Source organism: Sulfuricurvum sp., from assembly GCF_030691015.1.
GTDB lineage: Bacteria > Campylobacterota > Campylobacteria > Campylobacterales > Sulfurimonadaceae > Sulfuricurvum.
In genome coordinates, this window is record NZ_JAUYFF010000005.1 from 1 (window position 1) to 57,671 (window position 57,671).

Consider the following 57,671-nt stretch of genomic DNA (forward strand, 5'->3'; position numbering starts at 1 on the left):
AATGACGGTAAGTGAAGTAAAAGGATACGGACGACAAAAAGGGCACAGCGAGTTATATCGCGGTGCAGAATATGTCGTAGACTTTCTTCCTAAGATTAAAATGGAGATGGTGGTTGATGACGCGATGGTAGATCAAGTGGTTAATACTGTTGTGGAAGCGGCACGAACCGGGAAAATCGGTGACGGTAAAATTTTCGTCAGTGACATCAGCAGAATCGTCCGTATCCGTACGGGTGAAACAGACATAGAGGCAATTTAATCCGATTGATTAAAAATTAATCAATCGTTCTTCTTCAATCCATTTATATGAATATATAATGCACACCTTTATTCTTGAACTAAAGGTGCTGCATGGATACTGCATACGTAATTGACACCCTCTTTGCCCTCTTCTCGATCACACTTATTATCTTAATGGTTCCCGGTTTTGCGATGCTTGAAGCAGGTTTGGTGAGAACCAAGAATGTCTCCAGCGTGTTGACCGTCAACGTTATGATTTATGCGGTGGCCTCTATGGCATTTATTTTGGTCGGATTTCATTTGGCATTCGGAGACTTTCACTCGAGTACGATGAGCCAATGGGCATTTTTTATGTTCCAGATGGCTTTTGTCGGAAAAGCGATCAACATTATGAGCGGCGGGGTGGGTGAACGTGCCCGCCTTTTACCGTTAACCCTTTTTACCGTGATTATGGGTGCGTTGATCTATCCGACGGCAGTCAATATCAGCTGGGGAAGCGATTGGATCAAGGATACTATTTTTGATTTGAACTTTGTCGATTTGGCGGGTTCAACCGTTATCCATTCAACGGGCGGATGGGCATTGCTTGCCGCTATTTTAGTGATTGGATCGCGTAAAGGACGTTATGTCGGCAATCAAATCCGCGTTATCCCCGCATCGAATATCCCTTTGGTCGTTTTAGGAGCGATGTTACTGTGGATCGGATGGTTTGGATTTAACGGCGGTTCCGTTGGTGGTATTTCGACGAAAGAGTTGGCGGACAGCGTAGCATTAACGGTATTTAATACAAATACGGCGGGGCTTGCGGGAGCAATTTCAGTTGGGGTATTGATTTATATCCGTTATAAACTTTTTGATATTACCATGATTCTCAATGGTGCACTGGGAGGGCTCGTTGCGATTACGGCAGGCCCTCATTTATATACGACTTTGGATGCGATTACCATCGGTGCTATCGGTGGGGCTTTGGTCGTGTTGGCTGTACCGTTGTTTGACCGTTTCCGCATCGATGATCCGGTCGGGGCATTGTCGGTTCATTTGGTCAACGGCATTTGGGGGACACTCGCAGTGGGGATTTTTGCCGCGGATTATGCAAACGGTATAACATTCCTAAACCAGCTTAAAGGGGTTGGGGTGATGGCGGTGTTTGTCTTTAGCGTATCATTTAGTATTATTTACCTTCTGAATAAAGTTATACCGTTCCGTGCTTCGGATGAAGATCAGGTTCAAGGGCTGGATGTCAGCGAATGCGGACTTGAAGCATATCCGGAATTTAAACGCGCCATTTAATACCCTCTTAACACTGTTGTAACACTTCTTCACTATTCTTCCTTTGGGGCTTTTTGCCCCGCAAAAGACTCTTTTAACCACCACGTTGTATAATTTGTTAATGTTGCTTGAAAAGGGAAAATATGTCTATTTATCGTGAGTATGATATCCGTGGAATTTTTGAAAAAGAGCTCAATGACGCGAATGTTACCCGTTTAGGGTATGCGTTGGCGGAAGAGATGCGTGAATTTGGCGACTATGTTGCGGTCGGTTATGATGCCCGTTCCCACTCTCCTGTTTTGTTTGAATATCTTACTGCTGGTTTGAATGCCGGAGGGATGAAAGTTCTGGGGATGGGTATGGTACCTACTCCCGTCAACTATTTTTGCAATTATCAAGAATTCGATGGGGTAACACCTTGTGCTTCGGTAATGATTACCGGTTCACACAATCCGAGCGAATACAATGGATTTAAAATTACTATCAACAAAGCACCATTTTTTGGAGAGCAGATTTATACGTTAGGACGTAAAATCGATGTAATGGAGATGCCAATTAAAGTCGAACGTCACGTGGTAGAAATTGATGCACTAAGCCGCTATAAACGCTTTATGGTTGAGTCATTTGGTCACTTGCGCGGAATGAAAGAACGGATTGTGTATGACTGCGGCAACGGAGTCGCTGGATTGGCGGTTGAGGAAATTTTCAAAGAGCTAGAACTCACTACCAAAGGGATATATGTCGAGCCGGACGGTACTTTTCCGAACCACCATCCCGATCCGAGCGAAGAGCACAACCTCGAAGATATTAAAAAACTTCTAGCCTCAGAGGGGGATATTGCGTTTGCGTATGACGGTGATGCTGACCGTATTGCCGTATTGACCCCGCGTAACAACATCAAAGGGGACATGATGGCGTTGCTGTTTTCCCTCAAGATGAAAAATCCGATCGTTATCGGTGAGGTGAAATGCTCACAAGTGATGTACGACACGCTCACTGAACGGGGTGCGACGGCGGTGATGTATAAAACGGGTCACTCCAATCTCAAAGTGAAAATGAAAGAACTTCATGCCGATTTGGCGTGCGAAGTGAGCGGACATGTCTTTTTTGCCGACCGCTATTTCGGGTATGACGATGCGATTTATGCAACGTTGCGTATGCTTGAACTCATTCACGAAGGGGTTGATTTGGATGCCGAAATCGCCAAACTTCCGCATGTCTTTTCGACTGAAGAGATTAAAGTGAAAACGACGGAGCAGGAAAAATTTCCGTTGATGGCAAAACTGAAAGAGTTACTCCAAACTCCTCCGGCATCGTTTCCGCCTATCAAAGCGATAATCGATGTAGACGGAGTAAGGGTTATTTTTGATAAAGGGTGGGGACTGGTGCGAGCGAGTAATACGACTCCGGTATTGGTAACCCGTTTTGAATCAACGGAGCAAGCCGAAGCGATTCGGTATGAAGAAGCGCTGAACGGCCTCATCCAAGAAGCACAGAAGCAGTTGAAGGCCTAATGATGAAATCGATTACCTTAACCATGCCGCTCGATATGCATCTTCATCTTCGTGACGGTGAGATGTTGGAGACGGTAGCGCCCCTCACCTCATACAGCTTCAGCGGTGCGCTTGTGATGCCCAACCTTGTCCCGCCTGTAACGACGTTAGAAGCGGTGAAAGAGTATAAAAAACGGATCAAGCACGCGATCGGTCGGGATGATTTCGAGCCCTATATGACCCTCTTTTACCAAAACTACAGCAGGGTCTTTTTGGAGAGTGTTCAGGATGAGATCACCGCGATCAAACTCTACCCGAGCGGTGTGACGACGAACTCAGAGGGGGGAGTGGCGAGTTTTGATATCGACTCTATGCGCGAAACCCTCGAAGCGATGTCTGATTTGGGAATCGTCCTCTCGGTTCACGGTGAGACCAACGGATTCGTAATGGATCGTGAGGCGGAGTTTATGTCGGTTTATGAGATGCTTGCATCCCATTTTCCGAAGCTCAAAATCATTATGGAGCATATCACGACCGCCGATGCAGTCGCTATGCTGGATCGTTATGAGAATTTATATGCGACGATTACCGTTCACCATCTCATCATTACTCTCGATGACGTAGCGGGTGGGATGTTGCGTCCCCATCTGTTTTGCAAACCGATTGCCAAACGCCCCGAAGATCGTGCCGCTCTTTTGAAAGTGGCCCTCGAAGCCCATCCGAAAGTGATGTTCGGTTCCGACTCCGCACCGCACCCGAAACATGCCAAAGAATCATGCGGATGCGGAGCAGGGGTCTTTACCGCTCCTATCGCATTGCAGCTGCTGTGCGAGGTGTTTGACGCGCATGATAAACTCGATAACCTCCAAGCCTTTGTGAGTGATAACGCGCAACGTATCTACGGTATCTGTGCCGAGTTTAAAGAGGTGGTCTTAGTAAAACATGACTTCGTTGTTCCTGATATCTACGGCAGTGTCGTGCCGATGCGTGCAGGTGAAATTTTAAAGTGGACCTTAGAGCGTGTCGACTAAGATTTTGCTTTTAGAGGACGATTTGCTCTTTGGTGAATCGATCGTGGATGTACTGGAAGAGGAGGGTTTTGAAGTGGTGCTGTGCCGCAACGGCCAAATCGCCCTCGATGAAACTTATAAAAATCATTTTGATCTCTATCTTCTTGACATTAACGTCCCTCTAATTGATGGGTTGTCACTCCTCAAAGAGTTACGCCGTGCCAATGACCGTACCCCGACAATCTATCTTTCTTCTCATCAAGAGATTGAAACCCTCTCTCATGCATTCGAGATAGGGGCGGATGATTATCTCAAAAAACCGTTTAACACCGACGAACTTCTTGTTCGGCTTCATGCATTGCTGCGTCGTAGCAAAGGGAAAGGGCGCCACTGTGTCGGTGAACTCTGTCTTGATGAACTGCACAAATGCGTTCTTATGGAGGGTAAAGAACTCTCTCTTTCGTTGAAGGAGTATCAGCTGATGGCACTCTTTATCCGAAATGCCGGAGAGATTGTCACCAAAGAGATGATCATGGACACCCTTTGGAACCCCTCTGAAATGATTAGCGATGGGGCGATACGGGTCTATATTAACCGCCTCAAGCAAGAGATAGGAGCTGATCTGATCGTCAATATCCGTGGAGTGGGGTATCGTCTTGTTTCGTAATGTCGAAATTGCTTTGGCCTCGCTGTATGTGACTACGACAGGTGTGTTAATAGCCGGAATTTATTACGTTCATCAGGTATTGGGCGTAGAGCAGTGGGGGATCATTGCCTTTCTATCGTTGATAATGACTCTTGTAGTTGGGGGGATTTTGGCGAAAATCGCCATTACCCCTCTAAGGGAGCATTTTTACCATTTAGAGCGGTTCTCCAAAGAGACGCTTCATGAACTGAATCTACCGATTAACACGATTACTGCCAATGTCCAAATGTTGCGCAAATCTCACAGTGATGAAAAAAGTCTAAAGCGGCTGGAGCGGATCGAGATTGCGGCAGAGATGTTAAAAGAGCGTTACAATGAACTCGATTATATGATCAAAAAACAGAGTGAGCGGGAGAGAATCGAACATTTTGATTTAGCTCAAGTGATCGAAGAGCGATTGGTATTTCTGCGCTCTCTTTATCCTTCTGTGACGTGGAATGTATCAGTTGCGTCTTATGCCGTCAACTGCGATCGGATCGGATTGGGAAAAGTTATTGATAATTTAATCGAAAACGGGGTGAAATATTCACCGAAAAACCCTATAATCACGATCACACTTCACGAAAATACGGTCAATATTTGCGATAATGGAATCGGGATGGATGAGATCACCTTGATGCACATTTACGATCGCTATTACCAGAATGATTCGACGATGGCCGGTTATGGGATCGGTTTGAATTTGGTGAAGCGCTATTGTGACCGTTACGGTATTGCACTGCATATCTCTTCTCACATTAACGAGGGGACTTGTGTCAAACTTGAATTTAAAAAAAGGGGAATAGTAAATGGATAACAGTTGGTTGGAATTTGCACATTCGGCGGTAGATTACGGGATTATCGGGATTTTAGTGATTATGAGTGTGGTCTCTTTATGGCTTTTTATTGAGCGTCTTATGGCGTACGGTTCAGTTCGTATCAGTGATTATGATACGAAAGAAGAGTTAGAACTTGATCTAGGAAATAACGTTAGTACGATTGCAACCATCGGGTCAAATGCTCCGTATGTGGGACTTTTGGGAACCGTATTAGGGATTATGATTACCTTTTATTCGCTCGGTGATGTTGGAGCCGTTGATCCTAAAAAGATTATGACAGGTCTGGCCTTGGCACTTAAAGCGACTGCAATGGGGCTTGTAGTGGCAATCCCTGCAATCGTGTTTTATAATATTTTGCTTCGTAAAATGGAACGACTTATTACGTTATGGGAAATTGACGCCCGTAAAAAACAAGGATAAATCATGAAAATGAAACGGATCGATACGATCAACGTTATCCCTTTCATCGATATTATGCTCGTTCTTTTGGTGATGGTATTGACTACCGCGACGTTTATTAAGACGGGATTGATCCCCGTTGATCTCCCCGAAGCTAAAGGCTCCGCCGCAGAACATAAACCATCGGAACTAAAGCTTACCATCCAAAAAGACGGAACGCTGATGCTGGGTGATGAAAAAGCACCGATTACTCTAGCGGAGTTTGAACAGAAAGTGACAGAGGGTGGTAAAGAGATGACGGTTGTCCTCTATAGCGATAAAGAGGCGGCATTTCAAAACTTCGTGGGTGTTATGGATGTGTTGAAACGCCTTGGGCATGAACAGCTCTATATTGTGACCGATAAACAGAAATAATTATGCATCAAATTAGTAACTACGTCTATGCACGCGATGAGTTACTGGGGTGGGATATCCCTACCGCGCGCCTTCCCAACCCCTATCACGATTTTCCCTATATGGTTTTGGAGGGGGTACTCACTCCGGCCGAATGCCGCGCGATAACCGCTCATACACTATCGGATAACAAAGCAGTGCAGGCAGAGCTTCGCGGGCGTTCTCTTGATACTGCTATCCGTCGTACCGATATTCATACCCTCACTTCGGAACATCGAGCAGTATATGATCGCCGTTTTGATGCGGTTAGAGGTAAAATTGAGGAGTTTTTTGCCCTTTCTTTGAGCAAAGCAACCGATGTTCAAGTCCTTGGCTACGAGAGTGGGTCGTTTTATCTCAAGCACTCGGACGATTCAAGTGAGCTTCGTGATCGTGAGGGAAACATTGTAGGATTCAAACCAGTTGCCCCCGAGCGTAAACTCACGACCGTCCTTTTTACCACCTCTTATACTCCCCATCCAACCGATCAGGATCATTTCAGTGGCGGAGAACTGTTGTTCAACTATCTGTGTGACGAGTCAGGCATTACGATAACCCTTCGTCCCGAAGCGGGGGATATGGTCGTATTTTTGAGCAATCCCTATTTTTCCCATGAAGTCCTTAGCGTTCAAGATGGATATCGACTCAGTCTCGTTCAATGGCACGATTCTCTTTAATTCGGCTATAATTTCGCATCTTTTTTTAAGGGTGAAATTATGCGCTACTTTTACAGCTCGTTTGCAATTATGGCTATTGGTCTGATTGCGGCTTTTTACCTCGGCGGACTTGCCGCTATCTACATCACCTTTTTATTGATTGTCCTTGAAATCTCATTATCGTTTGATAATGCGGTGGTCAATGCCAAAGTGTTAGAGACGATGGACCCGATTTGGCAAAAACGGTTTATTATTTTCGGTATTCCGATCGCGGTTTTCGGTATGCGTTTGGTTTTCCCACTGGCAATTGTTTCGATTGTGACCGGCATGGGGATGATTGAGACTCTCCAAGTAGCGATGAATCAGCCAGATGAATACGAAAAAGTGCTCAAATCGACTGAATCAACCATTTTTGCTTTCGGGGGAGCATTCTTACTCATGGTCTTTTTAGACTTTTTCTTTGAAGAGCGGGATGTTAAATGGGTGACCTTTGTTGAGGGGTCCAAAATGATGGAAACTTTCTCAGGGGTTGCGAATATCGAGTTGATTACCGCCATTATGGTTGGTATCGGTTTAGGACACATTACACAGGATTTCGGTGTTGTTTTGGCATTTATGTATGGAGTTTTACTTCACTCACTACTGGGGATGTTGGATCATTTTCTCTCTTCCGATACGGTCAAAAGCGGAATCGCTGGATTTATCTATCTTGAAGTTCTCGATGCAAGTTTTAGTTTTGACGGAGTAATCGGAGCATTTGCCCTTACCAGCAACATCTTTATCATAATGATCGGGCTTGGTGTGGGAGCGATGTTTGTGCGGAGTATGACGATCTTTTTTGTCGAGCATAAAACGCTTTCACATTTTCGTTACCTCGAACACGGTGCCCATTACGCGATAGGTATTTTAGCGATTATTATGTTGATGAAAATCACGACCCATATCAGCGAAATGGTGACAGGGACTATCGGTATCGGATTAATTCTGATTGCCTTCCTTCATTCCGTATGGGAAAACAAAAAAGCAAACGAAATCGCTTAATCTTCTTTGCCGTCATTTTTGGCGGCATTCTCTTCTCTCTTTTTCAGTTTATAATATTTGAGTATCCCGTACACACTAATCAACATCCAAATCGATTCCATTAAAAACGATGCAAGATTCCAATCATACAGCAGTGAGATGATGATCAGCAATGCTCCTAGGGTATTTAAGACGGAGAAGCTTAAATCTTTTGCCTCCATTTTTTCAAGTTGCAAAAGCATATAGGCAACAATGATGACAAAGACGCCGAGTATACCAATAAGGTCGGTTAGTGATAATTGCATGGGCTATGTTCCGTTGAGTATTTAGTGAAGAAGTGTATCGAAGAAGGGTTAAAAGAGGGGGGTTAGTTCAGCAAAATGACACATAGGTGTCATTTTATAACGCTGAACTTACATCATACCGGGCATTCCACCCATACCGCCCATATCAGGCATTGCAGGTTTATCTTCTTTGATCTCGTGGATTGTTGCTTCGGTAGTGAGAAGCATACTTGATACCGACGTTGCGTTGGTCAATGCGACACGCTCAACTTTGAGAGGATCGATGATTCCCGCTTCGTACATATCGACATATTCGCCGGTTGCCGCGTTGAATCCGATGTTTTCGTTAGTAGCAGAAACGATCGTGTTGACGACAACACCCGCATCGTATCCCGCATTTTCAGCGATTTGTTTCACCGGAGCGGTGATTGCGCGGAGGATGATCTCCCATCCGATTTTTTGATCGCCGGTAAGGTCGTGTTTTACTTTTGCCGCCGCACGGATCAATGCCGCACCGCCGCCGATAACGATCCCCTCTTCAACTGCCGCTTTGGTTGCTGAGAGTGCATCGTCAACGCGATCTTTTTTCTCTTTCATTTCGGTTTCGGTTGCTGCTCCGACTTTGATAACCGCAACCCCACCTGCGAGTTTCGCAAGACGCTCTTGAAGTTTCTCTTTATCGTATTCGCTCGTTGTCGCTTCGATTTGGGTACGGATCTCTTTGATACGTGAGTTCACCGCATCTTTATCTCCAGCTCCGTCAACGATCGTTGTGTTGTCTTTGCTGATAACCACACGTGAGGCTTGACCGAGGTCTGCTACGGTTGCGCTATCGAGTGTACGTCCGATCTCCTCAGAGATGAGTTGTGCACGAGTGAGTACCGCGATATCTTGGAGCATCGCTTTACGGCGATCACCGAATCCCGGAGCTTTAACGGCAGTGATATTGAGTACACCGCGTAATTTGTTTACCACGAGAGTTGCCAACGCTTCACCCTCTACATCTTCTGCGATGATGAGGAGTGGGCGTGAGCTTTTTTGTACTTGCTCTAATACCGGTAAAAGGTCTTTGAGGTTTGAGATTTTTTGATCGAAAAGGAGGATAAACGGATGATCCAACTCAACGGTCATTTTTTCCGAATTATTGATGAAGTACGGGCTGAGGTAACCGCGGTCAAACTGCATCCCCTCAACAACGTCGAGTTCATCATTGATCCCTTTGGCTTCTTCAACGGTGATAACACCGTCACGGCCTACTTTATCCATCGCTTCGGCGATCATCGCACCGATACGCTCATCGGAGTTTGCAGAGATGGTAGCGACTTGCGCAATCTCTTTTTTATCGTTGATGATACGTGACGCGGCTTTAAGCTCTGCCAAAATCGCTTCGGTTGCTTTATCCATTCCCCGTTTTACTTCGATAGGATTTGCTCCCGCTGTGATGTTACGTAAACCCTCTTTGAAAATTGAGTTGGCAAGGATGGTCGCCGTAGTGGTACCGTCTCCCGCCTCGTCCGCCGTGTTAGAAGCAACCTCTTTAACGAGTTGCGCTCCCATATTCTCAAGCGGGTCTTTGAGTTCTACCTCTTTGGCAACCGATACACCGTCTTTTGTGATAAGCGGTGCGCCGTAACTGCGTTGGATAAGGACGTTACGACCGCGCGGCCCCATAGTCACTTTGACCGCATCGGTCAGTTTTTGTACTCCGGCGGCTAATTTATTGCGAGCGTCATCTGAATAGTGAATTTCTTTTGCCATAGTTGTTTCCTTTATTTAATAATTCCAAGTAAATCGTCGGTTTCGATAACCAAATAACCTTTTCCCTCTAATGTGAGTTCGTTTCCTGCATATTTTCCGAATACAACAGTATCTCCGGTAGAAACGTTTTCTACTTCAGTGCTAACGGCAACGACGGTACCTGACGAAGGTTTTTCCTTAGCGTTGTCGGGGATGATGATACCCGATGCAGTTTTGGTTGCCTCTTCGAGACGTTGAACCAAGACTCGTTTTCCAAGCGGTTGAAAGTTCATAGCATTTCCTTTTATGATGAGATTTTTATGTGCGGGATTGTACACGAGTTTGGGTTAATTGTCAATACTCTTAGTCATAGTGACTCAATAATAGTGAGCTTAAGTATAGCTAATAGTGTGAGTTAAATTTTTTACTTTATAATATTTTACTTTTAAAGCTTTTAATAAGTTAACCATCACTATAATTCCGGTCTTCCCAAAAGATGGCTGGGTAGCTCAGCTGGTTAGAGCGCTGGTCTCATAAGCCGGAGGTCGGGGGTTCGAGTCCCCCCCCCGCCACCATCTTTCAAAAAACAATCCCTCTACTTTACATTAGAAAAAAATCATTTCCGTAACATTTTTATACTATTCATTGTGATATAATAATCCAACAGCCGTTCCTAAAGGAAGACAGATGGATATGGTATTAACGCTTATTTTATTGCCTATTATAGCGTCGATTTTATTACTTATGCTCCCTAATCAGCGGGCTCAGTATGTCGTTATTACGGCGGTTTTATTTTTTCTTGGCATAGGTGCTTTTTCTCTTTATACCTCGATGGGGCTGTTGACGTTTCAACTTTCCCATACGATGAATTTAGCGATTGTTGCCGCCGATGTTCTCCTACTCCTCTTTTTTCTCTATCAAGGTAGAGTCTTTAACCACCCCAAAGTGATGGCACTTGCGGCTGTACAGTTGGTATTGTACGGATACATCGAGTTAATTGCCCCAGAATCGGGGTCGGCTGAGATTATGGTGGATAGTCTCTCGAAATTTATGTTTTTGATTATCAATGGAGTGGGGGGGATTATTGTCCTCTATTCTGTGAAATATATGGAGGATGAACCGGCCTCTCCTCTCAAAAAGCGTCTTTTCGTCGGGGGATTGCTGGTATTTCTCTCGGTGATGAATCTGATCGTGATCGCCAACTCGATTCTCCTCTTTTTCTTCCTTTTTGAAATGACGACCCTTGCATCGTATCTGTTGATCGCCTTTAGAGATGATGATGTGAGCCGTGCCAATGCCCTCAAAGCTCTCTGGATGAATCAGATCGGCGGGGTGGTCATTTTACTGGGAGCTTTGGTCGCTATCATCGGGTTTAAGACGGTGATGTTTGATACACTGTTACAAAGTTCGGGGGGGATGGTACTTTTCTCTATCGCACTTCTCTCGATGGCGGCACTGGTTAAGGGAGCCTCAATCCCGTTCGAGGGATGGTTGCTCGGGGCGATGGTCGCACCGACTCCTGTGAGTGCAATGCTCCATTCGGCGACGATGGTTAAAATTGCCCCTTATTTGATACTCAAACTTGCCCCTGCATTAGCCGTGAGTATGGTCGGGGGGATCATCTCGATCATCGGTGCGCTGGTATTTGTTGCCGCATCGTATTTGGCACTCTCACGCTCGGTGCTCAAAGAGATTTTGGGATACTCCACTGTGGCATTGCTAGGGCTCATGATGGCGTTGGCGGCTATCGGGAGTGAGGAGAGTATGAACCTTGCCATGGCGTTGATGCTCTTTCATGCCCTCTCCAAAGCGTTGCTGTTTCTCTCGGCGGGGGTGTTGGAGCGTCTTCATCACGCCAAAGATATTGAGGATATGAAAGGGATGGTGACGCGTTCCCCTAAAACGGTGGGCTTTATCCTTTTTGGGTTTGTCTCGTTGACCCTCCCGCCGTTCGGTCTGTTTATGGGGAAACTCTTTGCGATTAGCTCCATCGCCGCATTGCTCAAAGAACACCCTTCCAATCTGATCATCCTCCTCTCCCTGATCGTCGGAAGTGCTTTGATGGTACTCCTCTATTTTAAAGTGGCATCGGCTCTTCTTTCTGCCCCGTCCGATATTAGAGCTTCAGAGGCGATTGCGATCCCCAACGGTTTTAATGTTCCGTTGGTGCTGCTGAGTTTTTTTATTGTGATCGGGGCTCTCGGATATATTATGTTGCAGCACAATATCTTCGTCGTACTGTTGGCATTACCGATGCTCTTTGTCTTTGCACTCCCCACATTGATTCGTCGTATGGATCGGTATGATCGCTCACAGCCGTATCATTGCGGTGAAAAGGAATCCTTTAATGCCGCATTGGTCTATTATGAACCCTCCCTCAAGCTACAACGGATACTCTATTGGGGATTTGGGTCTCTTTTTGTCGCCGTAGCGATAGTAGGAGCGTTGTCATGATCTGGGTATGGATAGCACTTGCTCCGATTTTAGGGGGCTTGGTTTATGGGGGAGAGCGGGTGTTACGGGCTCGGATGCAACGTCGTCAAGGCCCTCCGATCTTGCAGCCGTTTTACGATATGTTTAAGCTCCTCGATAAGCGGACACTGATCGTCCACGCCCCTCATGCACTTCTTGCAGTTGCCCACTTCTTTGTTCTATGGTTCAGTGTCGCGGCGATCTTTTTGGGATGGAATCTTCTCTACATTATTTTTCTCCACCTCTTTGCTCAACTCCTCCTCATTTTAGCGGGATACAGCGTTCGCTCCGTCTATTCGCATATCGGATCAAACCGTGAACTGTTGATGGTAGTGGCGTATGAGCCGATACTGATTTTGGTGGCGGTGGGGTTGTATCTGGTGAGCGGGAGTTTCGAGGTTTCGCAGATCCTCAAATCGGGGGGGTATCTGACGCAACTGCCGCTGTTGTTTGCCGCATTACTGATGATTGTCCCGATCAAGGTGAAAAAATCCCCTTTTGATGTCGGCGAAGCCCATCAGGAGATTGTCGGCGGGGTCGAGATCGAGTACAGCGGGGTGTTTTACGAGTTTTTGTATATGTCGCGGTTTCTCGAATATATTTTTATCTACAGTTTTATTTACCTCTTCGGTGGGGAGTCCCATTGGCTTGGGGCGTTGTTGGTCGCGGGGGTCTTTTTGCTTGTCAACCTCGTTGATAATGCGACCGCCCGTGTCCGACCTGCGCAGATGGTGAAAATCATCTACACGGTTGCGATGGCTCTGGCGGTATTCAATCTCGCGGGGGTACTCTTATGAAATTCTTTACCCCTTTTCGGAAAAAATCGCCGTGGGTATTGCACTACAATGCCGGGAGTTGTAACGGCTGTGACATTGAAATCCTCGCTTCCCTCGCTCCCAAATACGATCTGGAACGTTTCGGGGTGATCAATACGGGAAATCCGAAGCAGTCCGATATTTTCCTCGTGACGGGTCCGGTGACCTATCGTTCCCGTGAGCGTCTCGTCGAGCTCTACTCCCAAATCCCTGAGCCTAAAGTGGTCGTGGCGGTCGGATCGTGCACGGCGACAGGGGGTGTGTTTCGGGGGATGTATAACGTCGAAGACGGGATCGATCGTTATATCCCCGTCGATGTTTATGTCCCCGGATGTGCCGCATCGCCGCAGCTGATTATTGATGCGTTGGTAAAAGGGTTAGAAGTGCTCGAAGCGAAAAGCAAAGAGATTGAAAAACCGTTCAAACTCTTCGGTGCAATCGAGACGATACATAATAAACTCAGCCGCCTGAACATGGCAACAAAGGTGGAACCTCATGCGAAAGATTGAAACGACACTCACGACGCTGTTGAGAGACATCGGAGCGTTTTACGAAGCGAAAAAATGGCATTTTCTGAGTGTCAACGGGATCGATTTGGGGGAGGGAAAAATTGAGCTCCAATGGATTTTTTCACAATATGGGGTAAAAGATGAAGTAGTGATCTATTATGCCCTGAGCGATTATGAAACTCCTGTCCCCTCGATTGTCACTCTGATCCCCTCTGCATTTATGGGGGAGCGGGAAATCGTCGATATGTTCGGGCTTTCCGTCGATGGGGCGGAGAGCGGACTTTATCTTGATAAAGATTCACTGGCACATCCGCTTAGGGGGGAATCATGAAAAAAACGATTCAAATCCCTTTGGGGTCACAGCATATTTCTCTGCTAGAGCCAATCCGTTTTAAATTTGAGTGTGAGAACGAAAAGATTATCGGGGTCGATGCCGATGTCGGATTCGTCCATCGCGGGGTGGAACTGGCGTGTACCCGTAGTTTTGAGTTCAAGCAGGTGGGGTATGTCGTTGCTCGTGTTTGCGGTCTCTGCGCTATTACCCACTCCCTCTCGTATACGTTAGCTGTCGAAAAACTGCTGGGATACGTCGCCAATGATCGGATCAAATATCTGCGTATGCTGATGGTGGAGTTGGATCGTATCCATTCACATATGCTCTGTCTCGCTCATACGGCGGAGAATGCTGGATTTGAAGCTCTCTTTATGCAGATTATGGGGGATCGGGAACTGATTATGGACGTTCAAGAGGCGATCAGCGGGAACCGTGTTCAGTTTGATTATATCTCCATCGGCGGGGTGAACCGTGATCTGACCCCCGAACTGGTGGCAATGATTCATAAAAATCTCGGAGTACTCACCAGTAAAATTGATGCGCTGATCGGATTGTTTGATAACAACTGGTCGCTCTCGCTGAAATACAAAGGGGTAGGGGTGCTGAGGTTGGAAGATGCGTATACCTACAATGCGCTAGGACCGTTGGCTCGCGCGGCAGGGTTGGCGACCGATGTTCGTGCCGAAACGAGTGATTTTCCCTACGAAGATATAGGGTACAAGATGATCCTTGAATCTAGCGGAGACATCCATGCGCGCAATTTTCTCCGTCTTCGAGAGATTGTGAACTCGATAACAATGTGTCAAAATATTGTGAATAACCTCCCAGTAGGAGAGATTCAGGAAAAGGCAAAAGGGAAACCAAACGGTGAAGCGGTAGTTCGCGTCGAAGCCCCGCGCGGAGAGCTTTTCTATCTGGTACGGGGGAGCGGTCAGAATATGCTGGATCGTGTTCGGATCAAAACTCCGACCTTTTCGGCGATTCCGGCTATGATAGAGGTGTTTAAAGGCGCTGAGTATGCCGATGCACCTGCCATCCTCGCCTCGTTCGATCCGTGCATGTCGTGTACGGCGAAGTAGGAGACTCAGATGTTTAAATCGATGCTAGAGGCATTTTTGAACCTTTTTAGACCCATTCGTACACTCAAGTATCCCGCCGAAGAGATTGTTTTGCCGAGCGGGTATCGGGGATTGATCGAATACGGGATAGATGCGTGTATCTTTTGTGATAAATGCGAGAAGGTGTGTCCTCCGGGAGCGATCCTCTTCTATCAAAATGAAGACGGGACGAAAACGTATCGCTATAATCCGTGGCTCTGCATCTACTGCGGCGAATGTGTCCGTGCCTGCCCCAAACCCGAAGAGGCGTTGTGGCAAAGCGAGACAAAACAACTCAGTGCCCTTAAAGAAGAGGGGGCGAATGAGGGGTGGTTCGTCTGGGAAGAGGCGTGTAAACAAAGCCGAGAAGCGTACGCGACCGCCAAAAAATCGGCTAAAATTCAAAACAAGAGTGAGGAGTAACGCATGCGCATTGTTATCGTAGGAGGCGGAATTGCCGCTGTCTATATTGCCAATACCCTTATGGAGAGTGCTCCTGAATCTGAGATTGTCATTGTCTCTGATGAAAAACACCCTCCGTATGATCGTATCCATCTGTGTAAGTTGGTAGAAGACTGCACATGTGTTGATTCGATTGAGCTGGAACTGCACCCGAAAGTGAAACTGGAACTGGATCAAAAAATCATCTCGATTGATCCCGCTCAAAAACGGGTTTTCAGTGAACATGCCGCATTTCACTACGATAAGCTCATTATCGCTACCGGATCGGTTCCCAAAACACTTTTTGACATTTCAGGGATTAAAAATGCGGCGACGTTTCGAAGTCAGAAGGATTGCGAAGCGATTGCGAAGGGGATGGTCGGAAAAAATGTGATCATCGTCGGGGCAGGGCCGATTGCGCTGGAATTGCTCGATACGTTGATGCGAAGCGATGCTCCGCAAAGCATTACCCTTCTGGTACGCAAAAACTATCTCTACTCCGAAGTAATCAGCCGTGAGGGGCTAGAACTGATTCGGGGTATTTTTGAAGCGGATAGCCGTGTAAGTATCCGATTCGGCGACCAAATCGTGGATAAAGAGGTTGAGGGAAATGTTATAACCAAAGTATTGACCAAGCAAGGGGAGATCGACAATCCGTTTATCATTTTCGGTGTCGGAATCGATCCCAATATCCCCTACGCGCGTGACCTCCTCGAATGTGACAAAGGTATTTTGGTAAATGAGAGGATGCGTACCTCGGATGAGAATATTTACTGCGTCGGCGAAGCGGCACAGTTACGTGAGGGGGGATTTATTGCCGGACGGGTCAAAGAGTGCACGATCCAAGCCGATGTCGCTATCGCGAATCTCCTAGGGACGGAGAGTAAAATATTTAAAGAAGAGGTCTCCATCGACGGACTCAAAGTGGGATCATTTTTGTTCGCCGATGTCACCGCGACCGATTTTAACCCTAAAGATAGTGAGAATGAAACGATTTTGATCACGCATGGGGATCGTATCGATCAGTATATCGTCAATAATGACAGGCTGAAACGCTTTATCGGGATCAACACTAATATCGATCTTCTCGCCCTTAAACGTTTGATTGAAACCGATGCGCCGATTGATGCGGCGTATCTCTATTCGAACCGTTTAATGTCCGAATACGGGAAACTCGTCTGTAGTTGTGAGGGGGTGCATGAACTGGAGTTAGTCGATATTATCCGTGAGAATGCAGTGACGTCGTTCGCTGAGCTCAAAGAACACTCGAAAGCGGGACGTACCTGCGGACGATGCAAACAAGATATCTGCGCGATTATCAGTGCAACCCCTGTCGATCCTGCTGAAGCGGCACGGCTTAAACAAGAGAAGCTCGATGCGGCTGCGGCGGCGGAATTGGCAAAAGTGCGTGCACGAATCGATAAATACAATACCCTTCATCCGAAAAATCAGTTGAATCCTGAGAATTTCCATGAGGCGTTGGAATCGTTTGAGATGAGTCGTGAGTTTAACCGTTGGGTTTCGATGATCACGGCATCGATGCATCTGCATCCGCAGTTCGAAGGGGTCGTGGAAGAGGGGGTGACGCAACTCAACAAAATTCCGATCATCTGGCTCGAACTCTCTGATTGTACGGGTAATTCGGAAGCGTTTATCAAAACCTCCCACCCCAAAGTGGACGATCTAATCCTCAAATACATTTCACTTGATTATCATGAGCTACTGATGGCGGCTTCGGGGGATCAATCGGAGTCCGCGCTGGAGAGTATACTCCATAACGACAGCGGTAAATATGTCTTGATCGTGGAGGGGGCGGTTCCTCTAGGGATGGATGGAAAATTTTTGCGGATCGGACCGAAGGGTGAGACGGGAGTCGATTTATTGCGTCGCGTCGCCAAAAATGCCGCAGCGGTGATCGCGGTGGGATCATGTGCCTATGATGGCGGTGTTGTCGCCGCCGCGCCTAATCCGACGGGTGCCGTTGGTGTGGCGGAAGCGTTAGATCGTAGCGATATTATCAACCTCCCCGGTTGTCCGACCAATCCGATCAATATCGTCGGAACCCTATTGCAGTACATTATGTTTGATGAGTTTCCGAAACTTGACAGTAAAAACCGTCCCGAATGGGCGTACGGCTTCCGCGTTCATGATAATTGCGAACGTCGAGGGCATTACGATGCCGATGAGTTTGTCCGTGAATGGGGCGATGAGGGGGCGAAGAAAGGGTGGTGCCTTTTTGAAATGGGGTGCAAAGGGCCATATGCCGATCTCAACTGCTCACTCGTGAAATTCAACGAGGGGACGAGCTGGCCGGTACAGGCGGGGCATGGATGTTTCGGCTGCGGTCAGGGAAAAATCGCGTTTGATCAATATGCGAATAATCGTAAATTACCGGAGGGTGAAAATGAGCACTAAAAAAATTGTAATTGATCCTATTACCCGTATCGAGGGGCATTTACGGATAGAGGTAGAGATCGATGAGAATAATGTCGTTACCGAGGCATGGGCTTCGGGACAGCTGTTTCGGGGGATCGAGACGATCTTAAAAGGGCGTGATCCTCGTGATTCGGGTTTGATCGCTCAGCGCATCTGCGGTGTCTGTACCAACGTCCATTATCGCGCTTCGATCAGTGCGGTGGAAGCGGCGTATGGGATCGAAATACCCCATAATGCCGAGATTATCCGTAACCTCGTTACCCTCTCCTTGTTCGTCCAAGATCATATTGTCCACTATTATCACCTCCATTCACTCGATTTCGTCGATATCACGAGCGCTTTGAGTGCCGATTGTGCACAAGCCGCCGAAGATGCGCAGATATGGTGTGAACACCCCTATCGCAACTCCGATGGGCATTTAGAAGCCATCAAAGAAAAGCTCGAAGGGTTTGTCAAAGCGGGGCGGTTGGGGCTCTTTGCGAACGGCTACTGGGGGCATGAGACCTATCGTCTAAGCCCAGAGGAGAATTTGGTTCATATGAACCACTATCTCGAAGCACTTCGGATACAGCGTGAACTCTCTAAAGCGGTAGCGATTTTTGCGGGGAAAACTCCCCACCCTCAAAATCTTGTCGTCGGAGGGGTGACAAGTGTTGCGGATATGCTCAATCCTCAACGCTTGAATGACTTTTTGTTTATCATTAAAGAGACGAGAGATTTTATCGAACGGGCGTATATCCCCGATATGCTGATGATCGTAAATGCTTACCGCGACTCGATTAAAGCGGGAGAAGGGCGAGCTGTCGGTAACTTTATGTGTTGCGGCGGATACCGAGCAGGCAAAGAGCAGCAACTCTTTGAGAACGGTGTGATTAAGGGGCATAATTTTGAGAATATAGCGCCGTTTGATTCGAGCAAAATTACCGAAGAGGCGTCACGCTCGTGGTATGAGAATGATGCACCCCTCTCCCCGTATGAGGGGGAGACAACACCGTTTTATACGGATTTGAATGAGGACGGCTCTCTCAAAACAGAGGGGAAATACACATGGATCAAAGCTCCGAGATATGAGGGTGAGGTGATGGAGGTCGGTCCGTTGGCGCGAATGATCGTCGGATACATCAAAAACTCTCCCGTTATCCGTCCTTATATGGAACGGTTTATGAAACGTTCCCATATGGAGTTGATTGATTTTTCTACCACAATCGGGCGTAATGCGGCGCGTGCGGTGGAAGCACAAATCTGCTGCGATTATCTGTTTGACACGATGAGTGATTTAATCGAAAATATCAAATACTACGATGAGACGACGTGGACGAAATACGTATTTGAAGAACTCCCGAGCGAGGCGAGGGGTGCGGGAATATTCGAAGTACCGCGCGGGGTATTGGGGCATTTTGTCCGAATCGAGGATGCGAAAATAGCCAACTATCAGGCGGTCGTCCCGACAACATGGAATGCTTCACCCAAGGGAGCCAAAGAGGGGCGCGGAGCGTATGAGGAGTCGTTGATCGGGATTAAACTTGCCGATCCATCCGCACCGTTAGAAGTATTACGCGCGGTTCACTCGTTCGATCCGTGTCTTGCGTGTGCGGTACATGTGATCGATGCAACGGGGAAAGAGTTAGCACACTATAAAGTTGCAAGTGAGTGCATGCTTTAATTTATAATAGAGTAGAAGTCCTATTGTAAGTTGGTCTGTGGACTCACTTCAGTAATTGCGAGGGATACTGTAATCTTTTTCATTATTTGTTTGAACTCTATTTCTAATGTTAGCAACACTTCATCCAGATGATCTCTCATAGGTTCCCTTAGTAGGAATTCTAAAGTTTCTGCATTATGAAAAAGCGTATTGGCACCGAAATTACCTGCCAATCCTTTGATGGTATGAGATTCTCTGATCGCAGTCTCTAAATCATTTAAAGCTATTGCCGTTTTGATGCGGGTAATTGCATCGGTTTGTGTTTCGACAAATCGTCCTAAAAGTTTGCGAAGCAATTTTTCATTTCCTGCCACTCTACCCAAAGCACTTTTAATATCGATCCCTTCTATATAAAGCGTATTATCCATCATATTCTCCTTGTCATAAATTTATTTTGCAATTACATCCCAACGTTTGATAAAGTCAGAAATTTTACAAAGGTTATGGACTCTATAGATTAGCTCATCGGGATCAAACGGTTTGGTTAGATAGTCATCAGCACCAGAATTCATAGCTTTTATGACGGACTCTTTGTCAGTTGATGCAGTGAGTGCCATTATGGGGATAAGTTTGGTAAAGCGCTGTGACTTGATTGTTGCTATCGCTAAAAACCCGTCATTATCGGGCATAACAAGATCCATGAGAATGACGCTAATTTTCTCTTTGTACTCTAGTGACATATTAATCGCTGTTTTTGCATCACCTGTTTTTAGTACGGTATAACCGAAATCTTCGAGTACGCTTCCGATCATCTCACGATTGATCTCTTCATCATCAACAATGAGAATAAGTTTTGACACCATAGATCCCTTTAAATTTGCATGCTAATTAAATATATTATAATAGAATATATTTAAACAAACATTGCGCTTAAATTTGTGAACATTCATTCAGGATAGTTTATGAAAGAGTGAACTTTAACTAGGTGTATTTGCTATAATTATGAAAACGAATGTATAGTAGGTAACAACATTGGCACGTCCCACAAAAGAAGAACGCAAAGTTTCGATTATGACAAAAGCATTGGAGCTATTCTCCAAAGAGGGATTTTATCAAACGACGATGCCCTCTATCGCTGAAAAAATCGGAATGAGTGTCGGGAATCTTTATAACTATTTTACCTCCAAAGAGATGCTTGCCAAAGATCTCATCCTCTACATCGCCAATATTCTAGGTGATGAGATCCGTAAAATCAATGAGAGTCCGATAAGTACACAGGAAAAGATTGAAGCGATCGTCCACATGTATTTCCGTATCGCCAAAGATCGACCTGAGACGATCGAGTATTTTTTACGGGTCTACCTCTCCAATCGGGAAGTATTTCAGAACTGCTGTGAGGGGATGATCTGCGTCTCCGCTTTTGTAACGGAAATGATGATCTTCTTCGAAGAGGGTGTACGATGCGGTGAGTTGAGAGATCAGGATTTTTTCAGTGCGTTTGGTCTTTTCATGGGATATTTGGGGGGGATGGTGTTTATCAACGGTGAAAATATTCTCCCTAAACCGCTGGAGAGTTACGAGCATACCATTGCCGAAAATATCTACTATGCCCTCAAATCCCGCTAAACTCCGCGTCATTTGGCTACAGGGGATCACCTGCAACGGTAACACCCACTCTTTTTTAAACGATCCTTCGTTGGGAACACTTTTGGATTCGGTTGAATTTCTCCATCACCCGCTCCTCCCCTGTACTTTTACTTTGCAACAGTTGGTCAAAAAACTTCCCAAGTCCGATATCCTTATTTTCGAGGGAGCCTACAGTGCCTCTTTCGAGCGTGCCGGAATGGCGATGGAGAGCCTTTTGATGACACTGGCATTGAAAACGAAACATATTATCTCGATGGGGAGCTGTGCTAGTTTTGGCGGAATCTTTAAAGAGAATGATCCTGAACATATCAGCGGGATAGTGTTTGATAAAGAAAACGATAGTGGCCCTTTGCGGGATATGCGTAAAAAAGTGATTACCCTCAGCGGTTGTCCCGCCCATCCCAAATGGCTCAGTTTTACCATCGATATGATACGTTTTGATAAACCTATTGCGGTCGATGAATATCGTCGTCCGAAGGAATTATATGCCTATCTCGTCCATAACGGATGTCTGCGGAATGAGTATTTTGAATGGAAAGTGGACAGCGAACATTTCGGCACCAAAGAGGGGTGTCTGTTTTACGCCCAAGGGTGCCAAGGTCCCTTTACCCACGGCAGCTGCAATAAGATTCTTTGGAATGAGGTGAGTTCCAAAACCCGCTCAGGAACACCGTGTGTCGGATGTACCGAACCCACATTTCCCAAAAGGGAGCTTTTCACGACAAAAACGTACATGTCGATCCCCTCGGAGATGCCGATAGGAATACCGAAGCGGAGCTATCTGGCATTAGCGGGGGCGGCAAAATCGTTCCATATCAAACGGCTGGAAGAGAGGTTGATTGATGATCACACATGAACTGATTGAGCGGATCGAGGGGGAAGCGGTACTCGATTTTCAAACCGATAAAAGCGGAGCGGTTCAGGATGCGGCTATCCGATTCTTGCATTTTCGGGGGATGGAGGCGATTCTGGAAGGTCGCAATGCTCTCGATGCTCTGGTGATCACCCCCCGCGTCTGCGGTATCTGCGGTCATTCGCATCTGATCGCGACGGTCAAGATGATTGAAGATGCCTACCGTAATGCGGGAGTAGCGATCCGTATCAGTGATAAAGCAACCGCGATTCGTCAAATCACCCTCTCATGCGAACTGATCCAAAACCATATCAAATGGCTCTATCTTGTGATGCTCCATGAGAGCGGCAAGATGATGGGGGAAGAACCCACCGTTGCCCTTAAAGCACTCTATGTTTCGTCGCAGGTTAATCAGTTGTGCGCCCTTTTCAGCGGGCAGTGGCCTCATAGTTCGTATGCACTCCCAGGAGGAGTGAGCTGTGATCCGACCCACATCGAAGTAATGCAGGCGCTGAAAATTCTCTCCGATGTGGAGCGGTTTATCGAGGATGAGGTACTGGGGTGCACTCCTGAGGTGTTTGAGCAAGCGATGAGGGATAATGAAGTTCTGAGTCTTAGCGGGGATTTTGGAACCGTATTGCGTAATTTTGAGCGGTTGAAAGTATTGGATACGGGGAAAAGTCACGGCCGATTTTTGGTTCTGGGGGATAAGTCGGTAGCGATGGCAAACGGCATCCGAAACAGTGCCGACTTCGCGCTGGTTTCGGAAGATGATTCGCAAACCTTTGAACACGGCGGGAAAACGTATGCGAAAAATGCCCTCTACAACGGAGAATTTTACGAGGGGGGGCCTTTGGCACGAGCGCTGGTGCAGGAACGCACAGGAATCACTGATCTGTACCGCACCTATGGCGATAGTGCAATAATACGCTTAAGCGCCCGAGTCGCGGAAATGGTATCGTTATGCGCTCAGGTACGACAGCTCTTGACATCTCTTGATCTCTCTCAGCCTTCTTTTATACCCCCTCCCGCTATCGAGAGTATCAGCGCTGAGGGGATCGGGATTATTGAAGCCCCGCGCGGATCGCTGATTCACCGTGCAACCATCGAAAAAGGGAAAATAGTATCGTATTCGATTATCACCCCGACGCAGTGGAATCTCGGTAACGGAACAGCCTCAAATCTAGGAATAGCGCAAAAGGCGATGATCGGAGCCGAATCGATAGCCAAAGCGTCGCTGATCTTTCGCACCTTTGATGTCTGCTCGGTGTGTACGACGCATTAACGAAAATAAGTGTTATGATGAGTGAAAATTGTTAGTAAGGAATCCTATGGATGGGTACAATAGTAACGATATGAGCATAGTGGATATCTCTTCCGATAAACATGACTGTATCCATACACAGCTCAAATGTGAAGTTAAAGAGGCGATGGAGCAGATCGAGCGGGGTGAATACATGAGCATTGATGAAGCGTTTGATCGGGTGATTGTAAAATATGTTGATTAAGTCTTTCCCGTTCGCCCTGAGCGTGTCGAAGGGTGCTTGATGCAAAATATATATAATGGATTGAAATGGAACCAGTTACAACAATAAACGCAATTTTTTCTAGTATTAAGACGGCAACAGATATTGCTAAACTAATTAAGGATAGTAATACATCCCTAGAAGAAGCCGAAATTAAACTTAAAATGGCAGACCTTATCAGTACGCTTGCTGATATAAAAATTGAACTTTCAGAAGTACAAGTATCACAAAGAGAAAAAGAAGAAAAAATTTTAGAATTAGAAAAATTGCTTATCAAAAAAGATAAAATGAATTTTGATGGAAAGATGTATTGGATTGAAGAAGATAAAATTCCATATTGTAAAGTCTGTTTTGAAGAACATTTAAAATACCATCATTTAGAATATAACAATGGTCATTGGGGAACAAATTATTATTGTCGTATTTGTAATAATCGATATTACATTTAACCATGAAATTAGAATCCATCACCGACACCATGGACGTATTCGCCGAAAAATTCGAGAACGTAGATCTTCACGGCAAAAAGATCACCAAAGCCGAATTTGATGACTGCACCTTCGTCTCATGCGATTTCAGCGAAACCTTTTTTTCCTCTTGCAAATTTACCGAATGCCGTTTCGAAAACTGTAACCTGAGCTTGATGAAACTCACCAGCACTAAAATGAGCGATGTCGAGTTTGTCTCGTGCAAAATGATCGGGATCGATTGGACGATGGGGGATTGGAAAAGTTTGCTCAATGCCGATCCGCTCCGTTTTCGTGAGTGTATCCTCAACGACAGCAACTTTTTCGGTCTGAACTTAGAAGGACTTCTTATGAAAGAGTGCCGAGCCAAAGAGGTCGATTTCCGCAACGGAACCTTTCAAAAAGCCGATTTTTCGGGAAGCGATTTCAAAGGGGCGCTGTTTGGTAACACCCATCTCGAAGGTGCCAATTTTACCGACACGAGCAACACGATGATCGATGTACGCTCCAATCACCTGCACGGAGCGATATTCAACCGTTATGAGGCACTTTTTCTCCTCGAATCGATGGGGATCGTGCTCGTCGATTAAGATGAGCCTCTTTCCAATTTAGTCCTAAAATTAAACAACAAGATATCTTTTTTAAATAAAATTTAGGTTTTAAATATTCGTTTAAGTTATCCAACCGTACAATGGTGAATGACCATTCATAAAATACGAGGGAGAGATCATGTCTGATAAAGTAGAAGCAGTTAAAAAACTGTTTACTTCCCAAAGTTCGCGAGTCGAAACGAACAAGGGTGATACGTATTACCAGGAGTTGTTCGACAAGTGTGAGGCGAGATTGAACGAGATGCGCTCACATCAGCCGGCTAATAAGCTCGACTTTACCGATCTTTTAGAAGATAACGGGATTGATAGACGAGAGTTTATGAAATGGGCGAGTGCAACAACAGCGATGTTAATGCTTCCCCCTATGTTTACTCCGCTCGTTGCCGATGCGGCAGTGTTGATGAACCGAGCACCGGTTATTTGGCTTGAACTCCAAGACTGTGCCGGTAACTCCGAAGCCCTTTTGCGCGCAGACGGGCCAAAAATTGATGAGATTGTGTTGGACATTATCTCATTAGAATTTCATGAGACTCTTCAAGCCGCATCAGGACATCAAGCTGAAAAACAGCTCGAAGAAGCGATGGAACATTTCAAAGGGAAATATCTTCTTTTCGTTGAAGGTGCGATTCCGATGGCAATGGACGGTCAATACGGGACTATCGGTGCTAAGGGTGAAACATTCCATGATCACTTAGTACGCTGTGCCGAAAATGCTGCGGCAGTTGTCGCGGTAGGAAGTTGTGCAACGTTCGGAGGGATTCCTGCTGCTGCTCCGAATCCTACCGGTGCGGTTGGGGTTATGGATGTTGTTAAAAACAAACCTCTTATCAATATCCCGGCATGTCCGGCCAATCCGGCCAATATGGTCGGAGTCATTTTGCATTATGTTTTGACAGGACAGGTTCCTGAACTTGATTCACTTCTTCGTCCTAAATTTGCATTCGGCTATCGTATCCACGATAACTGCGAACGCCGCGCACACTTTGATGCGGGTGAGTATGTTGAAGAGTGGGGCGATGTCGGAGCTCAAAATAACTTCTGTCTTTACAAAATGGGATGTAAAGGTCCTATGACATTTAACAACTGTTCAATCGTCCGCTATAACGAAGGGGTTAACTGGCCTATCGGAGTAGGACGCGGTTGTATCGGATGTTCGGAACCCGATTTCTGGGATAAATATGCGTATGAGCGTCCGATGGCGGATGCAAAAATTAAAGCACCTACGGGTGGTGTCGAGAAAACCGTTGACGAATTTGGTTTGGGCATGTTGACCGCAGCCGGTATCGGTATTGCGATCCATGCAGCAGCCAGCACCGTAGCAGGTAAACGAGAAAATTCAGGAGAGAGCCATGAGTAAGCACATTGTAGTTGACCCTATTACCCGTATCGAGGGACATTTACGTATCGAAGCGGTCATTGATGAGAATAACACGATTGTAGATGCCTACAGTGCATCGACTATGTTCCGTGGGATAGAGACAATTTTACAGGGACGCGATCCTCGTGACTGCGGACTTTTAGCAATGCGTATTTGCGGTGTATGTACCGGAACCCATTATCAACGCTCTATTGAAGCGGTAGAGGATGCGTTTAATATTACGATCCCTAAAAATGCCCGTATCGTTCGTAACTTGATTCAAGGTGCATTGTATATGCATGACCATGTGGTCCATTTCTATCACCTTCATGCGCTTGATTTCGTTGATGTTGTTTCAGCACTTTCGGCTGATCCTGCTAAAACTGCGGCAGAAGCACGTAAATGGGCGAGTGTTGCCGGTGAATCTCCGTTTATTGACGGTGAGAGCGAATTTAAAGCGATTCAAGATCGTGTGGCAAAATTTGTCAAACAAGGGCGTTTAGGGATTTTCGGAAACGGCTATTGGGGCAATCCGCATTATAAATTGACTCCGGAACAAAACCTTATCGGTGTTGCCCACTATTTGCAAGCATTGGATATCCAGCGCGATATGGCAAAAATGCAGGCGATTTTCGGCGGTAAAAATCCGCATCCACAATCGATTGTTGTCGGTGGTGTAACGTGTGTTCAAGATATTCAAAATCCTGCTCGTATTGCGTTGTTCAAATCACTTCTTCTAGAAGGGACAAAGTTTATCAAACAAGCGTATTTACCGGATGTTTACATGGCCGGCACAATGTATGCGGGCGAAGCGACAGATTCTAAAGCGACGTTCAGCGAGCTTGTCGGAGGCAAAGGGGTCGGCGGAACCGGTGGAGGACTCTTGAACTTCATGAGTTACGGTGATTTCCGTCTCGATGATACCGGTTTTTACAAATCAGCCCTCCTTTTCCCTAAAGGGGTTGTTATGGGCGGAGACATCTCTAAAGTCCTTCCGTTGGATGAAGAGAAAATCGCGGAAGACGTGACCCATGCATGGTACAAAGGGGATAAACCTCTTCACCCGTATGAGGGGCAAACGATCCCAGAATATACCGGTTTGGATAAACGTGCAGACGGTATCGCGTATCTTAAAACCAAAGAGAAATACAGCTGGATCAAATCTCCGATTTACAACGATGCTCGTGTTGAAGTCGGGCCGTTGGCTCGTATGGTGATCGGTGTGGCGGCAAAAGATGAACGCATTACTAAATACGTGACCAACTTCCTTAAACGGGGAAATCTTCCGGTTACGGTATTGTTTAGTACGGTTGGACGTACTGCCGCTCGTGCTATCGAGACGGAATTGATGGCGGATGTTATGCTAGAATGGATCGACGAACTCGCTAAAAATGTTCTCACTGGCGATAAGAGTACGTGGACGGAATTTGATTTTGATGAAGTGAGTGTGAGTGCAAAAGGACGCGGTATGGCGGAAGCTCCGCGTGGAGCACTCGGACATTGGGTGAGCATTGCAGATGGAAAAGTCGTTAACTACCAAGCGATTGTCCCATCAACATGGAATGCGGCTCCTCGTGATTATAAAAATCGTATGGGAGCATACGAAGCAAGTTTGATCGGAACCAAAGTGGCCAATCCTGAGCAACCGTTGGAAATTATCCGTACCATTCACAGTTTTGACCCTTGTATCGCATGTGCGGTTCACGTCGTCGATACCAAAGGTAAAGAGCTTGCTGTTTACAAAGTAGATAGCTCTTGCAGTATCTAAGGAGAGAATAATGAAACAGGGGTACACACAAGTCAAACGTATGACACCTGCAATGCGCATCATCCATTGGGTGAATGCGATTTGTATGATCGGTGCCGTCGTGACGGGTCTTTATATCGGACATCCGTATTATCAGACATTTATGGCTGATGGTGCCGTTGATAAATACGTCATGGCGTGGAATCGTTACGGACATTTTATTATTGCGATTATTTTCGATGTAACATCGGTTATTATCGCTTATCTCTATTTTTTCAGCCGTTTTGAAAAACCGTATAAGAAATTGGTTCCGAACACTCAGAACATTACCGAATTTAAAGCGGTATTGGTTAATTTGCTAACGTTAAACCGTAAAAAAGAGTTTGATTCATCTCATGCGGACAGTTTCAACACCGTCTATTTTACAGTTTTTCATTTGCTGTTGATTTGGATGCTTTTAACCGGACTGCAAATGTACGTACATGGATTGGGATCAGGGCTTAGCTCTATCGGTGCATGGTGGCCATGGATGTTGCATTTGACAACCGATTGGACGATCTGGATCTGTGGCGGAACACTTATGGATGTTCGAATTTCGCATCATTTTACGATGTGGTTGATTCTCTGCTGGGTAGTTTTTCATATCTATTATCAAGTATGGAGAACTATTTTTTGGAAAGAGGCGGATATTGCTATTGTTATCGGCGGCTCTAAATTTGTCAAAGACGATTCACTAAAAAGTGAATAGATGCAAGTGCGGGCTTTAGCCCGCCGGCTCTGTTTTTCCTAGATTCCCGATGGGGAAGCAATGAAAGATAGCGCATACAATAAGGATTATTATGGCATTCACGTTAGAGGTAATCACCTCTTTTTCACAACCGACGATTAAAAATTATCTGATTTCAACTATTCGCTCCTTCGAGATGAAAGCGGTTGTACACCAACAAAAAAATAAAATTATCTGTGCATTTAACAGTGGCGATGAAAAACTCCAAGAGTGTTTGGAAGAGATCGCTTCGACGCTCCCCGCATCCTCTTTTATGAGCAGTTCCCAGTATTACGATATGGAGGGAGAACCTGAAGAGATTCCCGATTTTACGGTAGAGTATCCGGTGGCTTTGGGCTTATGCCCCAGCTGTCAAAAAGAGATGTTTGATCCCTCATCTAAACGCTACTATTACCCGTTTACCCAATGCACCCATTGCGGAGGGCAATACGCATTTTTCGAACATTATCCCTATAAACGCGAAAATACCGTTTTTTCGTATCTCAAACCCTGTCCGACGTGTGAAGATGAATCGAAACAGTTAGGCCGCCGTGAAAAACAGGTTCTTAACTCATGCCACACCTGCGGTATCCCTGTAAAACTTATCCATAAAGATAAAGAGCGCTATGCGAACGATGCGGGGAGTTTTCGTACCCTTTTTGAAGTTGCGGCCAAAGCATTGCGCGACGGTAAAACCCTTCTCGTGAAAACAACAATGGGGTATCGACGATTTTATCGCTCGCAGAAGCTGGAAGAGGGTTCGGTTCTGATGCTGGTGAATGCCATGAAAATCACCGAATTTTGCTCTCTCATTAACGATGAGTTCAATGCATTGCTTAGTATCGAGCGTCCGATTTTGCATGTAGCCCTCAAAGATGAGACACTGCGCAGTACCTTCGGAACTTCCATTGATGTTAAATACCCCGATGAGGGGTTTTCGATTCTACTCGCCAAAGAGCTTACCCTTTTGGGGGTTGATTTTATCGCATATGAGGCACTTGAGAGAGCAGCGGAAGCCGATTTTGTGATGGAGTTTGATCTGGAACTCAATCATCAGAGCGATATGCATCTTTTCATCAATAAAGATATAAAATTTATCACCTCGGGTGAGCGGGTCTCGTTCCCCTCTCGCCTCCCTTATGGAAGAGATACGCTCAGTATCGCTCACGGTTTGGTCGGGATCAAAGATGCAAAAGGGATGCTCTTCGATCAAATGGGACGTTTCACTTCCGCCTCTACTACCAAAGTCAATCAGCTTGAAACCGAAACACCTTCGGTTGAATCGGGCAATTTCCATACCATGGCTCCGGATGAGGCTTCGTTTATGTCGGTCATTGCCGAGCACAATAAATTCGGAACCAAAGTTGTCGGTGCCTATTTCGAGGGGGAACCCTCCTTTTTATATTATGACGGTAAAAAGGTGATTCGTGTTGTCCCGCCGAAGCATTTTAGCCCTATCGGATTAATAGACGCTCTGAAAACACTGCGTGAGGGATCGGATCGCCTGATCAGCAATGTTGAGAAACATCATCCTGAACTCTATGCGCTTCTTTTGAGAATCGAGAAGAGCGATGTGAATCTCTTTGATGCGACGGCCATACTTTTGGGGCTGGAAGAGGAAAGTTTTAGCGGAGTGATGAAAGAGGCATTGAAATTTATCGGCAAGGGCGGTTTACAGATCGATACAAAAGTCGAAGATAACCGTTTTAATCATTTTGCCTTTTTATCGAGCATTATTAGTTACCGCCTTGCAGGTGTCGATTCAGTTTATCTGAGCTATTCTATCTTCGAATCTTTCGGAGATTATTTCAGTGAATTGTTAAATGAAATCAAAGGTAAAACGAAAGCAAACGATATCGTGTTGTGCGGATCGTATTTTGCCGGACAATCCCTTTTTAGCCGATTGCAGAGAAATCTGAAAGCGTCTGCGGTGCTAATGAATATGAGTTATCCGATCGGGAAGGAAAATTGCGTTGTCGGTGGAGTCTTTTTATAGCACGAGTGTCCGTATCATTGTCAAAGGGATAGTGCAGGGGGTCGGATTTCGACCGTTTGTCTATCGTGAAGCTCTCCGTTACGGAATTACAGGGTTTGTCTGTAATACTCCTGAGGGGGTGGTGATCGAAGCGCACGGGAAACATTGTGAGCAGTTTATAAAAGCACTGAGAGAAAATCTCCCCGTCCAAGCCCGCATCGACTCGATGGAGATCGAGCCGTGCGAATTTGCCGAGTATACGGGTTTTGAAATTCGAGAAAGTACTCTGGGTTTAGGGTCTGTTGCGATTCCTCTCGACAGTGCACTTTGTTTTGCATGCCAAACCGAAATGGATGATCCCTCCAATCGCCGTTACCGTTATCCCTTTATTAACTGCACCGATTGCGGTCCCCGCTATACCATCATCCAAACCCCGCCGTATGACCGCGTCCGAACGTCCATGAAACATTTTACGATGTGTAAACAGTGTGAATCCGAATATACGAATCCCGCCTCTCGCCGTTACCATGCCGAACCGATTAGCTGTCCGCAGTGTGGGCCACAATTGAAATTCCTAGATAATAAGGGAAATGAGATAGCGGGAGAGCCTATCGATTTGGCAGTCGAAATGCTCAAAGCGGGAAAAATCATTGCCTTAAAAGGGTTGGGGGGATTTCATCTGATGTGCGATGCCACGTCGGAGCGTGCCGTGAGTGAATTGCGACTGCGCAAGCACCGTAAAGCCAAGCCCCTCGCGGTGATGTTTGGGTCACTCGAGCAACTGGAAACGTATGTATCGATCAATGAGGTGGAAAAAAGCCACATCACGGGCTCTATCAAGCCTATCGTGATCGTTGATGCACAATCGGGGACAAATCTATCCCCTCAGATTGCTCCTCATATTGAGAGGTTGGGGGTGTTCCTCCCCTATACGCCGCTGCATCGATTGTTGTTTGAATCGATCGATTTCCCCCTTGTCGCGACGAGTGCCAACATTAGTGATGAGCCGATTATGATCCGCTCCTCTGAGATTATCAATCGGCTGAGTCATGTCGTGGACGGAATTTTGGATCATGACCGTACCATTATCAATGCTCTAGATGATGCTGTCATTCATATCGCAGAGGGGAGGGTCGTGATGCTTCGGATGGGACGTGGATTCGCACCGCATACCTTTGCGCTATCCGAAGCCCTAACCCAAGATATTTTAGCCCTCGGTGCCCATCAGAAAAGTGCCATTGCGCTGGGGGTCAAAGAGAACATGATCCTCAGCCCCCATATCGGTGATTTGGGGAGTGTAGAGGCGGATGGGTATTTTGAGCGGACAGTGCAGACCTTTAAACGATTTTATGATGTTGAACCCTCACTCTTGGTGCATGATCTCCATCCTCAGTACGCTTCGAGCGCATACGCGCTGACGCAAAAAAGAGAGCACTACGGAATTCAGCACCATTACGCCCACATCTTGGCGTGTATGGCGGAGTACGGTTTGGATGAAAAAGTGCTTGGATTCGCGTATGACGGAACAGGTTACGGAGAGGATGGAAGCCTCTGGGGTGGAGAGGTGATGATTGCCGATGTACACGCTTTTGAGCGGATCGGACATCTAAAACCGTTTGCCCTCTTAGGCGGAGATAAAGCGATCAAAGAACCCCGTCGGATTGCGTTGTCGTTGTTATTTGAGATCTATAGTCTTGATGAGGTGCTAACTCTGAAATCGCCTACGGTTGAAGCGTTTTTACCGCATGAAATACGGACTCTGCACCACATGTGGGTGAAAAATATCAATGCCCCGCGAAGTTCTTCCATGGGACGCCTTTTTGATGCCATAGCGAGTTTGGGCGGATTTATCCAAAGCCTTGATTATGAGGGGCAGGGTGGGATGATGATGGAGTCTTTTGTCGATGATTCTACGTATGAACCCTTTGAATTTAGTGTTATCGACGGAGAAATTGATTGTGTACCGATGGTCAAACAAATTATGAGTTTAGGGGCTGATGCTAATGCAAAAGGGCTTATTGCCAGCCGTTTTATGGCTACCGTTGAAGCCATAATGCGCTATTTTGCGGATGCTTATCCCGCATTGCCCATTGTTGTCGGCGGAGGGGTATTTCAAAACCGAGCCTTAATGTGCCGACTTTATCGTCATTTTGGAGAGAAGCGGTTTTATGCGCAACAGCAAACGCCGATCAATGACGGATCTATTGCTTTAGGGCAGCTTTATTATGCACTACACAACACAAAGGAAAAGAATGAACGCTAACGTCGCATTAATCGGGTCAGGAAACGCATTTTTTATGGACGAGGGGGTCGGGCTTTACGCAGGGAAATATCTCAAAGAAAATTTTACGTATGAACCCGCATTGGATATTATTGACGGTGGGACGCTTGGGTTTGGATTGATGCCGTTGCTCCAAGAGTATGAAGTCGTCATTATCGCCAATACCAGCTCTGATGATTCACAGGCGGTAGGGACAGTTACGGTGTTGAGCGGTGAAGAGCTGATCGCCAACCAAGGGATCAAAAAAACAGCCAACGAGGTGGAAATTACGGAGATGCTCCAAATCTGCTCGATGGCAAATCATTGTGCGTCAACCACCATGATCAGTATTGTTCCCGAAGATATTATCAGTGTCTGTGTCGATGTGACACCTGCTTTGCGCGAACACTGGGAGAGATATATCGATGTGATAGTGGAAGAACTCACGAAATGCGGTATCACGGTTACGCAAAAAAGCGATGTGATGAGTTTGGATGAGATACTCGAGCAGTTTGCCAATCCGAGTATCGAGCATGGTAAAGGGTTTTAATGTCGATTGTCGTATTGGGTGTCGGAAATGTGCTCGAAGAGGATGACGGCGTCGGTATTTACGCATGCGCCTATCTCAATGCCAATTATACATTCTGCCCTGAAATCGAAATCATTAACGGCGGGGTAGAGGGGATTAATCTGCTCAACCTCTTTTTGGAGAACGACCGTATTATCATCCTCGATACGATCAATCTCGACGATGAGGCGGGGAGTATCTACAATATCCCTTCCTTTGAGCTGAGCGGTTACGGGCTTAACAGCGGCGGTGCGCATGAGGTCGGAGTGATGCAGTGTCTGGATATGATTGAATTGATGGGACATCCGCTCCCAGAATCGAACGTTATCGGAATTATCCCCAAAAGTATTACGTTTGAGATGGGGTTGAGCGATAAGCTGAGTGAACAGTTTAGTACCTATATAAATACAGTTATTAACTATCTTAAAACCATAGAGATCGATGTGACACCGAATGAGACACATACGAGTTTAAACGAGATTATCGAAGCGTTTAAATACCCAACCCGCTAGGGCGAAAATAGAGTTTTTCGAGGATATCAGCTCGTTGCTGCTGCGGGGTATTGAACTTAAACTCCGCCTCTTTGAGATAGTAGGGGAAAAACTCATTACTTACCCCTTTAAAAGGTGTAATAAACTGTTCAAAATAGTGCCAAAACCTTGTTATGACATTATCGTGTTCGGATATTTTAATGATTTTACTGGTTCGCATGAATTTTGAAAACTCTTTGGTGTAAACCTCTTCGAGATTATCTTCTAAGAACTGTTGTTTGAACACTCCGAGTGAGGGCATGAGGAGAGTGTAAATAGAGTTTCCGTATCCGAATGTCAAAAAGTTATGGGAGTCGAAGATAGCCGCTTTGTTGTGCCGTTTTGATTTTTCGAGGTAGAGGTACTCTTCATATTGAGACTCTTGCGTGCGAAAGGTTTCATATTGAGCTTCACAATATTCAGCCGCTAAATGGCGGAATTTTTGATAGTACTTGAGTGTTGTTACATAACTGAGATTGAGAGTTTTAGAGGTAGCGAGGGCATTTTCATCACAGCAGAAGAGTTGAATCAAGGATTTGATTTGATCAACGCGCATCGGGCTGTATTTTTTTTTACAGACAGAGCACTTGACCATCCCGTCACTTAGCTGATAGAGGGGATGATGACAGTAAATACAAGGAATAGAATTTTTCATAAAGAATAGTGTAGCGTAACATCGGTTAAGTTCTAAAAATATATAAGAAACGAGAAGATTTAGGTTCTTTTTACGGAAAGTATCTATAATTATTACTTCTGAATGATGATTCATAAAAGGGAATAAACATGGAAATCGGATTGATGATTATTTTTTGGTACGGAATATTACACGCTTTCGGACCTGACCATTTAACAGCCATAGCTGATTTTTCGATCGGAAAAGAGGCAAAAAAAACATTTATGATTGTGAGCGCCTTTGCGGTGGGACATGGACTGATGCTTTTTATGTTTGCCAAGCTGCTTCAATATTTTTCTATACCTGAGGGCGTGATGGCGTATGGAGATGTCATCGCTTCCAGTGTGATAGTATTTATAGGACTCTATCTTCTGTATATGGTCTACCGAAACAAAATCCATTTGCATTCACATGTACACAATCAAAAAAAGCACGTTCATATCTGGTTCGGCAATGAACATGAACACAAATCTTCCGGCGGTAGCGGATCAGCATTTAGTGTCGGTGTCTTGATGGGGATAGGCGGGGTGCGCGGAATGTTGGTAACGCTTGGAATGATGCAGGGGCAGAGTGTTGATGTGTCGATGATTCTTGCCTTCATTTTAGGTGTTATGGTCGTATTTTTGAGTTTTGGATGGGTCATAATGTGGATCAATAAAGATATACTCACCAATATCAAAAATGTACGTCGAGCCTTTGCTACGGTGGGAGTTATTTCTGTCCTCGTAGGCGGAAATATGCTTTTGGCATAATATATAGAAAATTTAAATAATAAGGAATTTTAAAATGTGTAAAGATTGCGGATGTTCCATTACGGATCACGATCATCACCACGACCACGACACGCATCATCATGATCACGGAGATCATGACCATCACTCCCATACGCATCATGCGGCGCATGAAACACTGCATCATAATCCGCAGTTGAACGATTCTAAAACGATTGCGGTCATCAAAAAGATTTTGGATAAAAACGATCAGGAAGCGCACCATAACCGCGAACATTTTAATGAGCACGGGGTATTAGCGATAAACCTTATGAGCTCACCGGGAAGCGGAAAAACAACCCTTTTGGAGAAAATGGCAGATTTGGCTCCGTTTAAATACGGGGTGATTGAGGGGGATTTGGAAACCTCACGCGATGCCGATCGCCTTATCGCCAAAGGGATCAGTGCGGTACAGATTCAGACGGGAAGCGCGTGTCATCTGGACGCGTTTATGGTTCATAAAGGATTGCATGATCTGCCGTTGGCTCCTTTGGATGTCTGTTTTATCGAAAATGTCGGAAATCTCGTCTGTCCGGCGAGCTACGATGTGGGATCACATTTGAATATCGTCCTCGTCTCTATCCCGGAGGGGGAAGATAAGATCGCTAAATATCCGGTGATGTTCCGTTGTGCTGATCTGATTCTTATCACAAAAACCGATCTCCTCCCTTACTTTCAATACGATATCGAACGTGAAAAAGCCGAAGCGCGAAAGATCAAACCGAACGTCGATATTTTGGAAGTGAACATCAATGATGAAGCGTCGATCAAAAGAGTGATCGAGTGGATTGAATTTAAACGAAAGATGAGAGCCTAATTTATGTGTTTATCGATTCCCTCAAAAGTGGTCAGCATTGACACGGAACAAAATATTGCAACGGTTGATACGATGGGAATCCAACGTACTGCCGGCCTCGATCTAATGGAAGAGGGGACAGTTGCAATCGGCGATTATGTACTGCTACATATCGGATTTATCATGAACAAAATCGATGAGGAAGATGCACTTGAATCGCTTCGGGTCTATCAGGAAATATTGGAAAAACTCGATGAAGAAGATCGCCGTCAAATGGTACTCGATGATGACAATTGTCCCGTGCGTGAAGCGCCATGAGTTCTTTGGAACTAAAAGATCTTTATGACGGATTTCGCAATCCCGAGGTAATTAAAAGCTTTCAAAAACTGATCGCTGCAGAGGCTGAAAAGCTTGGCAGGACGGTGAATATCATGGAAGTGTGCGGCGGACATACCCATACGATCATGAAATACGGTTTGACTCAGCTGTTACCCGAGAATATTAACTTTATTCACGGACCGGGATGTCCGGTGTGTATCATGCCCAAAGAGCGGATCGATCACGCCTATACCCTTGCCATGCAAGAGGATGTGATTTTGCTCACCCTCGGCGATATGATTAAAGTTCCGGGAAGTCACGGATCGCTCCAAGATGCCCGTGCCAAGGGTGCGGATGTCCGTTACGTCTATTCGCCGATGGATGCGCTCAAAGTCGCCGAAGAGAACCCGACAAAAAAGATCATTTTCTTTGCAATCGGTTTTGAGACGACCACCCCGATGAGTGCCGCATTGCTCGATGTGGTTATCAAACGCGATATCAAAAACATCTTTTTTCATATCAACCACGTCACCGTACCCGAAGTGATGAAAGAGCTGATTGACAGCCGTGATGAACACGTCAACAGTTACGATCACCGTATCGATGCGTTTATCGGACCCTCGCATGTCAGTGTTATCAGCGGATCGAAGATTTATGCGGTTTTCCCCGAACATTACCGTATTCCTGTCGTTGTTGCGGGATTTGAGCCGGTCGATGTGATGGAAGCGATTTATATGATGATCAAGCAGTTTAACGAGGGACGCAGTGATTTAGAAATCCAGTACAAACGGCTTGTCTCCCAAGAGGGGAACCTCAAAGCCCAAGCATTGATCGAGAAGTATTTTGAGAAAGTGGATCTGTTCAAATGGCGGGGGATGGGAAATGTCCCCAACAGCGGTTTGAAACTGCGTGATGCATTTGCGCCGTACGATGCCGAAGTACTTTACAAAGAGGTTCTTCCCTACGATGAGATCGACGATCACAAACTCTGTATCTGCGGCGATATTTTGCGCGGATTCGCAAAACCGCAACAGTGTAGTGTGTTTGGAACGGCATGTAAGCCGAGCTCTCCGTTGGGGAGTTGTATGGTGAGTTCAGAGGGGGCGTGCGCCGCATATTATAAATACGGGAATCTATTATGACAAAAAATATTGTACTTGCCCAAGGCAACGGCGGGGAAGAAAACGCTGAACTGATCTCAAAAATATTTTACAAACATTTTAAAAATGAAATTTTAGAAAAAAGCGAAGATGCGGCGATCATCGACGGGGGGCGTTTAGCCTTTACGACTGACAGTTTTACCGTCAGTCCTATCTTTTTTGATGGCGGGGATATTGGGAAACTCAGTATTTGCGGTACGTGTAACGATCTTGCAATGATGGGGGCAAAGCCGACCTATATGACGTGTGCGGTCATCGTCGAAGAGGGATTTTCGGTCGAAGAGTTGGAAAAGATTGTCCGCTCGATGAAAAAAGAGCTTGAGATTAACGGTGCCGTGATCGTCTGCGGTGATACCAAAGTGGTTCCGCGTGGAAGTGTTGATAAAATTTTTATCAATACGACGGGTGTTGGTGTCGTTCAAAAGAGCGGGATATCTTCGAACAGCGTGAGTGAAGAGGATGTGATCATCGTCTCCAACGAGATCGGCAAACACGGTGCAACCATTTTTGCCAACCGAGAGGGGATGGAGTTCAGCAGTAACCTCCAAAGCGATTGTACGTCGTTGTGGCCGTTGGTCGAAAAACTTCTTTCTGAGGGGATTGCGATAACCGCGATGCGGGATGCGACGCGCGGCGGTGTTGCGGCGGTGCTAAACGAATGGGCGAAACAGTCCAAAGTGTGTATCGAAGTAAATGAAGAGACCATTCCTGTGAGCGACGAGGTACGAGGAATCTGTGAGATATTGGGATTCGAGGCGTACAATCTGGCGAATGAGGGGACGTTTGTCCTCGCGATCAAACGCTCCGATGCCCAGCGTGCGGTGGAGGTGTTAAAAACATTCGAAGAGGGTTCAAAGGCGAGCATCATCGCCTCGGTAACCCATCAGCATGACGGACGGGTTCTCCTTCTCAGTCCGTGGGGATCGAAACGGTTTATGGATTTACCTACGGGTGAGTTATTGCCTCGAATCTGCTAAACGGGATAAACATTGCGTATTTTGTTGGTGGTCAGCGCATTTAATTCTTTATCTCAACGGGTGTTTTGCCATCTCAGAGATCGGGGTGAACAGGTCGGAATCGCTTTTGCGATCACCGAAGAACAGCTCATCACCGAAACGGAAGCGTTTTTCCCCGATATTATCATCGCCCCGTTTTTAAAGAAGAGAATCCCTGAAAGTATCTGGAGTACGATACCGACGTTTATCGTCCATCCGGGGATTGCCGGAGATCGCGGTGCTCATGCACTCGATTGGGCTATCTTGAACCAATCCTCTGAGTGGGGAGTGTGTATACTGCGTGCCAACGGTGAGTACGATGCGGGGGATATTTACGCGCACGGGACATTCGCTATGCCGCAGAGAAGCAAAGCATCCCTTTACCGCAATGAAACGACCAGTCTCTCAATACGATTGGCGGATGAGTTGTTGAGGGTAGTCAATGATTCGACGTTTATTCCGATAGCTCAAGATACGGAGAGCTTGAGCGGTTCGGCGCACAGAGCGATGACGCAGAGCGATCGTCGGATCGATTGGGAAAACGACTCCACCGAGAGTATTCTTACTAAAATCCGATCCGCCGATAGCCATCCGGGGGTTCTGGATACAATCTTAGGGTTGGAATGTACCCTCTACGGTGCTCATCGTGAGGGGAAACTGCGCGGTGGAATCAAAGAAATTCTGGCGAAGCGTGAGGGGGCGATTTGTCTGGGGACGAAAGACGGAGCGATTTGGATTACCCACCTCAAAGAGCGTCATCTCCCCAGTATCAAACTCCCCGCAACCTATGTCCTCAAAGATCGGCTCAAAGGGGTGATGGAAGATCGATTGCCGCTATTTGTTCATCCGACGGTGGAGACGTTCAAAGAGATTACCTATATTGAGCGTGATGAGATAGGGTATCTTGGATTTGATTTTCATAACGGTGCGATGGGTGCCCATCAGTGTGTCCGATTGAAATACGCGTTTGATCATCTGAAACAATCGGGGATTAAAGTCCTTGTGTTGATGGGGGGAGAAGAATTTTTTTCCAACGGTATCCATCTGAACATCATGGAAGATTCGAAAAAATCGGATGAAGACGGATGGTCGAATATCCATTCGATGAACGAAGTAGTCAAATCGATTTTACTGTGCGATGAGGTGCTTACTGTGAGTGCCCTGCGACGTAATGCTGGGGCAGGTGGAGTCTTTTTGGCTCTTGCTGCCGATTTGGTTGTTGCGCGCGAGGGGGTTGTTCTAAACCCCCATTATCAAACGCTTGGGCTTCACGGGAGCGAGTATTGGACCTATACTCTGCCACGCCGCGTCGGAGAAGAAAAAGCGTACGCGTTGACAAGCCGCTGTCTGCCGATCAGTGCTGCGTATGCGCAGGCTATCGGTTTGGTCGATACGGTTTTATCGGAAGATGATGAGACCTATAGAGAAGAGTTACATCGTTATTGTTTCTCTTTGTGTGAGGATGACGAGCGCTATGATGAGCTTTTGGATGCCAAACGTCAAAAAATCAATCACACCGCTTTTGCAGAGGAGATTCAGCGTCATCGTGAGGCAGAACTCGAACAGATGTATCCGAGCTTTTACGATCCTCTCAGCGAATTTAACCGTCTTCGCAAAGATTTTGTCTATAAACTGTGTCCGATACAGACCCCAAATTATTTAAAAGGATTGTAAAAATGCATGAATACAGTATCGTTCAAGCGCTTTTGACACAATGTGAAGATATCGCACGTGAGAATGAAGCCGAATCGGTGAGTAAAATCGTCGTCAAAATTGGGAAGATGAGCGGCGTCGAGCCTCATCTGCTCGAAATTGCGTTTAATACGTTTAAAGAGAAGACGGTGTGCGACGGTGCTGATTTCGTGATGAACGTTCAGCCGTTGGTGATCGAGTGCCGCCAATGCGCTACGGTAACCGAATTGAGTGAGATTTTTTACAAATGCCCTGCGTGTGAAAGTTTGGATGTCAAAGTAATTGACGGTGAAGATATGTTTTTAATGACTTTGGAAATGGAGTAGAAGATGCAAGAATATTGGGAATTATATATTAAAACGATCGATGGCCATCTTGCCTCGGTTTTGGTCAATGCGGGTATTTCGGTAGAACTGCCGAGTGAAGATAAATATTATGTCGGATTTATCAAACTAAAAATGAAAGCGCCCAATGATAAAGGGCTAATTAGCGAAGATGAAGAGGCACAGCTCTCTTTCATCGAAGATAAAATTGAGATGGAGTCTTTGCGATATCGTATCGGAAGTTATGTCGGTAAGATCGTATCCAACGGCGAGATGACGTTTATTTATTATCTTAAACACAATTTTGAATGGCCCGATGCGGTCAAAGCGGCGATGAAAGAATTTTCGGATTATGACTATGAGTACGGTTCCAAAATGGACAGTGACTGGGAAATTTATCATAAGCTCCTTTTCCCTACACCCATTGAATGGCAGATCATTCAAAATCATAAAGTGTGCGACCATCTAAAAACTCAGGGTGATTCGCTTCATTTGAACAGAGCTATTGAACATAAAGCCTATTTTGAAACGGGTGAGCAACGAGATGCTTTTATCACCCAAATCGAATCTGAAGGGTTTAGTATGAAGCATTTAATCGATCCTACGGAAAAAACACCGATGATGGGGGTCAGTTTCTACCGTCAAGACAAACCGTTTTACTACGATATCGATAGTTTAACGCTCCATTTGATCGATCTTACCGTCCGATTTGACGGTGCTTATGACGGTTGGGAAACCAGTGTTGTAAAAATGTAATAGCGATTTGCTGAAAAGTCATTCACTTTTAAGAAAGTTTAATCTATTCACGGCGATAATGTGGGTATTAACGTCTCACAAAAATATCAAAAGGAGCAGAGTATGATCCCTGAGGAAATCATGAAAAAAATAAAAGCGCAAGAGGGGCTTTCACGTCGTGATGCTCTTAAAATGATGGCGCTTTCACCGGTAGCCGCATCGGTATTAGCCGGAGCGGCAGCTCCTACAACGTTGGAAGCATCCGCATCTAACGCAGTGGGTAAAATTGTGATTGTCGGAGGGGGATCCGGTGCATTGATGGTACTTGCTCGGCTACGTCGTGCACTTGCCAAACCGGATATTACGATTATTGCTCCTAATGAGAAACATGTGTATCAGCCGGGACAGATTTTTGTTGCGGCGGGGGAATATGCACCCGAAGATATTATTTTCGATAATACCGGTTATATCGGTGATGATGTGACATGGATTAAAGATGAAGCAAGCACATTTGATCCGGATAACAACAAAATAACAACCAAAAATGGAACCGTCGTCGAGTACGATTTTCTTGTCGTTGCTACAGGGGTACAATACCATTATGAACAAATCGAAGGATTGACTTCGGATATGATCGGTAAAAACGGTATATCAAGTGTCTATTTAAGCGATCTTGCCGCAGGAACGGCAGAGGGGGGGACAATTACGTACGAATGGTTTAAAGCTGTCCATGAAGCGGCAAAAACCTCTAAACCTCGTGTCCTCTGTACGCAGCCTTCGACTCCTCTCAAATGCGGCGGTGCACCGCAAAAAATCCTCTATCTCAGTGATGATTATCTCAAGCGTGATAATTTGAGCGCTGATTTTATATTTGCAACCGCCAGTGACAAACTCTTTAGTCTTCCTGAGATTGATGAGGCTATCCAAAAAGTGCAAAAGGGGTATGGTAATATCACCAACAAATTCGGTCATGATCTTATCCGTATCGATGCAGAGAAAAAAGTAGCAACATTCCTGCATAAATACGAAGTCCAAGGGGAATACGACAAAGACCTCGAAGAATATGACACGATTGAAAAAGAAGATGAAGTTGCAATAGAGTACGATTTTATCCATATCTCTCCTCCGACAGCGGCAGTGGACGCGGTAGCTAACTCACTGCTCGGATGGCAAAAAGGGACGGCCAAAGGGTGGCTCGAAGTCGATCGTGAAACGCTTCAGCATCGTCGCTACAAAAATGTCTTTGGAATCGGAGACGTGTGCGGTATTCCGGTCGGTAAAACAGGGGGAAGTGCACGTCACCAAGGACCGATTGTCGTCGGAAATCTTATTGCGGTTATGGAGAAAAAAGAGCCTGCACTTAAATTTGACGGCTATACGGTATGTCCTCTCAAAGTTTCGTACGGCCAAATCATTATGGCAGAGTTCAATTATGACGGTTTGGCGCCATCATTCCCTCTGGATCCGGCACAGCCTCGATGGGTTTGGTGGGCATTTGATTTGTACATGCTTCAGCCTATGTATCGCTATCTGATGTTAAACGGGTTAATGTAAACGGATATTGTTACTAATTTACACATCATAAACTAATTGACGATGAATATATAATTATTTTCGTTATTTTTAGCCTCTTGGCACATTATTTGCATTAGTATCACAAAGATAACAAAATTTGTTGAGAAGGTGCAGGCAATGGGTAGTGAATATGTACTGAAAGATACTGATTTTTTAGTATCTCAAACGGACGAAAAGGGAAACATCCTTTTTGCTAATGACGATTTTTGCAAAATTGCCGGTTATACGATCGATGAGCTTATCGGGAAGCCTCACAGTATTGTTCGCCATGCCGATATGCCCAAAGCGGCATTTAAAGATCTCTGGGACACTGTCAAAAGCGGGAAGATTTGGACCGGATATGTAAAAAATGCAACCAAAAGCGGCGGGTTCTATTGGGTCTACGCAACGGTTTATCCTAATGTCGGATGCGAAAACGGGAAGTGCGGATATTTGTCATGCCGTCGTAAACCTTCAGAAGATGAAATTTCTGAAGCTGAGCGTCTTTACAAGACTATGGTTTAAGGGCTTAGCGATGAAGAATTCAGTCAAAATAACCATCTTGGTCGGCATAGCGCTCATCGGTGTCCTCATCGGGTTACTCACACAAAGTGTAGGGACTTTAATAGCGGTAGTGGTGATTATGATGCTTACGGCTATTGGGCTTGTCAGTACTTCGGTAGAGGGCGATGAAAAAACACGAAAACAATTGGATGATTTTTTACAGCTTATGCAGTTTAAGCGAAATCGTTTGACCCCGATGGAAGCCCAGAGCGGAAGCATCGAAGAAAAGCTTAATGCGGTTGCTAAAGCACATGAAGAGATGCTTCTTCGTGATACGCTTGTGGCAGGTGAGATGGTGCTTTTAGCGGATAAAGTAAGAGACGGTCATTATATGTGCCGAGTTATGAGTGATACAAAAACCCCTCATGTTCATTTGCTTCGTAAAACGATGAATAGCATGCTGGATGCGACCGAAAAAAATATTGACGGTGCAATCAAAGTTCTTGAAGCATTGAGCGAAGGAAAATTCGCGACTCGTGCCGAGGTAAATGTTGAGGGGAAAATGGGTCAGATGTTGACAAAAATCAACGATCTTGGAATCGCATTGCAGTCGCTGGAACACCAAAATAATGAAGCCAAAGAGATTCTTGATAACAATACCAAGCATCTTAAAGGGACGATTGAAGATCTTCGCTCTACCAAGTTTGTGGAACTCAACGGTATGATTAATTCTACGGTAGAGCGTATACAAAGCGTAGCCGGGAGAGAGCATGAACTTTCCGGAAATCTTCAAGCACTTGTTGGAAATGCTCAGGAGACGAAGGCTATTTTAGTAACGATCGGCGATATCGCCGATCAAACCAATCTTCTTGCACTCAATGCCGCGATAGAAGCGGCACGTGCGGGTGAACATGGACGCGGATTTGCCGTTGTTGCGGACGAAGTACGTAAACTTGCAGAACGAACCCAAAAAAGCCTATCTGAAATCTCTGCAACGATCAATGTCCTGATTCAAGCCATCAACGATAACAGTGAATCATTGCAACAAAACATGGATGAGATGATGGATCTAACCCAGTATGTCGGAACCGTCGATCAAAAAATGGATGAACTTCTGCTCTCTATGGATGCTATGAGCTAAGCTGAGCGGGGGTAACCCCATACGGCTTCAGCACTATTGTCGCTCCGTTCACATCGCCGCTTTCGAGTTTGAGAGATGCGGCATAAATTCTCCCCAATACCCCCGTATGTTCTAAGAGCGCATCTTCTATCTCTGAGGATGGATGAAGTGTTTGCAGTAATGATTCCATCGGAATATTCATAAATCCTTCCAAGAGTGAAAGCATTGCTATCAAATGGATTTGTTCTACTTGGCTTTCAGTAAAATCGGGGGTAATTTTTTGGAGTAATGCAATCATACGATCGATTCTGTTTTGGGCAAAAACAGCATACGAGTTTTTCTCATCAATAGCTTTGGTCCCCGATTTGGAATAAATGAGCAACAGCAACCACTGCATAAGAGCATTTTTCCCAAATCGCTCAATCATCTCCCGTATGGATGTTACCCCCTCTATATGTTCAGGATGGACGGAACGGAGAAATTGAAAGAGTTGAAGCGAGAGAATGCTTTGATGTTTAAAAGCGTCACATATCTCTTCCATTGTCGCATCGTTTTGAAGAAGTGAAAAAATTTTCATTAATTGGACGTACTGCGGATCGATCCGACGCTGTGTGATTAGATGGGCGCGGGCAAAATAAAATCCTTGAAAGTACTCAAATCCGAGAGCTTCATACGCTTCTGCCATTTCGTAGAATTCCACTTTTTGGGCAATGAGTTTCATTTGTCCATAGGGGTTAGGGAGATAGGTGAATTGTTCTACATCGGTTTGGGTGACATCGAATTTGGCAAATTCAATGTAGGGAAAAATCGTAGAAAAAGTTTCGAAATACGAAGGATGAAAGGAAGCATTATCCAAGGCAAACCGATATCCCAGCGCATGGAAATATCGAATCGCTTCATGAATACGGGAATTCATTTTTATCGATGCCGAGAGTTCGAAGACAAATTTTTCTTTGGGAAGGGTACGGAGTATATCGGTTAGGAGCAACGGTCCATCGGTGTTGATAAATGCCGGAAGTTCGCCAAACGCCGAGGATGAACCGATTTGATTGAGTAAATTGACTAATACCGATGCGGTAGCATGTCGGGGGTCATCGATAACGCATTCTCCATAGGTGTTACGATAAAAAAATTCGTACCCTATGATATTTTCCGCACGGTCTAAAATCGGTTGTCGTGCAAGATAAAGATTATTATTCATAAATGTTGCTTTATATTTTAATGTCTTAAGTGTAGCGTAAATTGAGTATCATTTCAAAAACAACAGATGGAACTCTTATGCAAGAACACAAAACGATTTTTTTTAAAGACTACACTCCCAGCCCTTATACGATAGAGACCTGCTCATTGGAGTTTATTATCGAAGAATCTTCCACCCGTGTTGAAAATATTATGGAAATTCGACGCCAAAACAGTGAAGCACGTGAACTGAAACTTGATGGTGAAATGGTTGATTTGGAGCTGTTATGGGTCAATGATATCCTCTACAGCGACGATATGTATACGAAGGAGGAGGGTGCAATTCGTATCCCCCTCGATTCCGACACCGCACGTATTCGTATCATCAACCGGATTTATCCTGATCAAAATACGGAGTTGGAGGGGCTCTATCGCTCCGGCGGCATCTGGTGTACCCAAAATGAGCCTGAAGGGTTCCGTCGCATCACCTATTGTATTGACCGACCTGACGTAATGACGAAATTTACAACGAAAATTATCGCCTCTAAAGAGAGATGCCCTATCCTTCTTAGCAATGGAAATCTTCGCGGTACGGCGACACTGGATAACGGCAAACATCTGGCGGTGTGGGAAGATCCGATCCCAAAACCGTGTTATCTCTTTGCCCTCGTTGCAGGGGATTTAGGCTCCATTCACGATAGCTACACGACGGCTAGCGGTAAAAAGGTCGATTTGGCAATCTATTGCGACCGTGGGAACGAGGATAAATGCCACCACGCGATGCGCAGTTTGAAAAAGTCGATGGAGTGGGATGAGGTCACGTATGGTCGAGAATACGATTTAGAGGTGTACAACATCGTAGCGGTAGACAGTTTCAATATGGGAGCGATGGAGAATAAAGGGCTTAATATTTTTAACTCCCATTATGTTCTAGCCGATGAAGACAGTGCTACCGACAGTGATTTTATGGGAATTGAGAGCGTTATCGCCCATGAATATTTTCATAACTGGACGGGGAATCGGATCACGTGCCGTAATTGGTTTGAACTGACTCTCAAAGAGGGGTTGACGGTTTTTCGGGATCAATCTTTCAGTGCCGATATGAACTCCCCCCTGACACAGCGTCTGGATGATATCAGAGCGTTGCGTGAGCGGCAGTTCGTAGAGGATGCAGGCCCCACCGCTCATCCGATCAAACCCGATCACTATATGGAGATCAACAACTTTTATACGGCAACCGTCTATGAGAAGGGTGCCGAGGTGATTCGGATGATGCATACCGTATTGGGGGGTGAGAAGTTTCGAGCCGCGATGGATTATTATTTTGATAAGTTTGACGGAAAAGCGGTGGGAACCGAAGAATTCCTCGAATCGATGCAGTCTCAAAGCCCCGTTGATTTGATGCAATTCAAGCGGTGGTATTCGCAAGAGCGGACTCCGACATTGCGTATATCCAGTGAGTATTTCCCCGAGTCGGCTGAACTGGTTTTGAAAATCATCCAAATCATCCCTAAAAACACCAAGAACCAAGAACAGTTGCCGTATGCGATGCCGTTACGAATGGCACTGTTAGCCTCAGACGGTAGCGAATATGCACTTAAAACCGATGATGTGACGCTGTTGCATAAGGATGTGCTATGGCTGGAGAAAGAGGTGAGTGAGATTCTCTTTAAAGAGATCCCTACCCTCCCGCGTCTCTCCTTGAATCGAGGATTCAGTGCCCCTGTGATAATCGAGTGCGAGACAATCGATTATCCATTTTTGATGGCACACGAGAGTGAAGGATTTGTCCGCTATGAAGCGGCTTACCGTTTTGGAATCGAGACACTTGAAGCTATGATGAGCGGTGCAGAGGTAAATGAGCACTATATTGAAAGTTATGGTGCATTATTACGTGATGAGTCGGTTGAGTCGATGTTTAAATCTCAGATTTTGGAATTGCCGAGTATTACAACACTGATGCAGCGTCAGGAGCATATCGATGTAGCTGCAATCGTTACGGCGCAAGAGAAACTCAAACGGATACTGGCGAAACGCTATTCCAGTGAGTTACACACTCGTATCGAAAGATTGTATGATCCTTCAAACACTCATATTGACGGGATCAGTATGGGAAAACGTGCCCTTAAAAATCGTCTGTTGGGGTTGCTGATGAGTTTGAAAGAGGAGCCGATAAGTGCCGTTTGTTTAGAACATTACTATCAATCTCGCTCTATGAGTGAGCGTTTGGCGGCACTTGATCTGCTTGAAAATTATGCTCCCGAATTAGCAAAAAGTGCATTGGAAGATTTTTACAATCGCTATTACGATCAGACGTTGGTAATGAACAAATATTTTAGCGTCTTAGCCTCTTCAAGACGGGAAGGGACACTGGAACGCGTCGTCGCGTTGCAAGAGAACCGTGCATACGATGTAAAAGTACCGAATCTTGTCCGCGCTTTAATCGGAAGTTTTGCCCGTAATCCGGTCGCATTTTACGATCATAGCGGAGATGGATTTAAATTTGTTGCCGACAAAGTGATTGAAATTGATGCCATAAACCCTCAAATCGCTTCGGGGCTGGCAGGGGCATTTAAAAATTACGGACGTTTAAATAGTGATCAAAAAACATTGATGGGGAGTGAGTTGGAACGGATAAAAAATCATCCGAACCTCTCCAACAATGTTTATGAGATAGTGACGAAGATTTTAGAGGCGGTTTAGTTACATCCCCGGAATGCGAGGGATATACCCCATTTTTGAAAGTTTATAATACCAGCCCCATACGAGTTTCATCCAATGCCCGATAATCGGGAGGGAGATGAAAAATACTTTTTTATCGTTACGATAAACAAACCCCGCTCCGTTTCCTGTATCCATAAGACACACTATATTCAGATGCTCTTGATAGGTTTTTTTCGGGTTTGATTTTAGGCCATACGCTACGGCACTATTATGGGCAGCGTTGCGTGCCATTATTTCGGCGAGATGACCTTGTTTGGCTCTCCATTCCGGTCCCTCGAGCGCGCTAGCATCACCGATGGCGTACCATCCCTCAACCCCTTCGATTTCACAGTAATTATTAATACGGATAAATCCGGCACTGTTTTGGGGAAGATCAGACTCTTTTATCAATGTCATTCCATCTCCCGCAGGGATAAACATGGTGAGATCACTTTCGAGTACGCTATTGTCCTCAAAAATGATACTGTTGGTTTCGAACCGTTTGATTTTTTTTCCAAAACGGGTTCCAAAGTGATTATTTTTAAACATCGTCTCAATAGAGGACAATGCTTTTTTCCCCATCCGTACACCGGGTTGGGGCATAGGAGCAAAAAACGTCATTTCATAATTGTCACGGATACCGAGTTGTGAGAGATGATGATGGAGATTGAAAAAAAGTTCGAATCCGGGTCCTCCGCGCACACTGCTGGAATCATTAGGATTGCCGCCGAATCCAAAGGCAATTTTTCCGCTCCCGCGTTCTATCAATGCCTCTATTTTCTCTTTAAGCAAGAGTGATTGTTCGGGTGCACCGCATATGGAGAGGGTATGTTCGAGCCCTTCATGTCTCATTTTTGCGGCTCCCGTCGCAATGACGAGATGATCGGCTATTCGGAGCCCTCCCAATTCAAGAGAAATGCTCTTTTCAGCACCGTTGATAGAAATGAGACGATCTATCGTGAGTCTAAAATTATGTCGTGCGGCAAGTTTGTCCAGTGAAAGGGTAGCCTTTTTAAAAGGGATAGTTTTGATGGGAATCCAAATAGCAATAGGATAGATAAACACATAATTGCGATCGCTGATAAGCTCAACCTCAAACCCTTCTTTACGGTAATAAATGGCAGCTTCGACTCCGGCTATTCCACCCCCGATGATAAGGACACTTTTCATAGTAACAACCCTTTTTAATTATAAATACATCTTATTATTATATTCATTTATGCACAGATAGAAATTATAATATTTACGACGTAAAAAGTCAAATAGAAAAGATATTTTGACGTCAGTATGCATTTCTGCTAAAAATAATGAAATAAACATTTTTAAAACCGAAAAGGACAAATTGGCTAGCTACCTCATAGATTGTGAAGAAAAGTAACACAGGGTCCTTTTCTAAAAACTTTAGTTTCGATTGCAATGTTTATTTTAAGTATGTGATATAATTGTGATGATAAGGTATTATAATCTGGTTTTATGGAATTCATTCAAGGAGAAGATATGGCAAGAGTAGTTGTCCTCGGTGGCGGTGTTGCTGGACATACCGCTGCAACGTTTGCGGCAGATTGGCTCGGAAAAGAACATGAGGTAGTTGTTGTTACCCCTAACTCGAAATGGAACTGGATCCCCTCAAATATTTGGGTCGGTGTCGGTCAAATGTCTAAAGAAGAGGTTACTTTTGACCTTGCTCCCGTGTACCAAAAAGCAGGGATTACGTACAAACAGGCAAAAGCACTAAGCCTCAATCCTGAGGGAAATGCTAGCAGCGACAAACCGTATGTTACTATCGAGTATACCGGTCAAGGCAAAGCGGGACAAAGCGAAGACGTAACGTATGATTATCTTATCAATGCAACGGGGCCAAAACTTAATTTTGCTGCTACTCCGGGTCTTGGTGATGCTAACGGCTTAGGTGAATTTACCGTCTCCGTTTGTACGGCAGATCACGCCGACCATGCAGCGCATGAGTTTGCAAAATCTATCGAAAAGATGAAAAAAGGGGAGCGTCAAAAATTCCTCATCGGAACAGGTCACGGTATGTGTACGTGTCAAGGTGCGGCGTTCGAGTATATCTTCAACATTGAACATGAACTTCGCAAAGCGGGTGTTCGTGATTTGGCAGATATCCAATGGATCTCTAACGAATCATTCCTCGGTGACTTCGGTATCGGCGGATTACACATGAAACGCGGCGGATACGCGGCATCTTCACGTCTTTTCGCAGAGTCTTTGTATTCTGAGCGCGGTGTCAAATGGTTGATCGGTGCTCACGTTAACAAAGTTGAAAAAGGGAAAGTGTCGTATGAGCTTCTCGATGGTACAATGGGTGAAGAGACATTCGATTTCGCGATGTTGATTCCACCTTTCGCCGGAGTAGGACTGAAAGCCTATGACAAAGCGGGTGAAGATATCACCGCAACCGTATTCGCACCGAATGGCTTTATGAAAGTTGATGCAAAATACGATGCGGGTGCGTATGAAAACTGGAAAGCGTCTGACTGGCCTCGTACGTATCAAAATCCAACATACAAAAATCTCTTCGCTGCAGGTATCGCGTTTGCTCCTCCGCATCCGATCTCTAAACCGATGAGTTCACCAAACGGTACTCAAATTTTCCCAACACCTCCGCGTACAGGTATGCCAAGCGGTATTATCGGTAAAGCGGTTGCTCACAGTGTTTGTGATTTGATCAAAAAAGGACCGAGTGCGCATTTGCATGAGGCATCAATGGCAGAAATGGGTGCAGCGTGTGTCGCATCAGCAGGTAAAGGTCTATTTGACGGTACCGCTGCGGCATTGACCGTTTATCCTGTTGTTCCTGACTTTGAAAAATATCCTGGATTAGGACGTGATTTGGATTATACTTTCGGTGAAATCGGACTTGCGGGTCACTGGATCAAACACATCCTTCACCACATGTTTATCTATAAAGCCAAGCTCAATCCGGGCTGGACTTTAATCCCTGAATAAGTAAAAAGGAGAAAAAAACTATGAATGAAATTGAAAAATACGTTAAACCGTACGATGCTAACTTTACAACTATGGTACCGACAAATTTTGTTATCAAAATGCGTACGTGCAAAATTTGGCAGTTTATCCGCTTTATTATGATCAATATCAAAATGTTGATCGTCGTTCGCAAAAGCCACTAATTTAAAGCCCCTTCAGGGGGCTCTACCTCCTACGAAAGATTTTCACAATGATTAAAGAATTGATCACCTACCCTGATGAGCGGATTAAGCACGTATCTGCCGATGTTCGTAAATTTGATGATGAGTTGTTTAGGCTTTTAGAAAATATGCACGATACGATGGAGCATTATCAACTGAATGCTATTGCGGCAATCCAAATCGCAGTGCCGGCGTGTGCCATCATCGTCAAAACCGAGAATGGCCCTCTGGAACTTATTAATCCTCGTATTCTTGTTACCGACGGAGAAGTTATTGCAGAAGAGATAAGTGCGTATTATCCGGATTTTACCGCCACACTCAAACGACATGACCGAATCAAAGTAGTCTATGAAAACAGATTCGGAGAGTTACAGCATTTGGATACCGAGGGGGACTTTTCTCGGGTATTGCAGCGAAAAATGGATATGTTGTTCGGGGGTACACTTCTTGATAAACTGAATAAAGAGGGACGACAAGAAGCCGAAAAGATACTGGTAAGAAAAGCGCAAGAAGCCGGATATGAGCTAGGCGAGTCATGCCCAACGGTTTTTGTACGCGATTATTTCAAACGGGGTGCCAAATATCTTTTGGCTCTTGTCGGATTTACCTTTCTTCTCCCCTTTTTCATTTCACCTGAGTTACGCACATTGCTCTACACCCTTGATAAATATGCCCTCATCGGTGTGATACTCTTAATGGTTGTTTATTTCATTTACGCCCAGTATGAAGGGAAAATGTATAAACAGTGTACGAGTTGTCAGATCGGCAATATTATCGGAACGGTACTGATTCTGGCCGTTCAACTACTGATTGTCTCTTTGGGTGTTTTTTTCTGGATCGCGCCAAATTAATTGTGCCGTTGCGGAGAAAATATGCAAAATACCCTTTTTAAAACACTGTTTGATGCAAGAGCCATTTTATTTGCAGAAAAAGAGCCTATTTTAATAGAGTGGGTGAATGAAACGCAGTGTTCTACTATTTTAGTACGCCACGAGATCGATAGAGATATTTTTTTAGAATTGTATGCGGGAAATGTTTTTGATTATTTCATGGGGGTCGTCTCAGGGCACATGGCACTCGGAGATTGCCCTGTCATCGGTGAATTGATTGAGTATCTTAAAAACAAAGAGCTTCGAGCAGATGAACTCTTTCTCCTTTGCACCCATTTTAAGCGCTCCGTCCTTAATGCAACATACCGTTTGGGAATCAACGATCAAGAAGTTTTTGTTGCCATCAGCTATTTGTTTGACCAAAATTTTGCGGGTGTTTTAAAACTCTATACGGATACGATATATCAAAAAGAGCAAGAAGCCCTTAATGCTTCCAAAGCCAAAGAATACTTTCTCTCCAATATGTCTCATGAGATACGGACACCGCTTAACGCTATTTTGGGTTTTGTCTCCCTTTTACGAGATGAGACGACCAATCCCCGTTATCAGCAATACCTCAATATTATTAGCAACAGCGGTGAAAATCTTCTCCATATTATCAATGATATTCTCGATTTCTCTAAACTTCGCAGCGGGGAGTTTACGGTTGATCCTCAGCCGTTTAATATTCACGATGAGATATCCCATACCATGGAACTTTTTGTTCCGGGTGCTAATTCGAAAAGTATTACGTTGACCAGTTTTATCGATCCTACCATCGCCTATGAGATTGTTGCCGATGCATTGAGGATCAAACAGATTGTCGGGAACTTTTTGAGTAATGCCATTAAATTCAGCCATCATGCCGGAGCAATCCATGTTGAAGCGCGATACGATGAGGGGATTTTATCCCTCTCGGTACGGGATCAGGGGATAGGGATCTCAACGGTCGATCAAGAACGGATATTTGATGCGTTTTCTCAAGCTCACGAAGGGGCATTGAAGGTCAACGAGGGGACAGGACTAGGGCTTTCCATTTGTAAGCAGTTGGCACTCCATATGGGGGGCGATATTGAGTTGAAATCGACGGTAGGGGAAGGAAGTCTGTTTACCCTTAAAATACCCGTGATCGCCAACCATCAGTGCGAAGTCTCTAAATTTGATGTTTCAATGTTTGAGGGGATCAAATTCGGGCTTTTGGCCTATGATCCGAGTGAGAGTTACAAACTTGAATCCCTGCAACGGTATTGGGACCATTTCGGATTGGATATTCAAATCATTAATAATGTTCAGGAGTCGTGCAATCTTCTCATTTTTTTAGAGAGTTCGATGGACGATGCGGCACGTGAAACGATTATTAAGAATCAGATACCCTCGGTAGCTATCCTAGATTTTCTTGACGAGCGCTATGATACTATTGAGACGATTGTACCGCTGACTTTTCCGATCTATTGTACCAAACTTCAGAGTGCTTTGAGAGACGTTTTAGGTATTAATACGCCGCATCTTCCTCATAGAACAGGACTACGGGGACGAGGGGGATTTGAGGGACGGGTATTGGTCGCAGAAGACAACCTCGCCAATCAGGAGCTTATTAAGATTATATTGGAACGGTATGCGTTGAGCTACACAATCGCCTCTAACGGAGCGGAAGCTCTTCATTATTATCAATCGGAATATTTTGATATGGTACTGATGGATGAGCAGATGCCGCAGATGAACGGCAATGAAGCGACGGCCAATATTTTGGCATTTGAAAAAGCGACTAAACGTCCCCATACCCCCATTGTGGCATTAACCGCAAATGTCATCAACGGAGCACGTGAGCGCTCTCTTCAAAACGGTTATGACGCATTTTTAGGAAAGCCGATCGTCATTAAAGAGATTGAACAAATATTTGAACGTTATTTGAAACCGATTGCTTTACCCGAAATGGAGCCGTGCGCTCTGGTCGTCTCAAAATGGCCGCATATTGATATGGAGCATCTTAAAACGGCACTGATGCTGGAAGAAGATCAAATTGATTATCTTTTAGGTATCTATTGTCAAAAAATGGAGCATTTGCTCCAAGACCTCTCACTTGGTATTGAAAAAAGAAGTTACGAAGATATTGCTTTTATTGCCCATGCGATTAAAGGTTCCAGTGCCAATTTTCGTTTTGATGAACTCTCAAGAGTCTCTTCCGTCATTGAAAGTGCAGCTATGGAAAAAGAGGAAGAGTTTGAGTTTAGTGAAGCATACGAAGTGCTTCGAGGGGAATTTGAAAAGCGTTTTGCTTGAATCCTACTCTTCTAAATAGTACCCAACACCCGAAGCATTTTTGATAACATCGGTAGGGAGTTTGGATCGTAGTCTCCACACGAGGGTTCGAACACTGTTGTCGGTCGCACCTTTGGTTTCCCACACGTAATTGATGGCTTGTTCAAAATCAACGACACTCCCCAACTGAGCTACAAGAAGGCGGATAAAGGCATTCTCTTTTTTGGTGAGTTTGATTTTCTGATTTTTGTAAAAGGTTTCACCCAGTCCGGTATCGTGACGATACCCTTCGCCAAACTCGACAATCGGTTTATCAGAGAGTTTTTTGGCATAAACCAGTTTTTCGAGCTCTTCACGATCGGATTTGAGTTCATCAATATTGGAATTACGCTTCTTCTCCTCTTTGAATCGATAGAGTGCCATTTGGATCGTCGTGTGGAGATTGATCGGATCGAAGGGTTTTACGATGTATCCGTAAGGCTCCGTTCTTTTGGCTTTGGCGAGCATATCGTTATCGGAATGTGCCGTTAGATAGATAAAGGGGAGCTGATTTTTATCGCGAATGTATTGAGCCAGTTCGATACCGTCCATTGTTTTTTGCAATCCAATGTCAATGAGGGCAATATCGGGGTTATATATTTTAATTTTATTTCTAGCGGTAACGGCATTATCAGCCAAAGAAATTACGTCATAGCCTTGCTTTTCTAATGACATTTTTAAATTTATGGCGGTTACTTCGTCGTCTTCAACGACTAGAACTTTTATCATCGGGGGGCATCCTCATTATAGATAGTGATTGTTGAAAGATTTTATCACAATGTCGAGAAAACTCGACAATAAAGCGTTCATGTTTTGTGATATTTTCCCACAATTATAGAATAATGTTTCTTTTTTATCCGTTATTCAACCCAAAAGGGGCATAATCGCGACATTCACAGGGACGATAGGGAATACGTATGCTTGATTTTGACAAATTTACCAAATATTCTAAGCCGGGGCCACGCTATACGAGCTATCCGACAGCGTTAGAGTTTAGTGAGAGTTTTGATTACGACAGTTATCTCTCAAAGCTCCATTCGCAAGACGTGACGCGTCCATTATCCCTTTATTTTCACTTGCCGTTTTGTAAAAATGCCTGTTATTTTTGCGGCTGTAACGTCGTTTTTACCTCCAAAGAGGATAAAAAAGAGCGCTATATTGATTACCTGATTCGCGAAATGCAAATACTCAGCACTCACATTGACGTTAACCGCTCCGTTATTCAGCTCCATTTTGGCGGGGGGACACCGACATTTTTTGATGCGGATCAGCTGAATCGTATTATTGCAGCGATCAAAGGTCATTTTAAAAACTTTACCCCAGATGCTGAAATCAGCTGTGAAATCGATCCGCGTCACATCAACGAAGCACAGATGAAAGTGATGGCGGATGCGGGATTCAACCGTGTCAGTTTCGGGATTCAGGATTTTGATGACAAAGTTCAGGTGGCGGTACATCGCGTGCAGCCGTATGACATCACCAAAGCGGCGATGGATTTAGCACGTAAATACAATATGGTGAGTGTTAACGTCGATTTGATCTACGGATTGCCGCATCAGAGTTTGGAGACATTTAAAAAGACCCTCGATCTCTCCCTCTCTTTGAATCCGGATCGTTTTGCCGTCTTTAATTATGCGCATGTCCCTTGGCTTAAAAAGACGATGCGAAAAATTGATGAGACGACATTGCCGCATCCGGCGGAAAAGCTCGCCATTATGCGCTATACGATCGATCATATGGAATCCAACGGGTATAAAATGATCGGGATGGATCACTTTGCCAAGAGCGAAGACGAACTTTTTAAAGCGATTGAAAAAGGGGAGCTTCACCGTAACTTCCAAGGCTATACCACCAAGGGGGGAGCCGATTTGATCGGTATCGGGCTCACTTCTATCGGAGAGGGAGCTGATTATTACGCCCAAAATTTCAAAGAGATGGAAAGCTATGAAGCGGCCATTGATGCGGGGAGATTGCCTCATGAACGGGGTGTCGCATTGAACGAGGATGACCGTATCCGTCAATACGTCATTATGGAATTGATGTCAAATTTTAAACTCGATATTGACCGTTTTGAGCGATTGTTCGGCGTGAAATTCGCAGAGTATTTCGCAGATGCTATAGAAGCGCTTAAACCGTTCGAAGCGGATGGGTTGCTCACTATGACCTCTCAGTCGATTGAGTGCTCGACAACGGGAACCTTGTTGATCCGTAACATTGCGATGCCTTTTGATGCGTACATGAAACGCCACGCAAGCTCTGACAAAGCGTTCAGTAAAACGGTGTAAGTGAATGGAAAAACGCGAATTATTCCATTTTACCGAAACCTCCGATGCGTGTATCAAATGCGGGAAGTGTATCCCCGTTTGTACAATCCACAATGTCAATGCCGATGAGGTAACTTCACCGCGCGGATTTATCGATCTCCTCGGTGCGTATGAGCGGGGGCAGTTGGAGCTAGACAAAAATGCGAAAGCGATTTTTGAGAGCTGTTTTCTTTGTACCAACTGCACCGATGTCTGTCCTAAAGCGTTGCCTACCGATATGGTAATTGAGCAGGTACGTGCCGATCTCGCCGATAAATTCGGCATCGCGTGGTTTAAACGGGTATTCTTCTATCTTCTCCGTCATCGAATGACGATGGATATCCTTTTTAAACTCGGATACGTGTTTCAAACATGCGGATTTAAGATTAAAGACT

57 protein-coding genes, 1 tRNA gene and 1 pseudogene (1 of these 59 running past the window's edge) are annotated in these 57,671 nt (G+C 45.2%); 50 read left to right on the forward strand and 9 right to left on the reverse strand.

All coding sequences use genetic code 11. From position 1 onward, the window contains the following. The 10 genes from Q8O20_RS05940 to Q8O20_RS05985 form a co-directional block, all read left to right on the forward strand. Positions 1–259: P-II family nitrogen regulator (locus tag Q8O20_RS05940; RefSeq protein WP_305530406.1), on the forward strand; the 259-nt coding region annotated here is incomplete at its 5' end. A 92-nt stretch (positions 260–351) separates the two neighbouring features. Further along, on the forward strand, positions 352–1,530 hold the full coding sequence (locus Q8O20_RS05945) for an ammonium transporter (protein WP_305530407.1): 1,179 nt from the start codon (positions 352–354) through the stop codon (positions 1,528–1,530). A 122-nt stretch (positions 1,531–1,652) separates the two neighbouring features. Beyond that, a complete protein-coding gene (locus Q8O20_RS05950; RefSeq protein WP_305530408.1) occupies positions 1,653–3,023 on the forward strand; it encodes a phosphomannomutase/phosphoglucomutase in 1,371 nt (456 codons plus the stop codon). A gap of 2 nt (positions 3,024–3,025) precedes the next feature. Next, positions 3,026–4,033, forward strand: a complete 1,008-nt coding sequence (gene pyrC / locus Q8O20_RS05955) for a dihydroorotase (RefSeq protein WP_305530478.1) — start codon at positions 3,026–3,028, stop codon at positions 4,031–4,033. Next, positions 4,023–4,679, forward strand: a complete 657-nt coding sequence (locus Q8O20_RS05960; protein WP_305530409.1) for a response regulator transcription factor — start codon at positions 4,023–4,025, stop codon at positions 4,677–4,679. Before pyrC ends, Q8O20_RS05960 begins: the two co-directional genes overlap by 11 nt. Next, the gene (locus Q8O20_RS05965; protein WP_305530410.1) at positions 4,651–5,514 is read left to right on the forward strand and encodes a HAMP domain-containing sensor histidine kinase; all 864 of its coding nucleotides are present in this window, start codon (positions 4,651–4,653) and stop codon (positions 5,512–5,514) included. Before Q8O20_RS05960 ends, Q8O20_RS05965 begins: the two co-directional genes overlap by 29 nt. Next, complete coding sequence (gene exbB / locus Q8O20_RS05970; protein WP_305530411.1) at positions 5,507–5,956, forward strand: TonB-system energizer ExbB; 450 nt, start codon at positions 5,507–5,509, stop codon at positions 5,954–5,956. The genes Q8O20_RS05965 and exbB overlap by 8 nt, the downstream gene beginning before the upstream one ends. A gap of 3 nt (positions 5,957–5,959) precedes the next feature. After that, on the forward strand, positions 5,960–6,349 hold the full coding sequence (locus tag Q8O20_RS05975; RefSeq protein ID WP_305530412.1) for a biopolymer transporter ExbD: 390 nt from the start codon (positions 5,960–5,962) through the stop codon (positions 6,347–6,349). Between the two features lie 2 nt (positions 6,350–6,351). Beyond that, positions 6,352–7,044 (forward strand): 2OG-Fe(II) oxygenase, encoded by a 693-nt coding sequence (locus Q8O20_RS05980; protein WP_305530413.1) that lies wholly within the window; start codon positions 6,352–6,354, stop codon positions 7,042–7,044. A gap of 39 nt (positions 7,045–7,083) precedes the next feature. Then, the gene (locus Q8O20_RS05985; protein WP_305530414.1) at positions 7,084–8,064 is read left to right on the forward strand and encodes a DUF475 domain-containing protein; all 981 of its coding nucleotides are present in this window, start codon (positions 7,084–7,086) and stop codon (positions 8,062–8,064) included. Here the strand turns inward: Q8O20_RS05985 and Q8O20_RS05990 are convergent. The 3 genes from Q8O20_RS05990 to groES all read right to left on the reverse strand — a co-directional run bounded on the left by Q8O20_RS05990 (position 8,061) and on the right by groES (position 10,357). Further along, a complete protein-coding gene (locus Q8O20_RS05990) occupies positions 8,061–8,348 on the reverse strand; it encodes a hypothetical protein (protein WP_305530415.1) in 288 nt (95 codons plus the stop codon). The genes Q8O20_RS05985 and Q8O20_RS05990 overlap by 4 nt on opposite strands. Positions 8,349–8,456: 108 nt before the next feature. Beyond that, entirely contained in the window at positions 8,457–10,085 is a 1,629-nt protein-coding gene (groL, locus tag Q8O20_RS05995) for a chaperonin GroEL (RefSeq protein WP_304741903.1), read from the reverse strand. Positions 10,086–10,096: 11 nt separating this feature from the next. After that, positions 10,097–10,357, reverse strand: coding sequence for a co-chaperone GroES (gene groES / locus Q8O20_RS06000; RefSeq protein WP_304741901.1), 261 nt, complete (start codon positions 10,355–10,357; stop codon positions 10,097–10,099). Between the two features lie 205 nt (positions 10,358–10,562). Between groES and Q8O20_RS06005 the strand changes: the two genes are divergently transcribed. The 9 genes from Q8O20_RS06005 (at position 10,563) to Q8O20_RS06045 (ending at position 19,831) form a co-directional block, all read left to right on the forward strand. Continuing rightward, positions 10,563–10,639 (forward strand) — tRNA-Met (locus Q8O20_RS06005). Between the two features lie 112 nt (positions 10,640–10,751). Then, the gene (locus tag Q8O20_RS06010; protein WP_305530416.1) at positions 10,752–12,518 is read left to right on the forward strand and encodes a proton-conducting transporter membrane subunit; all 1,767 of its coding nucleotides are present in this window, start codon (positions 10,752–10,754) and stop codon (positions 12,516–12,518) included. Then, positions 12,515–13,333: a complex I subunit 1 family protein gene (locus tag Q8O20_RS06015; protein WP_305530417.1), complete on the forward strand. Its 819-nt coding sequence runs from the start codon at positions 12,515–12,517 to the stop codon at positions 13,331–13,333. The genes Q8O20_RS06010 and Q8O20_RS06015 overlap by 4 nt, the downstream gene beginning before the upstream one ends. Beyond that, positions 13,330–13,860, forward strand: a complete 531-nt coding sequence (locus Q8O20_RS06020; protein ID WP_305530418.1) for an NADH-quinone oxidoreductase subunit B family protein — start codon at positions 13,330–13,332, stop codon at positions 13,858–13,860. The genes Q8O20_RS06015 and Q8O20_RS06020 overlap by 4 nt, the downstream gene beginning before the upstream one ends. Next, positions 13,847–14,191, forward strand: a complete 345-nt coding sequence (locus tag Q8O20_RS06025) for an NADH-quinone oxidoreductase subunit C (RefSeq protein WP_305530419.1) — start codon at positions 13,847–13,849, stop codon at positions 14,189–14,191. The genes Q8O20_RS06020 and Q8O20_RS06025 overlap by 14 nt, the downstream gene beginning before the upstream one ends. Beyond that, positions 14,188–15,273, forward strand: a complete 1,086-nt coding sequence (locus Q8O20_RS06030; RefSeq protein ID WP_305530420.1) for a nickel-dependent hydrogenase large subunit — start codon at positions 14,188–14,190, stop codon at positions 15,271–15,273. The genes Q8O20_RS06025 and Q8O20_RS06030 overlap by 4 nt, the downstream gene beginning before the upstream one ends. A 9-nt stretch (positions 15,274–15,282) precedes the next feature. Next, the gene (locus tag Q8O20_RS06035) at positions 15,283–15,714 is read left to right on the forward strand and encodes a 4Fe-4S dicluster domain-containing protein (RefSeq protein WP_305530421.1); all 432 of its coding nucleotides are present in this window, start codon (positions 15,283–15,285) and stop codon (positions 15,712–15,714) included. A 3-nt stretch (positions 15,715–15,717) separates the two neighbouring features. Beyond that, positions 15,718–18,147, forward strand: coding sequence for a hydrogenase small subunit (locus Q8O20_RS06040; protein ID WP_305530422.1), 2,430 nt, complete (start codon positions 15,718–15,720; stop codon positions 18,145–18,147). Beyond that, entirely contained in the window at positions 18,137–19,831 is a 1,695-nt protein-coding gene (locus Q8O20_RS06045; RefSeq protein WP_305530423.1) for a nickel-dependent hydrogenase large subunit, read from the forward strand. The genes Q8O20_RS06040 and Q8O20_RS06045 overlap by 11 nt, the downstream gene beginning before the upstream one ends. Positions 19,832–19,851: 20 nt before the next feature. On the opposite strand, the gene Q8O20_RS06050 is transcribed toward Q8O20_RS06045, so the two are convergent. Both Q8O20_RS06050 and Q8O20_RS06055 read right to left on the reverse strand, forming a co-directional pair. Continuing rightward, positions 19,852–20,241 carry an Hpt domain-containing protein gene (locus tag Q8O20_RS06050; RefSeq protein ID WP_305530424.1) on the reverse strand — a complete coding sequence of 130 codons (390 nt, stop codon included), beginning with the start codon at positions 20,239–20,241 and terminating at the stop codon, positions 19,852–19,854. A gap of 18 nt (positions 20,242–20,259) precedes the next feature. After that, positions 20,260–20,670, reverse strand: a complete 411-nt coding sequence (locus tag Q8O20_RS06055; protein WP_305530425.1) for a PleD family two-component system response regulator — start codon at positions 20,668–20,670, stop codon at positions 20,260–20,262. 172 nt (positions 20,671–20,842) lie between these two features. Here Q8O20_RS06055 and Q8O20_RS06060 point away from each other — a divergent pair, with 172 nt between their 5' ends. The 13 genes from Q8O20_RS06060 to Q8O20_RS06120 all read left to right on the forward strand — a co-directional run bounded on the left by Q8O20_RS06060 (position 20,843) and on the right by Q8O20_RS06120 (position 34,099). Beyond that, a complete protein-coding gene (locus Q8O20_RS06060) occupies positions 20,843–21,436 on the forward strand; it encodes a TetR/AcrR family transcriptional regulator (protein ID WP_305530426.1) in 594 nt (197 codons plus the stop codon). Then, entirely contained in the window at positions 21,417–22,313 is an 897-nt protein-coding gene (locus tag Q8O20_RS06065) for a hydrogenase (RefSeq protein WP_305530427.1), read from the forward strand. The genes Q8O20_RS06060 and Q8O20_RS06065 overlap by 20 nt, the downstream gene beginning before the upstream one ends. Next, the gene (locus Q8O20_RS06070) at positions 22,300–23,595 is read left to right on the forward strand and encodes a nickel-dependent hydrogenase large subunit (RefSeq protein WP_305530428.1); all 1,296 of its coding nucleotides are present in this window, start codon (positions 22,300–22,302) and stop codon (positions 23,593–23,595) included. Before Q8O20_RS06065 ends, Q8O20_RS06070 begins: the two co-directional genes overlap by 14 nt. Positions 23,596–23,641: 46 nt before the next feature. Beyond that, on the forward strand, positions 23,642–23,818 hold the full coding sequence (locus Q8O20_RS06075) for a hypothetical protein (protein WP_305530429.1): 177 nt from the start codon (positions 23,642–23,644) through the stop codon (positions 23,816–23,818). 65 nt (positions 23,819–23,883) lie between these two features. Beyond that, positions 23,884–24,285 carry a hypothetical protein gene (locus Q8O20_RS06080; protein ID WP_305530430.1) on the forward strand — a complete coding sequence of 134 codons (402 nt, stop codon included), beginning with the start codon at positions 23,884–23,886 and terminating at the stop codon, positions 24,283–24,285. A 2-nt stretch (positions 24,286–24,287) separates the two neighbouring features. Beyond that, on the forward strand, positions 24,288–24,893 hold the full coding sequence (locus Q8O20_RS06085; RefSeq protein WP_305530431.1) for a pentapeptide repeat-containing protein: 606 nt from the start codon (positions 24,288–24,290) through the stop codon (positions 24,891–24,893). Positions 24,894–25,032: 139 nt separating this feature from the next. Continuing rightward, on the forward strand, positions 25,033–26,271 hold the full coding sequence (locus Q8O20_RS06090; RefSeq protein ID WP_305530432.1) for a hydrogenase small subunit: 1,239 nt from the start codon (positions 25,033–25,035) through the stop codon (positions 26,269–26,271). Further along, on the forward strand, positions 26,264–28,039 hold the full coding sequence (locus Q8O20_RS06095) for a nickel-dependent hydrogenase large subunit (protein WP_305530433.1): 1,776 nt from the start codon (positions 26,264–26,266) through the stop codon (positions 28,037–28,039). The genes Q8O20_RS06090 and Q8O20_RS06095 overlap by 8 nt, the downstream gene beginning before the upstream one ends. A 10-nt stretch (positions 28,040–28,049) precedes the next feature. Further along, a complete protein-coding gene (locus Q8O20_RS06100) occupies positions 28,050–28,766 on the forward strand; it encodes a cytochrome b/b6 domain-containing protein (protein WP_305530434.1) in 717 nt (238 codons plus the stop codon). A gap of 91 nt (positions 28,767–28,857) precedes the next feature. Next, positions 28,858–30,780 carry a hypothetical protein gene (locus Q8O20_RS06105; protein WP_305530435.1) on the forward strand — a complete coding sequence of 641 codons (1,923 nt, stop codon included), beginning with the start codon at positions 28,858–28,860 and terminating at the stop codon, positions 30,778–30,780. Beyond that, positions 30,764–33,022 carry a carbamoyltransferase HypF gene (hypF, locus tag Q8O20_RS06110; protein ID WP_305530436.1) on the forward strand — a complete coding sequence of 753 codons (2,259 nt, stop codon included), beginning with the start codon at positions 30,764–30,766 and terminating at the stop codon, positions 33,020–33,022. Before Q8O20_RS06105 ends, hypF begins: the two co-directional genes overlap by 17 nt. Continuing rightward, entirely contained in the window at positions 33,012–33,569 is a 558-nt protein-coding gene (locus tag Q8O20_RS06115; RefSeq protein ID WP_305530437.1) for a hydrogenase maturation protease, read from the forward strand. The genes hypF and Q8O20_RS06115 overlap by 11 nt, the downstream gene beginning before the upstream one ends. Further along, the gene (locus tag Q8O20_RS06120) at positions 33,569–34,099 is read left to right on the forward strand and encodes a HyaD/HybD family hydrogenase maturation endopeptidase (protein WP_305530438.1); all 531 of its coding nucleotides are present in this window, start codon (positions 33,569–33,571) and stop codon (positions 34,097–34,099) included. Before Q8O20_RS06115 ends, Q8O20_RS06120 begins: the two co-directional genes overlap by 1 nt. On the opposite strand, the gene Q8O20_RS06125 is transcribed toward Q8O20_RS06120, so the two are convergent. Then, positions 34,080–34,772, reverse strand: a complete 693-nt coding sequence (locus Q8O20_RS06125; RefSeq protein WP_304738786.1) for a transposase — start codon at positions 34,770–34,772, stop codon at positions 34,080–34,082. The two genes, Q8O20_RS06120 and Q8O20_RS06125, sit on opposite strands and share 20 nt — an antisense overlap. 128 nt (positions 34,773–34,900) lie before the next feature. Here Q8O20_RS06125 and Q8O20_RS06130 point away from each other — a divergent pair, with 128 nt between their 5' ends. The 11 genes and pseudogenes from Q8O20_RS06130 to Q8O20_RS06180 all read left to right on the forward strand — a co-directional run. Beyond that, complete coding sequence (locus Q8O20_RS06130; protein WP_305530439.1) at positions 34,901–35,542, forward strand: hypothetical protein; 642 nt, start codon at positions 34,901–34,903, stop codon at positions 35,540–35,542. Positions 35,543–35,576: 34 nt separating this feature from the next. Then, entirely contained in the window at positions 35,577–36,377 is an 801-nt protein-coding gene (hypB, locus tag Q8O20_RS06135; RefSeq protein ID WP_304738780.1) for a hydrogenase nickel incorporation protein HypB, read from the forward strand. Between the two features lie 3 nt (positions 36,378–36,380). Further along, positions 36,381–36,674, forward strand: a complete 294-nt coding sequence (locus Q8O20_RS06140; RefSeq protein WP_305530440.1) for a HypC/HybG/HupF family hydrogenase formation chaperone — start codon at positions 36,381–36,383, stop codon at positions 36,672–36,674. Further along, complete coding sequence (gene hypD, locus Q8O20_RS06145) at positions 36,671–37,816, forward strand: hydrogenase formation protein HypD (protein ID WP_305530441.1); 1,146 nt, start codon at positions 36,671–36,673, stop codon at positions 37,814–37,816. The genes Q8O20_RS06140 and hypD overlap by 4 nt, the downstream gene beginning before the upstream one ends. Further along, on the forward strand, positions 37,813–38,811 hold the full coding sequence (hypE, locus tag Q8O20_RS06150) for a hydrogenase expression/formation protein HypE (protein WP_305530442.1): 999 nt from the start codon (positions 37,813–37,815) through the stop codon (positions 38,809–38,811). Before hypD ends, hypE begins: the two co-directional genes overlap by 4 nt. Positions 38,812–38,823: 12 nt before the next feature. After that, the gene (locus Q8O20_RS06155) at positions 38,824–40,503 is read left to right on the forward strand and encodes a hydrogenase maturation protein (RefSeq protein WP_305530443.1); all 1,680 of its coding nucleotides are present in this window, start codon (positions 38,824–38,826) and stop codon (positions 40,501–40,503) included. Positions 40,504–40,505: 2 nt separating this feature from the next. Continuing rightward, complete coding sequence (gene hypA / locus Q8O20_RS06160) at positions 40,506–40,847, forward strand: hydrogenase maturation nickel metallochaperone HypA (protein WP_304738764.1); 342 nt, start codon at positions 40,506–40,508, stop codon at positions 40,845–40,847. A gap of 3 nt (positions 40,848–40,850) precedes the next feature. Then, positions 40,851–41,600 (forward strand): DUF695 domain-containing protein, encoded by a 750-nt coding sequence (locus Q8O20_RS06165; RefSeq protein ID WP_305530444.1) that lies wholly within the window; start codon positions 40,851–40,853, stop codon positions 41,598–41,600. 102 nt (positions 41,601–41,702) lie between these two features. Beyond that, positions 41,703–43,133 carry an NAD(P)/FAD-dependent oxidoreductase gene (locus Q8O20_RS06170; RefSeq protein ID WP_305530445.1) on the forward strand — a complete coding sequence of 477 codons (1,431 nt, stop codon included), beginning with the start codon at positions 41,703–41,705 and terminating at the stop codon, positions 43,131–43,133. A 138-nt stretch (positions 43,134–43,271) separates the two neighbouring features. Beyond that, positions 43,272–43,658, forward strand: coding sequence for a PAS domain-containing protein (locus Q8O20_RS06175; RefSeq protein ID WP_305530446.1), 387 nt, complete (start codon positions 43,272–43,274; stop codon positions 43,656–43,658). Positions 43,659–44,475: 817 nt separating this feature from the next. Further along, positions 44,476–44,778: pseudogene (locus tag Q8O20_RS06180) on the forward strand (methyl-accepting chemotaxis protein); the annotation flags it as partial. Here Q8O20_RS06180 and Q8O20_RS06185 read toward each other — a convergent pair. Beyond that, positions 44,768–45,958, reverse strand: a complete 1,191-nt coding sequence (locus tag Q8O20_RS06185; RefSeq protein ID WP_305530447.1) for an EAL and HDOD domain-containing protein — start codon at positions 45,956–45,958, stop codon at positions 44,768–44,770. The pseudogene Q8O20_RS06180 and the gene Q8O20_RS06185 overlap by 11 nt on opposite strands. A gap of 77 nt (positions 45,959–46,035) precedes the next feature. Here Q8O20_RS06185 and pepN point away from each other — a divergent pair, with 77 nt between their 5' ends. Beyond that, positions 46,036–48,639, forward strand: coding sequence for an aminopeptidase N (gene pepN / locus Q8O20_RS06190; protein WP_305530448.1), 2,604 nt, complete (start codon positions 46,036–46,038; stop codon positions 48,637–48,639). On the opposite strand, the gene Q8O20_RS06195 is transcribed toward pepN, so the two are convergent. Then, complete coding sequence (locus tag Q8O20_RS06195) at positions 48,640–49,809, reverse strand: NAD(P)/FAD-dependent oxidoreductase (RefSeq protein ID WP_305530449.1); 1,170 nt, start codon at positions 49,807–49,809, stop codon at positions 48,640–48,642. It abuts the gene before it with no gap. 327 nt (positions 49,810–50,136) lie between these two features. On the opposite strand from Q8O20_RS06195, the gene Q8O20_RS06200 reads away from it, so the two are divergent. Genes Q8O20_RS06200 through Q8O20_RS06215 form a run of 4 tightly spaced genes read left to right on the forward strand, consistent with a single transcriptional unit; the run spans position 50,137 to position 54,955 of the window. After that, positions 50,137–51,606 carry an NAD(P)/FAD-dependent oxidoreductase gene (locus Q8O20_RS06200; protein WP_305530450.1) on the forward strand — a complete coding sequence of 490 codons (1,470 nt, stop codon included), beginning with the start codon at positions 50,137–50,139 and terminating at the stop codon, positions 51,604–51,606. 20 nt (positions 51,607–51,626) lie between these two features. Then, the gene (locus Q8O20_RS06205) at positions 51,627–51,788 is read left to right on the forward strand and encodes a hypothetical protein (RefSeq protein WP_015654318.1); all 162 of its coding nucleotides are present in this window, start codon (positions 51,627–51,629) and stop codon (positions 51,786–51,788) included. 47 nt (positions 51,789–51,835) lie between these two features. Next, positions 51,836–52,657: a peptide deformylase gene (locus tag Q8O20_RS06210; protein WP_304738729.1), complete on the forward strand. Its 822-nt coding sequence runs from the start codon at positions 51,836–51,838 to the stop codon at positions 52,655–52,657. 21 nt (positions 52,658–52,678) lie between these two features. Next, positions 52,679–54,955, forward strand: a complete 2,277-nt coding sequence (locus tag Q8O20_RS06215; protein WP_305530451.1) for a hybrid sensor histidine kinase/response regulator — start codon at positions 52,679–52,681, stop codon at positions 54,953–54,955. Between the two features lie 3 nt (positions 54,956–54,958). Here Q8O20_RS06215 and Q8O20_RS06220 read toward each other — a convergent pair whose 3' ends face one another. After that, a complete protein-coding gene (locus Q8O20_RS06220; RefSeq protein WP_304738726.1) occupies positions 54,959–55,702 on the reverse strand; it encodes a response regulator in 744 nt (247 codons plus the stop codon). Positions 55,703–55,890: 188 nt separating this feature from the next. On the opposite strand from Q8O20_RS06220, the gene hemN reads away from it, so the two are divergent. Then, complete coding sequence (gene hemN / locus Q8O20_RS06225; RefSeq protein WP_305530452.1) at positions 55,891–57,258, forward strand: oxygen-independent coproporphyrinogen III oxidase; 1,368 nt, start codon at positions 55,891–55,893, stop codon at positions 57,256–57,258. A gap of 4 nt (positions 57,259–57,262) precedes the next feature. After that, on the forward strand, positions 57,263–57,671 hold the start of the coding sequence (locus Q8O20_RS06230) for a (Fe-S)-binding protein (protein ID WP_305530453.1). It continues 869 nt past the right edge of the window; the window shows 409 of its 1,278 coding nt (coding positions 1–409); it begins with the start codon at positions 57,263–57,265; its stop codon lies beyond the right edge, outside the window.

Bases quoted from the DNA above. Each gene is read 5' to 3' on its own strand.
- groL (WP_304741903.1), bottom strand. From the start codon at position 10,085: ATGGCAAAAGAAATTCACTATTCAGATGACGCTCGCAATAAATTAGCC.
- hemN (WP_305530452.1), top strand. From the start codon at position 55,891: ATGCTTGATTTTGACAAATTTACCAAATATTCTAAGCCGGGGCCACGC.
- Q8O20_RS06220 (WP_304738726.1), bottom strand. From the start codon at position 55,702: ATGATAAAAGTTCTAGTCGTTGAAGACGACGAAGTAACCGCCATAAAT.
- hypA (WP_304738764.1), top strand. From the start codon at position 40,506: ATGCATGAATACAGTATCGTTCAAGCGCTTTTGACACAATGTGAAGAT.
- Q8O20_RS06125 (WP_304738786.1), bottom strand. From the start codon at position 34,772: ATGAAAAATTCTATTCCTTGTATTTACTGTCATCATCCCCTCTATCAG.
- Q8O20_RS06200 (WP_305530450.1), top strand. From the start codon at position 50,137: ATGGCAAGAGTAGTTGTCCTCGGTGGCGGTGTTGCTGGACATACCGCT.
- Q8O20_RS06040 (WP_305530422.1), top strand. From the start codon at position 15,718: ATGCGCATTGTTATCGTAGGAGGCGGAATTGCCGCTGTCTATATTGCC.
- Q8O20_RS06195 (WP_305530449.1), bottom strand. From the start codon at position 49,809: ATGAAAAGTGTCCTTATCATCGGGGGTGGAATAGCCGGAGTCGAAGCT.
- Q8O20_RS06185 (WP_305530447.1), bottom strand. From the start codon at position 45,958: ATGAATAATAATCTTTATCTTGCACGACAACCGATTTTAGACCGTGCG.
- Q8O20_RS06045 (WP_305530423.1), top strand. From the start codon at position 18,137: ATGAGCACTAAAAAAATTGTAATTGATCCTATTACCCGTATCGAGGGG.
- Q8O20_RS06175 (WP_305530446.1), top strand. From the start codon at position 43,272: ATGGGTAGTGAATATGTACTGAAAGATACTGATTTTTTAGTATCTCAA.
- Q8O20_RS06065 (WP_305530427.1), top strand. From the start codon at position 21,417: ATGCCCTCAAATCCCGCTAAACTCCGCGTCATTTGGCTACAGGGGATC.
- Q8O20_RS06100 (WP_305530434.1), top strand. From the start codon at position 28,050: ATGAAACAGGGGTACACACAAGTCAAACGTATGACACCTGCAATGCGC.
- Q8O20_RS05980 (WP_305530413.1), top strand. From the start codon at position 6,352: ATGCATCAAATTAGTAACTACGTCTATGCACGCGATGAGTTACTGGGG.
- Q8O20_RS06050 (WP_305530424.1), bottom strand. From the start codon at position 20,241: ATGATGGATAATACGCTTTATATAGAAGGGATCGATATTAAAAGTGCT.
- Q8O20_RS06090 (WP_305530432.1), top strand. From the start codon at position 25,033: ATGTCTGATAAAGTAGAAGCAGTTAAAAAACTGTTTACTTCCCAAAGT.
- Q8O20_RS06205 (WP_015654318.1), top strand. From the start codon at position 51,627: ATGAATGAAATTGAAAAATACGTTAAACCGTACGATGCTAACTTTACA.
- Q8O20_RS06075 (WP_305530429.1), top strand. From the start codon at position 23,642: ATGGATGGGTACAATAGTAACGATATGAGCATAGTGGATATCTCTTCC.
- Q8O20_RS06080 (WP_305530430.1), top strand. From the start codon at position 23,884: ATGGAACCAGTTACAACAATAAACGCAATTTTTTCTAGTATTAAGACG.
- pepN (WP_305530448.1), top strand. From the start codon at position 46,036: ATGCAAGAACACAAAACGATTTTTTTTAAAGACTACACTCCCAGCCCT.
- Q8O20_RS05985 (WP_305530414.1), top strand. From the start codon at position 7,084: ATGCGCTACTTTTACAGCTCGTTTGCAATTATGGCTATTGGTCTGATT.
- Q8O20_RS06025 (WP_305530419.1), top strand. From the start codon at position 13,847: ATGCGAAAGATTGAAACGACACTCACGACGCTGTTGAGAGACATCGGA.
- Q8O20_RS06130 (WP_305530439.1), top strand. From the start codon at position 34,901: ATGGAAATCGGATTGATGATTATTTTTTGGTACGGAATATTACACGCT.
- Q8O20_RS06085 (WP_305530431.1), top strand. From the start codon at position 24,288: ATGAAATTAGAATCCATCACCGACACCATGGACGTATTCGCCGAAAAA.
- Q8O20_RS05990 (WP_305530415.1), bottom strand. From the start codon at position 8,348: ATGCAATTATCACTAACCGACCTTATTGGTATACTCGGCGTCTTTGTC.
- Q8O20_RS06030 (WP_305530420.1), top strand. From the start codon at position 14,188: ATGAAAAAAACGATTCAAATCCCTTTGGGGTCACAGCATATTTCTCTG.
- Q8O20_RS06140 (WP_305530440.1), top strand. From the start codon at position 36,381: ATGTGTTTATCGATTCCCTCAAAAGTGGTCAGCATTGACACGGAACAA.
- Q8O20_RS06170 (WP_305530445.1), top strand. From the start codon at position 41,703: ATGATCCCTGAGGAAATCATGAAAAAAATAAAAGCGCAAGAGGGGCTT.
- Q8O20_RS05945 (WP_305530407.1), top strand. From the start codon at position 352: ATGGATACTGCATACGTAATTGACACCCTCTTTGCCCTCTTCTCGATC.
- Q8O20_RS06215 (WP_305530451.1), top strand. From the start codon at position 52,679: ATGCAAAATACCCTTTTTAAAACACTGTTTGATGCAAGAGCCATTTTA.
- Q8O20_RS06115 (WP_305530437.1), top strand. From the start codon at position 33,012: ATGAACGCTAACGTCGCATTAATCGGGTCAGGAAACGCATTTTTTATG.
- Q8O20_RS06210 (WP_304738729.1), top strand. From the start codon at position 51,836: ATGATTAAAGAATTGATCACCTACCCTGATGAGCGGATTAAGCACGTA.
- Q8O20_RS06020 (WP_305530418.1), top strand. From the start codon at position 13,330: ATGAAATTCTTTACCCCTTTTCGGAAAAAATCGCCGTGGGTATTGCAC.
- Q8O20_RS06095 (WP_305530433.1), top strand. From the start codon at position 26,264: ATGAGTAAGCACATTGTAGTTGACCCTATTACCCGTATCGAGGGACAT.
- hypB (WP_304738780.1), top strand. From the start codon at position 35,577: ATGTGTAAAGATTGCGGATGTTCCATTACGGATCACGATCATCACCAC.
- Q8O20_RS05950 (WP_305530408.1), top strand. From the start codon at position 1,653: ATGTCTATTTATCGTGAGTATGATATCCGTGGAATTTTTGAAAAAGAG.
- Q8O20_RS06015 (WP_305530417.1), top strand. From the start codon at position 12,515: ATGATCTGGGTATGGATAGCACTTGCTCCGATTTTAGGGGGCTTGGTT.
- Q8O20_RS06010 (WP_305530416.1), top strand. From the start codon at position 10,752: ATGGATATGGTATTAACGCTTATTTTATTGCCTATTATAGCGTCGATT.
- hypD (WP_305530441.1), top strand. From the start codon at position 36,671: ATGAGTTCTTTGGAACTAAAAGATCTTTATGACGGATTTCGCAATCCC.
- Q8O20_RS06105 (WP_305530435.1), top strand. From the start codon at position 28,858: ATGGCATTCACGTTAGAGGTAATCACCTCTTTTTCACAACCGACGATT.
- groES (WP_304741901.1), bottom strand. From the start codon at position 10,357: ATGAACTTTCAACCGCTTGGAAAACGAGTCTTGGTTCAACGTCTCGAA.
- Q8O20_RS06120 (WP_305530438.1), top strand. From the start codon at position 33,569: ATGTCGATTGTCGTATTGGGTGTCGGAAATGTGCTCGAAGAGGATGAC.
- Q8O20_RS06070 (WP_305530428.1), top strand. From the start codon at position 22,300: ATGATCACACATGAACTGATTGAGCGGATCGAGGGGGAAGCGGTACTC.
- hypE (WP_305530442.1), top strand. From the start codon at position 37,813: ATGACAAAAAATATTGTACTTGCCCAAGGCAACGGCGGGGAAGAAAAC.
- exbB (WP_305530411.1), top strand. From the start codon at position 5,507: ATGGATAACAGTTGGTTGGAATTTGCACATTCGGCGGTAGATTACGGG.
- Q8O20_RS06165 (WP_305530444.1), top strand. From the start codon at position 40,851: ATGCAAGAATATTGGGAATTATATATTAAAACGATCGATGGCCATCTT.
- Q8O20_RS06035 (WP_305530421.1), top strand. From the start codon at position 15,283: ATGTTTAAATCGATGCTAGAGGCATTTTTGAACCTTTTTAGACCCATT.
- Q8O20_RS05975 (WP_305530412.1), top strand. From the start codon at position 5,960: ATGAAAATGAAACGGATCGATACGATCAACGTTATCCCTTTCATCGAT.
- pyrC (WP_305530478.1), top strand. From the start codon at position 3,026: ATGAAATCGATTACCTTAACCATGCCGCTCGATATGCATCTTCATCTT.